Origin of the sequence: Mesorhizobium sp. M0772 (assembly GCF_040320135.1) — a bacterium.
Lineage (GTDB): Bacteria > Pseudomonadota > Alphaproteobacteria > Rhizobiales > Rhizobiaceae > Mesorhizobium.
The window spans coordinates 1-56,415 of the sequence record NZ_JAMYPB010000023.1 but is presented as its reverse complement, the minus strand read 5'-3'; the positions used below and the strand labels follow the sequence as shown (position 1 = coordinate 56,415).

The 56,415-nt window shown below is 62.7% G+C and carries 52 protein-coding genes and 1 pseudogene (1 of these 53 only partly in view); 31 read left to right on the top strand and 22 right to left on the bottom strand.

Annotated features, from left to right (window positions below):
* From NKI06_RS17090 to NKI06_RS17060, 7 genes are all read right to left on the bottom strand, one after another.
* Nucleotides 1-218, bottom strand: the start of a protein-coding gene (locus NKI06_RS17090) for a dihydrofolate reductase family protein (protein ID WP_023816284.1). 319 nt of this gene lie to the left of the window's left edge; 218 of the gene's 537 nt are visible here — the first part of the coding sequence; it begins with the start codon at nt 216-218; its stop codon lies beyond the left edge, outside the window.
* Between the two features lie 112 nt (nt 219-330).
* Complete coding sequence (locus NKI06_RS17085) at nt 331-999, bottom strand: 4'-phosphopantetheinyl transferase family protein (RefSeq protein WP_352790349.1); 669 nt, start codon at nt 997-999, stop codon at nt 331-333.
* Complete coding sequence (locus NKI06_RS17080; protein WP_023736382.1) at nt 996-1,454, bottom strand: GNAT family N-acetyltransferase; 459 nt, start codon at nt 1,452-1,454, stop codon at nt 996-998. The genes NKI06_RS17085 and NKI06_RS17080 overlap by 4 nt, the downstream gene beginning before the upstream one ends.
* Nucleotides 1,454-5,542, bottom strand: coding sequence for a Pls/PosA family non-ribosomal peptide synthetase (locus NKI06_RS17075; protein WP_352986297.1), 4,089 nt, complete (start codon nt 5,540-5,542; stop codon nt 1,454-1,456). Before NKI06_RS17075 ends, NKI06_RS17080 begins: the two co-directional genes overlap by 1 nt.
* A gap of 433 nt (nt 5,543-5,975) precedes the next feature.
* On the bottom strand, nt 5,976-7,229 hold the full coding sequence (locus tag NKI06_RS17070; protein WP_352986295.1) for a hypothetical protein: 1,254 nt from the start codon (nt 7,227-7,229) through the stop codon (nt 5,976-5,978).
* 435 nt (nt 7,230-7,664) lie between these two features.
* Entirely contained in the window at nt 7,665-8,963 is a 1,299-nt protein-coding gene (locus tag NKI06_RS17065; protein WP_352986293.1) for an ATP-binding protein, read from the bottom strand.
* A gap of 34 nt (nt 8,964-8,997) precedes the next feature.
* Nucleotides 8,998-10,047, bottom strand: a complete 1,050-nt coding sequence (locus tag NKI06_RS17060; protein ID WP_352986291.1) for a DNA cytosine methyltransferase — start codon at nt 10,045-10,047, stop codon at nt 8,998-9,000.
* Between the two features lie 193 nt (nt 10,048-10,240).
* Here NKI06_RS17060 and NKI06_RS17055 point away from each other — a divergent pair, with 193 nt between their 5' ends.
* Nucleotides 10,241-10,690, top strand: coding sequence for a very short patch repair endonuclease (locus tag NKI06_RS17055; protein ID WP_352986290.1), 450 nt, complete (start codon nt 10,241-10,243; stop codon nt 10,688-10,690).
* Nucleotides 10,691-10,717: 27 nt separating this feature from the next.
* On the opposite strand, the gene NKI06_RS17050 is transcribed toward NKI06_RS17055, so the two are convergent.
* Nucleotides 10,718-11,374, bottom strand: coding sequence for a DUF2971 domain-containing protein (locus NKI06_RS17050; RefSeq protein WP_352986288.1), 657 nt, complete (start codon nt 11,372-11,374; stop codon nt 10,718-10,720).
* Nucleotides 11,375-11,753: 379 nt separating this feature from the next.
* Between NKI06_RS17050 and NKI06_RS17045 the strand changes: the two genes are divergently transcribed.
* From NKI06_RS17045 to NKI06_RS17025, 5 genes are all read left to right on the top strand, one after another.
* The gene (locus NKI06_RS17045) at nt 11,754-12,809 is read left to right on the top strand and encodes a LacI family DNA-binding transcriptional regulator (RefSeq protein ID WP_352986286.1); all 1,056 of its coding nucleotides are present in this window, start codon (nt 11,754-11,756) and stop codon (nt 12,807-12,809) included.
* Nucleotides 12,810-12,879: 70 nt separating this feature from the next.
* Complete coding sequence (locus tag NKI06_RS17040; protein ID WP_352986322.1) at nt 12,880-14,118, top strand: ABC transporter substrate-binding protein; 1,239 nt, start codon at nt 12,880-12,882, stop codon at nt 14,116-14,118.
* A 326-nt stretch (nt 14,119-14,444) separates the two neighbouring features.
* The gene (locus NKI06_RS17035; RefSeq protein WP_023682952.1) at nt 14,445-15,365 is read left to right on the top strand and encodes a carbohydrate ABC transporter permease; all 921 of its coding nucleotides are present in this window, start codon (nt 14,445-14,447) and stop codon (nt 15,363-15,365) included.
* Nucleotides 15,365-16,222 (top strand): carbohydrate ABC transporter permease, encoded by an 858-nt coding sequence (locus NKI06_RS17030; RefSeq protein ID WP_023682951.1) that lies wholly within the window; start codon nt 15,365-15,367, stop codon nt 16,220-16,222. Before NKI06_RS17035 ends, NKI06_RS17030 begins: the two co-directional genes overlap by 1 nt.
* A 37-nt stretch (nt 16,223-16,259) precedes the next feature.
* Nucleotides 16,260-18,227, top strand: coding sequence for a glycoside hydrolase family 127 protein (locus tag NKI06_RS17025; RefSeq protein WP_023682950.1), 1,968 nt, complete (start codon nt 16,260-16,262; stop codon nt 18,225-18,227).
* A gap of 1 nt (nt 18,228) precedes the next feature.
* Here the strand turns inward: NKI06_RS17025 and NKI06_RS17020 are convergent, their stop codons facing one another.
* From NKI06_RS17020 to efp, 3 genes are all read right to left on the bottom strand, one after another.
* Nucleotides 18,229-19,029 (bottom strand): endonuclease/exonuclease/phosphatase family protein, encoded by an 801-nt coding sequence (locus NKI06_RS17020; protein ID WP_023671569.1) that lies wholly within the window; start codon nt 19,027-19,029, stop codon nt 18,229-18,231.
* A 26-nt stretch (nt 19,030-19,055) separates the two neighbouring features.
* Nucleotides 19,056-20,516, bottom strand: a complete 1,461-nt coding sequence (locus NKI06_RS17015) for a phospholipase D-like domain-containing protein (protein WP_023682948.1) — start codon at nt 20,514-20,516, stop codon at nt 19,056-19,058.
* Between the two features lie 71 nt (nt 20,517-20,587).
* On the bottom strand, nt 20,588-21,157 hold the full coding sequence (gene efp, locus NKI06_RS17010) for an elongation factor P (protein ID WP_023682947.1): 570 nt from the start codon (nt 21,155-21,157) through the stop codon (nt 20,588-20,590).
* 129 nt (nt 21,158-21,286) lie between these two features.
* Here efp and epmA point away from each other — a divergent pair, with 129 nt between their 5' ends.
* The 7 genes from epmA to lpxK all read left to right on the top strand — a co-directional run bounded on the left by epmA (nt 21,287) and on the right by lpxK (nt 28,122).
* Nucleotides 21,287-22,333 carry an EF-P lysine aminoacylase EpmA gene (gene epmA / locus NKI06_RS17005; RefSeq protein WP_352986283.1) on the top strand — a complete coding sequence of 349 codons (1,047 nt, stop codon included), beginning with the start codon at nt 21,287-21,289 and terminating at the stop codon, nt 22,331-22,333.
* A 202-nt stretch (nt 22,334-22,535) separates the two neighbouring features.
* A complete protein-coding gene (locus NKI06_RS17000) occupies nt 22,536-23,879 on the top strand; it encodes a TldD/PmbA family protein (RefSeq protein WP_023682945.1) in 1,344 nt (447 codons plus the stop codon).
* The gene (locus NKI06_RS16995; RefSeq protein WP_023671574.1) at nt 23,866-24,672 is read left to right on the top strand and encodes a 3'(2'),5'-bisphosphate nucleotidase CysQ; all 807 of its coding nucleotides are present in this window, start codon (nt 23,866-23,868) and stop codon (nt 24,670-24,672) included. The genes NKI06_RS17000 and NKI06_RS16995 overlap by 14 nt, the downstream gene beginning before the upstream one ends.
* 68 nt (nt 24,673-24,740) lie before the next feature.
* Nucleotides 24,741-24,986 (top strand): DUF4170 domain-containing protein, encoded by a 246-nt coding sequence (locus NKI06_RS16990; RefSeq protein ID WP_023671575.1) that lies wholly within the window; start codon nt 24,741-24,743, stop codon nt 24,984-24,986.
* A 5-nt stretch (nt 24,987-24,991) separates the two neighbouring features.
* Nucleotides 24,992-25,780, top strand: coding sequence for a lysophospholipid acyltransferase family protein (locus tag NKI06_RS16985; protein ID WP_023671576.1), 789 nt, complete (start codon nt 24,992-24,994; stop codon nt 25,778-25,780).
* A complete protein-coding gene (waaA, locus tag NKI06_RS16980; protein ID WP_023671577.1) occupies nt 25,777-27,093 on the top strand; it encodes a lipid IV(A) 3-deoxy-D-manno-octulosonic acid transferase in 1,317 nt (438 codons plus the stop codon). The genes NKI06_RS16985 and waaA overlap by 4 nt, the downstream gene beginning before the upstream one ends.
* Entirely contained in the window at nt 27,094-28,122 is a 1,029-nt protein-coding gene (lpxK, locus tag NKI06_RS16975) for a tetraacyldisaccharide 4'-kinase (protein WP_352741709.1), read from the top strand.
* Nucleotides 28,123-28,351: 229 nt separating this feature from the next.
* On the opposite strand, the gene NKI06_RS16970 is transcribed toward lpxK, so the two are convergent.
* Nucleotides 28,352-28,585 (bottom strand): DUF2093 domain-containing protein, encoded by a 234-nt coding sequence (locus NKI06_RS16970; RefSeq protein ID WP_023694434.1) that lies wholly within the window; start codon nt 28,583-28,585, stop codon nt 28,352-28,354.
* 112 nt (nt 28,586-28,697) lie between these two features.
* Here NKI06_RS16970 and NKI06_RS16965 point away from each other — a divergent pair, with 112 nt between their 5' ends.
* On the top strand, nt 28,698-29,297 hold the full coding sequence (locus tag NKI06_RS16965; protein WP_352741708.1) for a hypothetical protein: 600 nt from the start codon (nt 28,698-28,700) through the stop codon (nt 29,295-29,297).
* A gap of 17 nt (nt 29,298-29,314) precedes the next feature.
* On the opposite strand, the gene NKI06_RS16960 is transcribed toward NKI06_RS16965, so the two are convergent.
* The gene (locus tag NKI06_RS16960) at nt 29,315-30,220 is read right to left on the bottom strand and encodes a LysR substrate-binding domain-containing protein (protein WP_352986320.1); all 906 of its coding nucleotides are present in this window, start codon (nt 30,218-30,220) and stop codon (nt 29,315-29,317) included.
* A 113-nt stretch (nt 30,221-30,333) separates the two neighbouring features.
* On the opposite strand from NKI06_RS16960, the gene NKI06_RS16955 reads away from it, so the two are divergent.
* Nucleotides 30,334-31,227, top strand: a complete 894-nt coding sequence (locus tag NKI06_RS16955; protein WP_352986279.1) for a DMT family transporter — start codon at nt 30,334-30,336, stop codon at nt 31,225-31,227.
* An 89-nt stretch (nt 31,228-31,316) separates the two neighbouring features.
* A complete protein-coding gene (locus NKI06_RS16950) occupies nt 31,317-32,078 on the top strand; it encodes a hypothetical protein (protein ID WP_352986278.1) in 762 nt (253 codons plus the stop codon).
* Nucleotides 32,079-32,103: 25 nt separating this feature from the next.
* On the opposite strand, the gene mutL is transcribed toward NKI06_RS16950, so the two are convergent.
* On the bottom strand, nt 32,104-33,957 hold the full coding sequence (gene mutL, locus NKI06_RS16945; protein WP_352986276.1) for a DNA mismatch repair endonuclease MutL: 1,854 nt from the start codon (nt 33,955-33,957) through the stop codon (nt 32,104-32,106).
* A gap of 87 nt (nt 33,958-34,044) precedes the next feature.
* A complete protein-coding gene (locus NKI06_RS16940; RefSeq protein ID WP_023702312.1) occupies nt 34,045-34,947 on the bottom strand; it encodes a LysR substrate-binding domain-containing protein in 903 nt (300 codons plus the stop codon).
* A gap of 89 nt (nt 34,948-35,036) precedes the next feature.
* On the opposite strand from NKI06_RS16940, the gene NKI06_RS16935 reads away from it, so the two are divergent.
* The 4 genes from NKI06_RS16935 to NKI06_RS16920 all read left to right on the top strand — a co-directional run bounded on the left by NKI06_RS16935 (nt 35,037) and on the right by NKI06_RS16920 (nt 39,489).
* Nucleotides 35,037-36,587 (top strand): trimethylamine methyltransferase family protein, encoded by a 1,551-nt coding sequence (locus NKI06_RS16935; protein WP_023724844.1) that lies wholly within the window; start codon nt 35,037-35,039, stop codon nt 36,585-36,587.
* Between the two features lie 61 nt (nt 36,588-36,648).
* Nucleotides 36,649-38,298 (top strand): ABC transporter substrate-binding protein, encoded by a 1,650-nt coding sequence (locus tag NKI06_RS16930; protein ID WP_352986273.1) that lies wholly within the window; start codon nt 36,649-36,651, stop codon nt 38,296-38,298.
* Between the two features lie 95 nt (nt 38,299-38,393).
* Complete coding sequence (locus tag NKI06_RS16925; RefSeq protein ID WP_023805042.1) at nt 38,394-38,873, top strand: DUF3828 domain-containing protein; 480 nt, start codon at nt 38,394-38,396, stop codon at nt 38,871-38,873.
* Between the two features lie 4 nt (nt 38,874-38,877).
* Complete coding sequence (locus NKI06_RS16920; protein ID WP_023682932.1) at nt 38,878-39,489, top strand: hypothetical protein; 612 nt, start codon at nt 38,878-38,880, stop codon at nt 39,487-39,489.
* A 219-nt stretch (nt 39,490-39,708) separates the two neighbouring features.
* Here the strand turns inward: NKI06_RS16920 and queF are convergent, their stop codons facing one another.
* Nucleotides 39,709-40,170, bottom strand: coding sequence for a preQ(1) synthase (gene queF / locus NKI06_RS16915; RefSeq protein ID WP_352986271.1), 462 nt, complete (start codon nt 40,168-40,170; stop codon nt 39,709-39,711).
* A gap of 140 nt (nt 40,171-40,310) precedes the next feature.
* On the opposite strand from queF, the gene NKI06_RS16910 reads away from it, so the two are divergent.
* Nucleotides 40,311-42,356: an oxidoreductase gene (locus NKI06_RS16910; protein WP_352652155.1), complete on the top strand. Its 2,046-nt coding sequence runs from the start codon at nt 40,311-40,313 to the stop codon at nt 42,354-42,356.
* A gap of 220 nt (nt 42,357-42,576) precedes the next feature.
* On the opposite strand, the gene NKI06_RS16905 is transcribed toward NKI06_RS16910, so the two are convergent.
* Nucleotides 42,577-42,984: a hypothetical protein gene (locus tag NKI06_RS16905; RefSeq protein ID WP_023745497.1), complete on the bottom strand. Its 408-nt coding sequence runs from the start codon at nt 42,982-42,984 to the stop codon at nt 42,577-42,579.
* Between the two features lie 191 nt (nt 42,985-43,175).
* On the opposite strand from NKI06_RS16905, the gene NKI06_RS16900 reads away from it, so the two are divergent.
* Nucleotides 43,176-43,580, top strand: a complete 405-nt coding sequence (locus NKI06_RS16900; RefSeq protein ID WP_023672921.1) for a MarR family winged helix-turn-helix transcriptional regulator — start codon at nt 43,176-43,178, stop codon at nt 43,578-43,580.
* A 21-nt stretch (nt 43,581-43,601) separates the two neighbouring features.
* On the opposite strand, the gene NKI06_RS16895 is transcribed toward NKI06_RS16900, so the two are convergent.
* Nucleotides 43,602-45,668 (bottom strand): putative bifunctional diguanylate cyclase/phosphodiesterase, encoded by a 2,067-nt coding sequence (locus NKI06_RS16895; RefSeq protein WP_023672920.1) that lies wholly within the window; start codon nt 45,666-45,668, stop codon nt 43,602-43,604.
* 309 nt (nt 45,669-45,977) lie between these two features.
* Between NKI06_RS16895 and NKI06_RS16890 the strand changes: the two genes are divergently transcribed.
* On the top strand, nt 45,978-47,165 hold the full coding sequence (locus tag NKI06_RS16890) for a glycine C-acetyltransferase (protein ID WP_352986268.1): 1,188 nt from the start codon (nt 45,978-45,980) through the stop codon (nt 47,163-47,165).
* A 44-nt stretch (nt 47,166-47,209) separates the two neighbouring features.
* Complete coding sequence (gene tdh / locus NKI06_RS16885; protein ID WP_352986265.1) at nt 47,210-48,244, top strand: L-threonine 3-dehydrogenase; 1,035 nt, start codon at nt 47,210-47,212, stop codon at nt 48,242-48,244.
* 223 nt (nt 48,245-48,467) lie between these two features.
* Here tdh and NKI06_RS16880 read toward each other — a convergent pair whose 3' ends face one another.
* Nucleotides 48,468-48,902, bottom strand: coding sequence for a MarR family winged helix-turn-helix transcriptional regulator (locus tag NKI06_RS16880; protein ID WP_352537663.1), 435 nt, complete (start codon nt 48,900-48,902; stop codon nt 48,468-48,470).
* A 118-nt stretch (nt 48,903-49,020) separates the two neighbouring features.
* Between NKI06_RS16880 and hmgA the strand changes: the two genes are divergently transcribed.
* Genes hmgA through NKI06_RS16855 form a run of 5 tightly spaced genes read left to right on the top strand, consistent with a single transcriptional unit; the run spans nt 49,021 to nt 53,086 of the window.
* Nucleotides 49,021-50,334, top strand: coding sequence for a homogentisate 1,2-dioxygenase (gene hmgA, locus NKI06_RS16875; RefSeq protein ID WP_023689622.1), 1,314 nt, complete (start codon nt 49,021-49,023; stop codon nt 50,332-50,334).
* A gap of 10 nt (nt 50,335-50,344) precedes the next feature.
* Entirely contained in the window at nt 50,345-51,232 is an 888-nt protein-coding gene (locus NKI06_RS16870) for an MBL fold metallo-hydrolase (protein ID WP_023747726.1), read from the top strand.
* Nucleotides 51,229-52,242, top strand: a complete 1,014-nt coding sequence (locus NKI06_RS16865; RefSeq protein ID WP_023747725.1) for a fumarylacetoacetate hydrolase family protein — start codon at nt 51,229-51,231, stop codon at nt 52,240-52,242. The genes NKI06_RS16870 and NKI06_RS16865 overlap by 4 nt, the downstream gene beginning before the upstream one ends.
* Nucleotides 52,243-52,256: 14 nt before the next feature.
* Nucleotides 52,257-52,553 carry a hypothetical protein gene (locus NKI06_RS16860; protein WP_023694415.1) on the top strand — a complete coding sequence of 99 codons (297 nt, stop codon included), beginning with the start codon at nt 52,257-52,259 and terminating at the stop codon, nt 52,551-52,553.
* Nucleotides 52,550-53,086, top strand: coding sequence for a DinB family protein (locus NKI06_RS16855; protein ID WP_023747724.1), 537 nt, complete (start codon nt 52,550-52,552; stop codon nt 53,084-53,086). The genes NKI06_RS16860 and NKI06_RS16855 overlap by 4 nt, the downstream gene beginning before the upstream one ends.
* A gap of 3 nt (nt 53,087-53,089) precedes the next feature.
* Here the strand turns inward: NKI06_RS16855 and NKI06_RS16850 are convergent.
* Together NKI06_RS16850 and hppD are read right to left on the bottom strand one after the other, a co-directional pair.
* Nucleotides 53,090-53,248 (bottom strand): annotated as a pseudogene (locus tag NKI06_RS16850) (type II toxin-antitoxin system Phd/YefM family antitoxin); the annotation flags it as partial.
* 122 nt (nt 53,249-53,370) lie between these two features.
* Nucleotides 53,371-54,486: a 4-hydroxyphenylpyruvate dioxygenase gene (gene hppD, locus NKI06_RS16845; protein WP_023747723.1), complete on the bottom strand. Its 1,116-nt coding sequence runs from the start codon at nt 54,484-54,486 to the stop codon at nt 53,371-53,373.
* Between the two features lie 135 nt (nt 54,487-54,621).
* Between hppD and NKI06_RS16840 the strand changes: the two genes are divergently transcribed.
* The gene (locus tag NKI06_RS16840) at nt 54,622-55,089 is read left to right on the top strand and encodes an Lrp/AsnC family transcriptional regulator (RefSeq protein WP_023747722.1); all 468 of its coding nucleotides are present in this window, start codon (nt 54,622-54,624) and stop codon (nt 55,087-55,089) included.
* 215 nt (nt 55,090-55,304) lie between these two features.
* On the opposite strand, the gene NKI06_RS16835 is transcribed toward NKI06_RS16840, so the two are convergent.
* Nucleotides 55,305-55,643, bottom strand: coding sequence for a protein tyrosine phosphatase family protein (locus NKI06_RS16835; protein WP_023672907.1), 339 nt, complete (start codon nt 55,641-55,643; stop codon nt 55,305-55,307).
* Nucleotides 55,644-55,850: 207 nt separating this feature from the next.
* Here NKI06_RS16835 and NKI06_RS16830 point away from each other — a divergent pair, with 207 nt between their 5' ends.
* Nucleotides 55,851-56,195, top strand: coding sequence for a RidA family protein (locus NKI06_RS16830; RefSeq protein WP_023672906.1), 345 nt, complete (start codon nt 55,851-55,853; stop codon nt 56,193-56,195).
* Nucleotides 56,196-56,415 lie beyond the last annotated feature (220 nt).

Here is a 56,415-nt window from a genome sequence, read left to right as displayed (position 1 = left end):
GGCAGCGCATTGAACCGGTCGGCGAAGTCTCCGGTTTCCTTGGGCCAAGAGCCGGCAAAAATCTCGTAGGTCGTGCGCCCCAGAAGCATGGCCCCGCTGTCGGCAAGCTCGTCCTCCTTGAACCTTTGCATCTCATCGTTCCAGGTCACGCTGGGCAGCTTCTCGACCTCGGCGATGCCATCGATGCTGATGAACTCGGTGATAATAAGGTTTCTCATGGCGCTCTCCTTCTTCTGTCAAAGGACGAACCGTGTGAGCCTTTTGCGACCGCTCTGCGAAAAAAAGCGCTTTGTTGAGCAGGCGTTGCTCTCGGGCGCTGGCCCATCCCGCTTAAAGGGGGGCGCTTCGGACACCATCGACAAACGCCAGAACGACCACACACGGAGCAACGCAGTAAACCAGTCTCGCTCTGCGGCCCGTCTTCGTCACAGCGTCGCTTGCGTCGAGATCGACGGTGATGTCCTCATAGCCCAGCACTTCGCCATCAAGCGGGTAGGCGGCCTTGTAGACAGCTTCCTTGGCGGCAAAAAGGATGCGACCGGCAAGATACGGGTCGGTTGCGTCGATCCGGTCAGCGGGGACTGCAACCAGCGCGAAGATGTCGTCGGGCAGGGGCAAAGCGGGCTCGATATCGATGCCGAGCGAGGCGACGTGGGAGAGCGGCGCGACGGCCGCCACGGCTATCTCGTCGTCGTGAGCCAGCGACCCCGTTACTCCATGAGGCCATACCGGTGCGCCGGAGGAGCCGCGGAGGATAGCGACGTCGTTCAAGCCCATATCCGCCAGCAGCTCGTGCGCGATCCACCGCGCCGCGCCACTCGCCCGCCGCATCAGCGGCAGGCGTGACGGGATGGAGCGTGCTTCCTGCGGCAGCAAATGGTTCTCATCGCCTTCGCGGATCGTGCGGCATCCGATCCGAACGCCGGCCGGTGCCATGGCGGCCATCGCCGCCAGCAACTGCGCCGACAGGCTGGCACCGGCATCGAGCCGGCGCGTCATGGCTGTTCGCCCCGCAGAGCGAGGTCGGCGATCATTTCCCCGTCCTCGTCGGGCCCTTCTTCGACGAAACCGGCAGCGCGATAGAGGCGGCGTGCCGCTTCATTCCCAGGTTCGTAGCAGATCGAAACGTGGCTGATGTGGCCGAGCCGCATGATTTCATCCAGCACTTCGCGCAAAGCGGCCTTGCCGTAGCCTTGGCCCTGATGGACGCGATCGATCATGAAGCGGTAGATCCGCGCCTCGTCGTCGTCCTGCGGCGCCTCGTACATCAGGAAACCGACGATGCGATCCCCTGCCATGACGACGCGCGGCCGAGCGTCCCCGTCGGTTTCGGCTTCGTCCAGCGACTCCGCATTGCTGGCGACGAAATCCATCTGATCCGCAGCCAGTTCCAGAGCCGCGACCAGGGCCCGGTTGGCCCCGGTCACCGAAACGAGGCGGATGTCTGCGCTCATCAAGCCGTTGCCTTGACGCTATCCTCCGGCACCGGCGTGACGAAGCGATGCAGCTTGGCCGGGTTGCCCCGCCAGATCGAGTTGGGCTCCAGCTCTTCGCCCTTCATCACGAAGGAGTCCGCATCGACCATCGAGCCTTTGCCCATCACCACGCCGTAGTGGACAAAGGCGGAAGGCCCGAGCGTGCAGCCATCGCAGATGCGGATGAAATCGGACTTGAACGCGCCTTCTTCCAGCGAATGGGCCTGGATGACGCAGCCTTCGTTTAGCGTGACGTCGTCGCCGATCTCGACCAGCGAACGCTCGGTCAAATTGCTGCCGCCGTCATAGACCCGGCTGCCGACCTTGACGCCGAGCATACGCAGGATCATCGGCCGGAACGGCGTGCCGGCAAACAGGCGTACGATCGGCGAATCCGCCAGCTTCCAGTGGCGTTCGTGGCGCCAGAAGGCGACGTCGTAGATCGTCGTCATCTGCGGCTTCAGCCGGCCAAAGCCAAGGCTTGCCCGCTCGACCAGAATGTAGAACGGAATGGTGATCGCCGAGGTCAAAAGCACGGCGGCGAACAGGGCGACCTCCGCCCATTCCGTATAGTAGTTCAGCGCCCGGTCCCAGATCGCCAGCGTGACGAACAGCATGACCCATTGCGTTGCCAGGAACAGAAGAATGGTCACCAGGTTGTGGCGGTTCTTGTGCGGGATGCGCCGGCGCCGGTCGGCCTCGTCGACGCCGGCGATAAGCTCCTTGTCGCGGTTCACCATGCGCGGGATTTCAAAGGCGGGCGAACCGAGAAGGCCGACATTCTGGCGCACCGGCCCGTCGATGGGGATCATCACCTTGGTGCCGAGCAGCACGTTGTCGCCGGTGCGGCCGTCCGGCGGATAGTAGATGTTGTTGCCGAGATAGTTGCGTTCGCCGATGCGCGTCGGCTCGAGCCTGAAGGCCGAGGCGGACTTGTGCATGTTGATCATGAACAGCCCGTCCGAGACCATGGTCTCGGTGCCGATCTCGCACAGAAGCGGGTTTTCATGCTGCTGGTTGGAGCCGAAATTGGAGCCGGTCTGCACCACTCTGTTGAGGTTCCAGCCGATGGCGCGCATGTAGTGCACGATGGCCGAGCTGTCGCCGGCCAGGAGCCCGAGCACGCGGGAATTGCTGGCGAATTCGGCGACGGTCTGCAGCCAGTAGCGGAAACCGTAAAGCGTGTAGGTGCGGCCCGGCTTCAAGATGAGGCTGGTCAGGCGCGGCACCAGCGTCGCTGCCAGGAAAGCCGCCGCGATATAGCCGAAAAGCGTGACCGTGGTGCCGATTGCGACAAGGCCGATCGTCTCCTGATAGTCGTCGCCGACATATTCCCAGTAGCTGTGGAACAGGAGCGGCAGCGGGGTGACGAGGCCAAACAGGCCGATCAGCTGCAGCGCTTCATAGAGGAAGCGCCGGACCTGGTAAGGATTGACATTGCGCACCTTGCAATAGTCCGCCGTGGTCGGCACTGCCGGCGATCCATGCCAGTGCTCGCCGTCCGGAATGCTTTGCCCGCGATGCAGCGAGGACGAATGGCCGAGCTGGGCGCCGTTGCCGATCCTGGTGTCGATGTCGAGCGTGGAGCCGACGCCGACAAAGGCATCGCGGCCGATGGTCAGCGGCCCGGTGTGGATATAGCCGGACTGGGCCCGGAAGCCGAGGATCATCGATTCCTTGCGCAGGATGGTGTTGGCGCCGATGGAAATAAGATCCGTGCAGACGGGCACGGACTTCGATTCGATGACGGCGTTTTTGCCCAGCTTGGTGCCGAGCAGTTGCAGATAGAGGCTGTAGAGCGGGCTGCCGCGGAACAGCACGACGGGTGCGGTGCGGATCAACGTCTTGACCACCCAGAAGCGGAAGTAGCGCACGCCCCAGATCGGAAACGCCTCGGCCTTCCAGCGGCCGATGAGCACCCATTTCGCCAGGACGGCAAAGCCCGACATGCCGAAGAACACGGCGGCCGAGAGCGCCACGCACCGGATATAGAGCTGCAGCGGATCGTCGAGCGCGTCATACATCCAGTTGAGGCCGTCATTGATCGCCCACAGTGCCACGTAGCTGTAGAGGCCGTAGAACGAAAGCTGCGCCGCGCCGCAGGTCCAGTAGGCAAAATTCGAGGCCCGGCGGGTGAGGACCGGCTCGTTGGTTGCCGTCGTCATCTCCTCCGCTACGCCCAGATGCAGCGCCAGGCGCGCCACTGTGGGATAGAGATAGATGTCGCGCATCGACGTCGTCGCCCATTCCTTCCTGGTGCGCACGCGCGCGCAGAAATGCGCCATCAGCAAGGAGTTGGCGCCGAGATCGTCGAAGAAGTGATCCTCGACCGACACCGCGTCGAATTTCAGCACCGTGGCCAGCGCTTCCGCCAGGAAACGCTCGTCCTCATTGGCGGGCGGCACCATCGTGCGATCGGCCGAAAGCCGGATGCTCGTCGGCTTCGGCAGCTGGCGCAGGTCTACCTTGTTGGAGACGGTCATCGGGATGGCAGGCAGTTCCTCCAGATAGGCGGGCACCATGTAGTCCGGCAGCCGCCGCTTCATCGTCTGGGCGAGATCCCCTCGGGAAATCGCCGCTACGCCGGTTTTAAGCGCGTAATAGGCAACCAGTTCGACGCGGCCGGGCTCGATCTCCCAGGTGGTGACGGCGGCCTGCGCGATCTCGGGCTGGTCGAGCAGCACCGCCTCGATCTCGCCGAGCTCGATGCGATATCCGCGAATCTTCACCTGCGTGTCGATGCGCCCGGCATACTCGATCTCGCCGCTATCGTTGATCCGGCCAAGATCGCCGGTGCGGTAGATGCGCTGCGACGGGTTGTTCGGCAGGCCGACGAAATCGGCGATGAATTTCTGGTCGGTCAGGTCCGGCCGGTTCAGATAACCGACGGCGAGCCCGATGCCGGCAATGCCGATCTCGCCCAGTTCACCGGGCTCGGCAAGTTGCGGCAGCGAAGCGTCGAGAATGACGATCGAGTAAGTCGGCAACGGCGCGCCGATTGTGACGGGACGGTCCGGCGTCAGCGCCCCCATCGTTGCGGTGACGGTCGCCTCGGTCGGCCCGTAGGTGTTGAGGATCTGCCGGCCCGGCTTCGACCAGCGCACCACCAGATTGTGCGGGCAGGCCTCGCCGCCCACCAAAAGCGTGCGCAGGCTGGGAACGTCCGATGTCATCGATGACAACAATGTCGGGCTGCAGGCCATGCAGGTGATGTCATGGAGGCGCAGGAAATCCGCCAGTTCCTCGCCCACCAGCGGCATCTGGCCAGGTGCCGGCACCACCGTCGCGCCGGCGACGAACGGCACCCAGATCTCTTCGGAGGAAAAGTCGAAGGCAATGGTCATGCCCTGATACACCCGGTCGCCCGGCCGGTAGCCGTAGGAGGCGGCCGCGACGTGTATGAAATTGACGAAGCTCTGGTGCGTGATGACCACGCCCTTGGGCTTGCCAGTGGTGCCCGAGGTATAGAGGATGTAGCAAATGTCGTCGGCCGCCTGCGGCTTCAGCGGCGCGGGCGACTGCGCGGAAATCTCGGCGGCGGCGCTGTCGATCAGCACATGGGGAACGGCCAGTTGACCAGCGCGCGACGCATAGGCGGCGATGGTGACGATCATGCTGACGGCGGCGTCTTCGATGATCAGCGCCATCCGCTCCTGCGGAAACGCGGTGGCCAGCGGCACGAAGGCAGCCCCCGCCTTCATCACCGCCAGCAACGCCACATAGGTCTCCGCCGACCGATCGAGAATGAGCCCGACCCGGTGGCCCGGCCGCACGCCGTGCTTGATCAGCATGCGGGCGAACTGGTTGGCACGGCTGTTCAGCTCCTGATAGGTCCACACGCGCCCTTCGGAGATCACCGCCGGCAGTGCGGCAAACGTTACGGCGAGCTGCTCGAAGACCGTATCGAGCCGCTCACCCGGCTGCAGGGCAAAGTCGGCGCCCGTCAGGACCTGGCCGTCCCTTGCCGGGCCGCGAGCGATCCTTGCCAGCGCATCGATGCTTGCCAGGCTGCCGATCGGTGTTGCCGCGTCGCTGTCCAGTTCGGCGATATCGAAGTCCATTTCCATACTTTCTCGTCCTGACCGGGCATCGCCCGGCTGTTCCCGCACGAGCAGGCCTTTTCAGCCCCGCCGCCGCTGCGATTGTTGATGGAGGACCGACGCTTCCAAAAAAGAAGAATCCGGAATCCCGACCGCGGAAGCTTATGCCACCCGATCTTTTCGCCAGTTTTTCCGAACTGTTGAATTTTGTTTCTGGAGTGTGTCTGGGCGAGGATATTACCCGGCCCTGTTGGCCCTTGCGGGGGCTGCGGCCATTCGTGGTATCAAGGTAGAAAGGCCATGAACGAGCGTCATGCAGACGGCGCCGGCGAGGCCGCCCTCGCGCAGCCGATTTTCCATCGCTGGCACACTCTCCGCTCACCGGCATGGTACCGATGTACTAGGTTGAGTGCCTTCTATTTGGCGCCCTGGCTGAAGCCCATCGGCTTCCAGGCGCCCTCTAAGGCTTCCGGAGTAACATGGTGCGCGCAGTGCAAACGCTGATGATCGAACTTATCGCCGCAATGGACAGTGGGCCAATTTCGAGAACGCTGATTTTGCTAAACCCAACATAAATCAGATACAAAACGATGGCCGCCGGTATGATGACGATTGTAAGCCAGGACGTCAGGTGTGCCAACCAGGAACTAAAGGTCGGCACCCACGGAAACGAGGTTACTTCAAATGGATATGGATATTTATTGAAGTAGGCTGCGATATTGATATAAAAATATAACTGGATGATCGCAATGGCCGCGGCGCCCCACGTAACTACAAATCTCAGCGGAACGGATAGTCCAAAAAGGCTTACTGACGCGGGGCTGATCTTCTCTGCGACCTGAAGGATCTTTAGGTTTGCATTCAGCGTTTCGGACTGGGAATCCGTTGTTAATTCCTCAAGCTCGGGAAACGACTCTTTGAACGAGGCCGGGCTGTCGCTTTGGGGAAGATAGTCAATTCCCTTTGCTAACCTTTCACGCCAATTGACGCGGATGGGCATGATTTCGCCAGTGTATTTCACCTGTCGGATATTTGCGCGAATGTCGGCAACCCAACCTTGGCGGTCGTTCTGGTTGACGTCGCCAACAGTCAGATAGAGACCGATTTCCCCTGCGTCGAGACAGGTCAATAGAACCGGAACATTGGATAAGTAGGTGGCGGGATATTGCCGAGAACCGATGACCGTAGCGCCCCCATCCCGGGGTTCTAGCTCCAGTTGATCAGGAAGCGCGTTGGGGCCGAGCAACACGACTTCACCCAAGTCATTCCATATCTGAATGAATCTGGCGAGAGAAAGGTCCGTCCCACCGGAAACCAGGTGCGGGTTGTAGGGAGCCGGCTCGATACTCGGCACAAAAGGGTTCTGACAATTCCAATAATCAGATTTTAGCTTCTGCCTAGGAAATAATACATATATCTGATCCTCATCCTTCAAGGAACTTTCAAGCGACCCGCCATGGTAGTCAAAAGCATCTGTTTTACTCACCTGGTACCGAGCCAGGCCAATTTCGTTCGACCCTTCCTCTTTCGTTAGCAACGAGTTCAACTGAATTTTATTAGTTGCCGCGATTACTCCGTTAAGTTGGTTCATAGCCTTTGTAATATTGGCTGTCGTCACCTGAGAAATAGCGAAAACGGCGACGAGACAAAGCACGACAAGCGAAAAGTGCGTGCTTCGCAAATGTGTCAGGAAGCTTTTCTGGTCTTCATCCAAGCCCGCGCCCTCTTTTCATCGACACAATCACCAATATGGCCGTACGGCCTAGGCCGCATACGTGGCAGCGAATAGGAAGTTCAGGCGCCGCGTCCCTCTAAGGCAATTTCTTCGGTCTTTCCGAGATGAGCTTCTTCACTCTCGCCTTTATGTTCTCGAACGTGAGCGAGAGATGGTTCTTGGCATTATTAGTCAGAAGACCAGTATGGCCGACTACATTTCTAACTGGCTTGTACGCAATGGAGTCGGTCCAGAGAGATTGGTTGCCGCCCGTTGCCTTCGTTCCTTCAATGCTCAGCGCAAGAATATTCATATCTAAGAACGTAAGCCCATCCGAATCCTTCCTGACGTCAAAGCTGATATTGGCCTCACCCTTGCGCCTAGCCTCGGTCTCTTTCCAATTCTGTATTTCCGCAGGCGCGCTCTTATCAAGGCTTAATTTATAAGTCCGGATATATTCGCGGAGTAGATTTTCGGACAGGAAGCAGTCCACATAGGACGAGTGTTAAATTCCGCGTCGTTGCGGAGCGAATCTAGCCACCCCTCGACCTCATCCTTGGTCTCCGCATTGTTCGCCGGTTCGTATTCGTCGCGGGCGGCGGAATATAGGTCGCTGGCCTTGCGCTGCTTCCTCGATTTCCTAGGGTTCTCGTCGTCTCCTTCCTTGCCCCGCTCTAGACGCAATCTGTCCCATTGATCGATTATCGCAGGCAGTGCTTCACGTTTGAGATAGTCCAGTAGGGAGACAAAATTCTTATCGTCCTCTACGACGCCCTCTCTGCTGCTGGTGAACGGATCGATCTTCGTGCCCGTGTCCATAACGTCGAAATGTATTTGGCCGTATATATAGCTCTCGACGACCCTCTGTGTTGGAACGTGGCGAAGAATATTCTTCTCGCGAAGGCGCCCGTTCACGAACAGGTCTATGGTCGCTCGATCGTCCGTTCCCGTTATCTTGAGGTCCTTCGGCTTTTCTACCGAAGCGACAAAGCCGCTGACGCTCAACGTCGTCGTCAGTCGGAGCGGATCGGCCTTGAGCTTTCGCATCGCCGAAACAAAAAGATCGTCCGCTTCGTTTATCAGCCAGACGAATTCCGTCGTGTCGAGAACGTCTTGGATGTCCTTGAGCGTCACCTCTTCACCGTTCACGAATATCGAGAACTCTTTGTCGATCAGCGCGAATTTGAACGATAGCGCGATCATCTTTCTGATGTGAGCGATGGAATTCCTTATCTGATCCTTCGCTTCCTCGAAGACGATGATGGTCCCATGCTTGTGGTTGTCCGTGAGCTTGTCGAATAGGCTCAAGTCGAGGCCTTCGAGGGGATATTGCTCCGGTGTCAAGTCTTGGGTGATCGCCTTGTCCAGGCCCGAGTTGTCGATCACACCACCGACATAGTCGGTATCGTCCCTTTTCGAGATGATCGAGATACGTTTGGCACACGACAACAGGGCGAGCTTGCCGATGCCCTTGGCGCCGATATACGGACGTTTCCTGCCTGTTCGTGTGGCACCATCAGATCGTTTCGAATATCCGATCTTCAGAAATTTCGTCTGAAAATCTTCGGCAGACATACCGATGCCATCGTCTTTGATGGAAAAGCGAGACGTCTCTCGATCTATGTCGATCCAAACGTTTTTCGCATCTGCATCCCAAGCGTTCGATATAGCCTCTCCTAACACGGTGATGAAGTTGCGATATAGGTTGCGCCCGAGATGGTTGAGGACGCTCAACGATATCTCGAAACGGAAGACGCCCCCATCTGGCTCAGACATGGCTTCGCGTTTTCGGCTTCGAGCTGGCTATGGCATTCCCGATGGCTTGGGCCAATTTGACCGGAACCGCGTTGCCGATCCATCTTCCGACTTCTGTGAAGGACGGTTTTTCGTCAGCAGGGAGGAATTCGTAATCGTCGGGGAAAGATTGTAGTATTGCTGCTTCACGCAGTGTGATCGCTCGATGTTGTTCCGGGTGACCGAAGCGACCGTTTCCGTAGCCGTAACATTGGGTCGTTAGTGTTGGGGAAGGGGCATCCCACGTCATGCGAGCATAGACCCCAGGATAGGTCTTTCCGCTCGCTCGTCGATGGCAGTCCGCCCTAAGCGAGGCTGGCCAGTCGCGCCAAGTTCCTCCTGGCTTGGATGCCTTGATCCGTCGAAGGTTGATCGGGGTCAGACCCGAAGCCGCATGCATGGCGTTATCCGGATGACTGGTACCAGCTTCGATCGGCGGCAATTTTCCTATGGCCTTCCGCACCGACATCAGTTCGCTGGCATTGGGCTGGAGCTTTCCAAGATGATGGGACTTTGCCGCAAGTACGACGAGTCGCCGGCGACGCTGCGGAACCCCATATTTCTCGCATTGTTCCACGGACCATTCGACGTCGTAGCCTCCTTCTTGAAGAATCTTGAAGAATCTTTCGAATACCCGTCCTTCTTTGTATCTAAGAAGGGCGGGAACGTTTTCCATCGTGATGAAGTCGGGCTGGACAGAAACGGCAAGCGTCGCAAATTTGGTGACGAGGTTCCATTTCGGGTCTTCTTCGTATCGTTGCTTGTATGACGAAAATGGCTGACATGGAGTGCACCCCGCCAAAATCGTTGGTCGCTTTCCTGAATAGTGTGCCTTTATTTCTTCTGCGATAAGTTTACCTACGTCACGGGTAAGAAATTTGGCGTCATTATTGTTTTCGTAGGCATGCTTGCACCGGCTATCAACATCATAGCCTGCGACTATTTTAAATCCTGAAAGCTTAAGGCCATGGCTCAAAGCGCCGACGCCACAAAACAGGTCGACAACTTCCCCTTTATATTTCATTATTTATCCCCAGGTATTCGGTATGTGTATGCTATTATGGTTGCCAGGCTTAATTATGACACGAATACTTTACCGCCAGAAACCCGTCCTTATACTGGAACTCGGAAATATATCGCCAAATTGAGGGCGGTATGCAAGCCCTTCCCGTTTTGATTTGCTAGAGGTGATACGAAATTCAGCGATTGAAGGAACAATGGTAGATCGATTGACGCCCCAAAGGCGGTCCTGGTTGATGTCACGTGTCGGCCGAAAGGACACGGGACCTGAAATGGTGGTCCGGCGGTTGCTCTTTCGTGAAGGATATCGTTTCCGATTGCATCGCAAGGATATGCCTGGAAGCCCGGATCTCGTGTTGCCCCGGTACAGGGTCGCGATTTTTGTGCACGGGTGCTTCTGGCACAGGCATGCCGGCTGTTCGAAGGCGACGACTCCCAAGACGCGCATGGAATTCTGGTCCAACAAGTTCGCTCAGAACATTGCCAGGGACAAAGCAAACGAGGATCAGCTTGCGGAACGTGGTTGGCGGACGATCGTGGTTTGGGAATGTGAAACGAAAGAAATGGGTGAATTGCGCGAAAAACTCTGTGCGGAATTGGAAGACGCAAAACGCACGATAGGGGAGCCTCATGCCGCCCGACGATAGACCGTGATTGCGGAGAAGGTGTGAGCCTTAGGGCCACATGCTCTCCTGGTTCTGTCGAACGACCTTGAACTCCTCGAACGATCCGCGCGCCATGTAGACGTCGACGCTCGGATCGTTCACCGCCGCTACCATCTCGGCTCGCTGCCTTTTGTACCGCGACCCTACGATGACTTCGCGAAGCTTCAGGTCCTTCGAGAACGGCATGAAGAAATGCGTTTCGCCCTTGATCTCGACGCCATCTGTAAGGCTGATGTAAGCGCGATATTCCTGCTCATAGGACCATCCCTCGGCCTTCGTGCGGATCAGGCGCTTGATGTCGTCGGGCGTGATGTCGTCGAGGGTGTTGAGCCCCATGTCGGCCAAAGTGGGGCGCTTTTTCTGATACTCAACCTGGTAGAAGGCCTTGTCGGGGACGTCGAAGCCGAGGACCATACCCTTGTGGCTGTCCGCGTAATGAGCCCACATAAGCGGGCTGTCCCAGTCTTTGCTCATGCAGATGACGCCGTTGTTGACGTTCAGGTGCCGGCGCATCTCGCGCAGCGCGATCCGCTCTTCCTTGACGGCCAGCGCTACGCCGATGAACTCGAAGTCGTCGTTGAGCTCCTCGATGCGGCCGATCCTGATCCGGCGCTCCTGAATGGACCGCATCCCGTACTCGGCACCCAAGAAGCGATAGAGCCTCATTTTGCGTCCCCCGTAGCCGGATAGGTTTGCCCGAACGCTGGGCCGGCGACCGCCCTTTTTCCTCACAAAGCCGATGCTCGTCAATCGTCTGTATCGGGCAATCGCCAAGAGCCGCGATCAGAGCGCGCTCTCCCAATCCTGCGCGTCATTGTACACTGACCTCGACCGCGCATCGACCGGCGCGGCCTCGACCCTTGTCGTCGTCCTTGGGTTTGGGTTCGCCACTCCACCCCCCCCTTGCCATCCCCAAATTCTCATCCTAATCTCCCTCTGAGAAAACCTTTTCCCAACCCTCGCAGTATCCGTCGATCCCCCATCTCGACACGCCGCAGCCCTGTAAGAGAAAACCTTTTCCCAACCGAGGACCGACACTCCAACAATGGCCTCCGACACGCCACCACCCGCCAAACAACCCGTCACCCTGCGTGAAGTCGCGGCGATGGCTGGCGTTAGTGTGGCCACGGCGTCGAAGGCGTTGAACGGGCAGGGGCGGATGACCGCCGAGACGCGGCAGCGCATTCGCGAGACGGCGCAGCGGCTCGGCTTTCGCCCCAACAGCCTGGCGCAGAGCCTGCTTCGGCGGCGCTCCTTCACGGTCGGCCTGTTGACCAACGATACCTATGGCCGCTTTTCCCTGCCGGTCATGTCGGGCATTTCGGATGCGCTGGTCGATGCCGGCGTGTCGGTGTTCCTGTGCAATGTCGAGGACGATCCGCGGCTGGCGCAGCTGCATGTCGAGGCGATGCTGGACAAGCGCATCGACGGCATCATCGCCAGCGGCAAGCGCATCGACCGCCATTTGCCGGTCGACCTCGCCAATCTCGGCGTGCCCGTCATCTACGCCTTCAGCCAGCCCGATCCCGATGCCGTTGCCTTCGTCTCCGACGATGCCGGCGGGGCGCGGCTGGCGGTCGAGCATTTTTGCCGCCTCGGGCGGCGGCGCATCGCCCATGTCAGCGGTCCCGCCAGTTTTGCCGTGGTGAATGAGCGGGCACAGGCTTTTCGCGATGTGCTGGCCGCGCACGCCCTGCAGGTGACCGAGCCCTTGCTCGGCTCGTGGTCGGAAGCCTGGGGGCATGAAGCCGTCGGAAAGCTGTTCGACGGCCCAATGCTCTTCAACAAGAAGGGGGAGAAACCCGACGCCGTGTTCTGCGGCAACGACCAGATCGCGCGCGGGGTCATCGATGCGCTGCGCGAGCGCGGCTTGGGCGTGCCCGGCGATGTCGGCGTCATCGGCTTCGACAATTGGGAGATCGTGGCCGAGGCGACCCGCCCGCCGCTGACCTCGGTCGACATGAACCTGGCGGCGCTCGGCCGCGAGGCCGGCCTCACACTGCTTTCGCTCGTCGGTGGCGAACCCGCCGCGCCGGGCATTCGAAAACTGCCGTGCCGGCTGGTGGTGCGTCAGTCATGCGGCCGCCCATTGGACGGCTAGGAGAACGCGCGGCGCGATCCAAGAGCGCGCCGCAACAGGGAGGAGGAGAAAAACCATGAGGAGGAAAACCATGAAGACCATGATTGCCGGGTTCGCGCTCGCCGCGAGCATCATTGCCTTGCCTGCAATGGCCGCCGACACCGCCAACATTTGGGTTCGCGCCGACGGCTCGAACTTCATGCCGCGCATCGTCGACGCCTTCAACAAGGGCCATGAGAACCAGGTCAAGCTGGACATCATTCCCAATGCCGAGATCATCCCGAAATATGGCGCCGCCGCCGCCGGCGGCACGGCGCCCGACGCGCTGTCGCTCGACCTGATCTACACGCCGTCCTTTGCCGCCGCCGGCCAGCTCGAGGACATCACCGACTGGGCGAAATCGCTGCCTTATTTCGCCAGCCTGTCGCCGGCGCATGTCAAGACCGGCACCTACAAGGACCACATTTACGGGCTGCCGTTCTCGGCCGACGCCTCGGTGCTGATCTGGAACAAGAAATTGTTCAAGCAGGCGGGGCTCGATCCCGACAAGGGGCCGGCCAACTGGGCCGAGATCGAGGCCGATGCCGAAAAGGTCAACGCGCTCGGTGGCGACATCAAGGGCTTCTACTTCTCCGGCAATTGCGGCGGCTGCAACATCTTCACCTTCACGCCGCTGATCTGGGCCTCGGGCGGCGACATCCTCTCCGAGGACGGCTCGAAGGCGACGCTGGACAGCCCGCAGCTGCGCGGCGCCATCGACCTCTACCGCTCGATGGTCAAGAAGGACCTGGTGCCGGCCGGCGCGCAGACCGACACCGGCGCCAACTTCTTTGCCGCCTTCGCCACCGGCAATATCGGCATTTCGCCGTCCGGCGCCTTCGCCATCGGCGCGCTCAACACGCAGTATCCGGATATCGATTATGGCGTCACCTTCCTGCCGGGCAAGGACAGCGGCTGGTCTTCGTTTGCCGGCGGCGACAATTTCGTCGTCACCAAGGGCACCAAGAAGCTCGCCGTGGTGAAGGAGTTTCTCGACTTCGCCTATTCGCTCGAAGGCCAGACCATCCTGGCCAAATACGGCAGCCTGCCGGTGCGCGGCGACATCGCCAAGGAGGCGCTGAAGGATCTCGATCCGCGCTACCAGATCGCCGCCGAAGCCATGGCCAAGGGCCGCACGCCCTATTCCGTGGTGTTCAACGACCTGATCAACTCGGCCAACGGTCCGTGGACGCAGATGATCAACGAGGTCGTCTTCGGCGACGACGTCGATGGCGCCATCGCCAATGCACAAGAGACCATGCAGTCGATCATCGACCAGGCGCAGAAATAAGGACTGGCCGGCGGCGAGGGCGGTGCAACGCCCTTGCCGTCGCGGGTCCTGATCCGGCCGGTCCGTCTCCCTGGACGGGCGGCCGGCGCTCCTTACCCTCCCCCTTGTGGGGAGGGTCGCTGCGAAGCAGCGGGGTGGGGGAGGTGTGTCCCACCGCCCTACGAGATCCAACGGAAGAGCAGCATGACCTCTGGCATTCTCAATCATCGCACCGACGCCCTACCTCTCCCTTGCGGGGAGGTCGGACCGCAGGTCCGGGTGGGAGGCCGGCGCCGCACCCCCACCCCGCTGCTGCGCAGCGACCCTCCCCACAAAGGGGAGGGTAAATGACCATCACCACCACCACCCCGCCACGCGCCAGAAAACTGGTCGGCGCCGGCCGCCGGCAGTGGATCGGCCTGCTCTATGTCGCGCCGGCCGTGGCGCTGGTCGTCGTATTCTTCATCATCCCGCTCGGCATGACGGCCTGGATGTCGCTGCACAACTGGCCGCTGATGGGCGAGCATTTTTACATCGGTTTCGACAATTACCGGGCGATCCTGCGCGACAACCGTTTTTGGAACGCGCTGAGCTTCACCGCCTACTACACCGTGATCGTCACCATCGTGATCTTCGCCGTCGCCTTTCCGCTGGCGCTGTTCATCGAAAAGCCCAGGCGGCTGACCGGCTTTTACCGGACATCCTTCTTCATGCCGGCGGTCGTCGGCTTCGCCTCGGCCAGCCTGCTGTGGTCGTGGCTGCTCAATGTCGATTCCGGCCTGTTCAGCCCTGCCGCCTACGATTTCGGCCTGACGGCGAAAAAGTTCAACTTGCTGGCGACCTTCCAGCCGGCCTTCTGGTCGATCATCGCCATGGTCGTCTGGAAGGTGGCGGGCTTCACCATGATCATCCTGATGACCGGCCTGCAGTCGATCCCGACCGATCTGCAGGAAGCCGCGATGATCGACGGGGCAGGGCCGTTCGCGCGCTTTCGCGCCATCACCCTGCCGCTGATGCGCCGCACGCTGGCGCTGGCGCTGATCCTGTCGATCGCCGGCTCGATCCTCGCCTTCGACCAGTTCTACATCATCCTGCGCGGCGGCCCGCGCAACCAGACGCTGACCGCCGTCTACTGGATCTTCAACCAGTCCTTCGTCTCGTTCAAGCTCGGCTATGGCGCCGCTTTGTCGATGATACTGCTCGCCATCCTGGTGGCGCTCAGCCTGGTTCAGCTGTGGCTGCTGCGCAAGCCGGAGGGCATCGACTGATGGCGCAGGCAAGAAGCCGCAGCAGCCGCCTCTGGCTCAGGATCGCCGAGCATTCGACCGGCATGATCGCCTCAGTGCTGTTCATCGCGCCGATCGTCTGGGCCGTGCTGTCGACCTTCAAGCCGGCGCAGGAGGCGCGCCAGCCGCCGCTGCCGCCATGGCCGACGACCGGCTTCTCGGTCGAGAACTATCGCACGCTCGACACCTTTGGCGACGGCCTCTGGCTGCCGGCGCAAAACAGCCTCTATGTCGCCTCGATGACGGTGATCCTGTCGGTCGTCGTCAGCGTGCTGGCCGGCTATGGCTTTTCGCGCTTCCGCTTTCCGATGAAGGATGTGCTCTTCATCGTCATCCTGTCGACGATCATGATCCCCTTCCAGTCCATCCTGACGCCGATCTTCCTGGTGCTGACCAAGGTCGGCCTGCACAACACGCTGACCGGGCTGGTCCTGGTCTACACCACGCTGCAATTGCCGTTCTCGATCTTCATGATGCGCAACGCCTTCGACGCGGTGCCGCGCGAGATCGAGGAGGCCGCGCGCATGGACGGCGCCAACAACGTCACCATGCTGTTGAAGGTGATGCTGCCGCTGGTCTGGCCGGGCATCGTCACCATCGCACTGTTTGCCTTCCTCGGCGCCTGGAACGAATTCCTGGCCGCACTCGTGCTGATGACCGATCAGTCCAAATTCACGCTGCCGATCATGATGACCGCACTTCAGTCCGGCCGCTTCGGCGCCATCGACTGGGGCGCGGTGCAGGCGGGCGTCACCGTGATGATGGTGCCGTGCCTGGTGCTCTTCCTCTTGCTGCAGCGCTTCTACATCCGCGGCCTGATGGCCGGCGCGGTGAAATGACCCGCCGTGAATGACCAATATCCAACGGAGTGACACGATGACCGTTCAACCATCCGCCAAGCCCGGCAAACTCGCCTTCCGCCCACTGCCGGTGCCGCAGGTCGATGTCCGCGGCTTCTGGGGCAACCGTGTCGATGCCGTGGCGTCGCGCACCGCCGACATCCTCTACGAGCGCTGCGTCGAGGCGCGCATGCTGGAGCAGATCGACCCGGACCGGCCCTCGCCGGGCGTCGTCATTCCGTTCCATTCGCCGTCGCCCGACGAGGCGGCCAGCCCCGGCTTCACCGGCTCGACGGTGACGACGCAGATGTTCTGGGACTCCGATTGGGGCAAGACCATCGAGACCGCGGCCTATTCGCTCTACCGGCGCAAGAACGCGGCGCTCGAGAAGAAGATCGATGCCGTCATCGACCTCTACGGCAGACTGCAGCAGGAAGACGGTTATCTCTCCAGCTGGTACCAGCGTATCCAGCCCGGCAAGCGCTGGACCAATCTGCGCGATTGCCACGAGCTCTATTGCGCCGGCCATCTGATCGAAGGCGCGGTCGCCTACTACCAGGCCACCGGCAAGCGCAAGCTGCTGGATATCATGTGCCGCTACGTCGACCATATCGCCGACACCTTCGGCCCGGAGCCGGGCAAGAAGAAGGGCTATTGCGGCCATGAGGAGATCGAGCTGGCGCTGGTCAAGCTGGCGCGGGCGACCGGCGAGCAGAAATACATGGACCTGGCCAGGTATTTCATCGACCAGCGCGGGCAACAGCCGCATTATTTCGACGAGGAGGCGCGTGCGCGCGGCGCCGATCCGAAGGCCTATCATTTCAAGACTTATGAGTACAACCAGTCGCACAAGCCGGTGCGCGAGCAGGACAAGGTCGTCGGCCATGCGGTCAGGGCGATGTACCTCTATTCCGGCATGGCCGACATCGCCACCGAATATGGCGACGATACGCTCAGGGTAGCGCTCGACCGGCTCTGGAACGATCTCACCACCAAAAACCTCTATATCACCGGCGGCCTCGGGCCATCGGCGCACAATGAGGGCTTTACCAGCGACTACGACCTGCCCAACGAAACCGCCTATGCCGAGACCTGTGCCTCGGTCGGCCTCGTGTTCTGGGCCAGCCGCATGCTCGGCATGGGTCCCAACGCCCGCTACGCCGACATGATGGAGCGGGCACTCTACAACGGCTCGATCTCCGGCCTGTCGCTCGACGGCTCGCTGTTCTTCTACGAGAACCCGTTGGAGAGCCGGGGCAGGCACAATCGCTGGAAATGGCATCGCTGCCCCTGTTGCCCGCCCAATATCGGCCGCATGGTCGCCTCCATCGGCAGCTATTTCTACTCCCTGTCGGATGATGCGCTGGCCGTTCATCTCTACGGCGACAGCACCGCGCGCTTCGACATATCGAACCGGGCGGTCAGTCTGATTCAGACCAGCAATTATCCTTGGGATGGCGCGGTCTCGATCCGGATCGAAGCCGAAGCGCCGGTCGAGTTCACCTTGCACCTGCGCGTCCCCTCCTGGTGCGGCAAGGCGGCGCTCAAGATCAACGGCGCCGCGGTCGATCTGGACGGCATCACCAGCGACGGCTATGCCGCGATCCGGCGCGAGTGGCGCCAGGGCGACCGGGTCGAACTCGATCTCGAAATGTCGATCGCCCGTCTGTTCGCCAATCCGGAAGTGCGTCAGGACATCGGCCGCGTCGCACTTGCGCGCGGTCCGCTGATCTATTGCGTCGAGGAGACCGACAATGCCGGCCAGTTGCATCGGATCGCTCTGCCGCGAACGGCAAAAATCGAGGCGCATGCCGAGCCGAACCTGCTCGGCGGCATCGTCACGCTTTCGGCACTTGCCAGCAAGGAAGCCCAGGAAAACTGGGAAACCGGGCTCTATCGCACCGATCCGCCGGCGGTGAGCGAGACGAAAATCACCGCCGTCCCGTACTTTGCCTGGGACAACCGTGAACCCGGCGAGATGCTGGTCTGGCTGCGGGACGGATGAGTTAGAGGCTGACAAACGCAGTCAGCGGCAAATGATCCGACGCAACCCGCGACAGCGGCGTATCATGGGCTTCCACCGACGAGACCATGCCGTGCCGGTTGGCCATGATCCGGTCGAGCGCCAGCACCGGCAGGCCTGAGGGAAAAGTCGGCACCGCCGCCGGCGTGAAACCAAAGGTGGCGTGCAGCGTCTTGAGCGCCGAGCGGTTGCCCAGCCGCCATTCGTTGAGGTCGCCGAGCAGCAAGGTCGGCCTTTCATCCTGGTTGCTCATGATGTCGAGCACGACGCGGGCCTGCTCCGAACGCGAGCGGCGCAACAGGCCGAGATGCGCGGCGATGACGCGCAGAGTGCGCGTTTCGTCGAGGTCGATCTCGGCTACCAGCGCGCCGCGGGGCTCCAGTCCCGGAAGCTTGATCTGATGGACGTCGCGCACGGTGCCGCGCTTGAACAAAAGCACGTTGCCGCGCCAGCCATGGCCCTTGCCGCTTCCGGAAACCGGCACCGGCACAAGCCCGGTTTCATGTTCGATCCGGGCAAGGTCGAGCAGCCCGGCGCGGTCACCGAAGCGATTGTCGGCTTCCTGCAGCGCGATGACGTCGGGGCCGATCTCGCGGATGACGCGGGCGGTCCGTTCGGGATCGAACCTGCGGTCGGTGCCGATGCATTTGTGGACGTTGTAGGAGGCGACCACCATCTGGGCGCCTTCAATGTGCTTGCGCGGCGTCGCGTTCGCCTTGCGCGCTTTCCTGCCGCGGATCGACAGGAGCACTGTTTCAGGAAGGCTGCGTCCGTTTATGTCCATAGGCCTGCGTTCAATCTGTCCTGATTCTAAAGATAGGGCGATCCCAGCCATAACAACCGGTCAAAAACCCGGATGACAAATGGCCGCGCTCTTAGGGTTGCGAGTGTGACGGGTTTGGCGGAAGCGATTGCCGCTCCGATGCGCCCCTCGATCTCGGCGGCAAAGCCGGTATCCAGCACCTCCAGGTCGATTTCGAAATTCAGCCGCAGCGACCGGGCGTCGAGGTTGGAGGAGCCGACATAGGCCCAGACGCCATCGACCGACAACAGCTTCGAATGGTCGAACGACCCCTCATGCCGCCAGACGCGGCAATAGTGCTTCAGCACCTGGTCGTACTGCGCCGTCATGGCGCGGCCGACCAGGAAGAGATTGTTGACCGCGGGCACGACTATGTCGATCTCGACGCCGCGCCGGGCCGCCGTGACCAGCGCGCTGACAAATTCCCGGTCCGGCAGGAAATAGGGCGACATGATGCGGATCGATTTGCGGGCGACGGAAAATGCCCCCATCAGCAATTTGTGGTTGGTTTCGATGCTGGCGTCCGGCCCCGACGCCACGGCCCGCACCAGGATCGGCTGACCGGGTGGCGGCGAGGGCTTTTCTACGTGCCAAACCTCGTCCTTGAGGGCCTCGTTGCCGGCAAAACGCCAGTCTTCGGCGGCAACCGCGAACAGGTCGGCCACGACGGGCCCCGTGACCTGGAAATGCGTATCCGCCGAACTGGCGCTGCCGGCGAATTCGGCCGAGAATCCCTTGCGGATGTTCATGCCTCCCGTGAACGCCACCACACCGTCGACGATCAGGATTTTCCTGTGCGTCCTCAAATTCGCATAGGGAAGTCTCAGGCCCATGACGATGTTGCCGTTGAAGAGATCGACGGTGACGCCGGCTTCCCGGAGTGTCCCAAGGATGCTGGGCACGGAATAGCGCACGCCGACCGCATCGATCAGCACGCGAACCGTCACACCGCGCCGGACCGCGCCGGCCAGCGATTCGACAAAACGTCGTCCGATCTCGTCATTGTCGAAGATGTAGGTCTCGAGCAGAATGCTGCGCTGTGCGCTGTCTATCGCCCGGCACATTGCTGCGTAAGCTTCGTCGCCGGTCCTGAGGATCGTGATCGTGTTTGCCGACGTCAGTGCGCGCCGCGCCACCCTGTCGCCTAGCGTCTTCAGGCCGGCAAAGCGCTGGCCGAATTCGGCTGAGATGAGTGTTTCGAGCGCAATGTCGTGGTCGTGTTTGGCTGTCTCGGCTTCACCGGCGACGGGCCGCATGGCGCTGATCGTGGCGCGGCGGATGCGGTTGATGCCGGCAATGGCATAGATGATCGCGCCAAGGAATGGCGACAAGATCATCACGCCGACCCAGCCGGTGGCGGCGCGCACGTCTTCCTTGGTCATGATTGCGTGGACGATGCCGATGGCGGCCATCAGCATCGGAATGATCACAAGGATCAGAGGCCAGTAGGTCACAAAGGTCTGCCACATCGGCAGGACTATCGAGCCAGCGGCCGCAGAAGGCAATGCAACGGATCAACCAGGACGGAGGCGCTCGCGCCTCAGTCCTTCGCCCGCTCCACATAAGCGCCATCGGCCGTCATCACCACCACGCGGGTACCCGGCGCGATGTGCGGCGGCACCAGCGTGCGCACGCCGTTGGAAAGCACGGCCGGCTTGTATGACGAGGACGCCGTCTGGCCTTTGGTCGTCGGCTCCGTCTCGACCACTTCGAAAGTAGCGCGCTGCGGCAGCACCAGGGCTATGGCGATGCCGTTGAACTGCGAGATCTGCACCGCCATGCCTTCGAGCAGGTAGGGCGCCATGTCGCCGACCACGCTTTCCGGCACCGCGACCTGGTCGTAGCTTTCCGGGTTCATGAAGTGATACCCCTCGGCGTCGGCATAGAGGAAGGTGTGCTCGCGCTCCTCGACATAGGCGCGCTCGACCTGCTCGGTGGTGCGGTAGCGCTCCGAAACCTTCACCCCGTCGGAGATGCGGCGCATGTCGAGCTGGGTGACCGGCGTACCCTTGCCAGGGTGGATGTTTTCGGCAAAGAGGATGACGTAAAGCTTGCCGTCCTTGTCGACGACATTGCCTTTACGGAGCGAACTGGCGATGACCTTCACCACGGTTTTCAATCCTAGACTTCGTTGGCCTGAAACGATCGTTCGGCGCAAATCGGCTGCGAGAGCCGTCGCCGTAGCGCATCTTGGCCCGAACCGCCAGCCCTGTCAGCAATTCCGTTGCCCGGCAAACCCATGACTGGCGCTTCGCCCTGGTGGACGCCGGATGTTCACGCCGACCGCCGGCCGCGGCTGATGGCGCGCAACGCCATAGCTGCCGCCATGCGCGGCTGGTTTGGCGAGCGCGACTTCATCGAGGTCGAGACGGCGGCGCTGCAGATATCACCGGGCAATGAGGCGCATCTCTCAGCCTTCGCCACCGAGGCGATCGGCGCCGACGGCGCGCGCCGGCCGCTTTACCTCCACACCTCACCGGAATTCGCCTGCAAGAAGCTGCTTGCCGCCGGCGAACGGCGCATCTTCAGCCTGGGCGCTGTCTGGCGCAACCGCGAGCGCGGCCCTTTGCATCACCCGGAGTTCACCATGCTCGAATGGTACCGTGTCGGCGAAACCTATGAGAGCCTGATGGCTGATTGCGCCGAGCTGCTGAAGCTGGCAGCTGAGCGGGCCGGCGCCAAAACCTTCCGCTTTCGCGGCCGCGAGGCCGATCCGTTCGCCGAACCGGAACGCGTGAGCGTGGCGGAAGCTTTTGCGCGTTACGCCGGCATCGATCTTCTTGCCACCGTTTCTGCCGATGGCGGCACAGACCGCGCCGCACTCCATGATGCTCTGGTCAAGGCCGGCCTGCGCACGGCCGGCGATGACAACTGGGCCGATTTGTTCAGCCGGGTAATGGTCGAGAAGGTCGAACCGGTGCTGGGGCAGGGGCGGGCCACCATCTTGTACGGCTATCCGATCTCGGAAGCGGCGCTCGCCCGGCCGAGCGCGGAGGACCAGCGCTTGGCCGAGCGCTTCGAGCTCTATTGCTGCGGCGTCGAGCTCGCCAATGCTTTTGGCGAACTGACCGATCCGGCCGAGCAGCGCCGGCGCTTTGCCGCCGAGATGGACGAGAAGGAGCGCGTCTATGGCGAGCGCTATCCGCTGGATGAGGATTTTCTCGCCGCCCTCGCCATCATGCCGCAAGCCAGCGGCTCGGCGCTCGGCTTCGACCGGCTGGTGATGCTGGCAACGGGCGCGACGAGGATCGATGACGTGATCTGGACGCCGGTCGCCACTCCTTGAGTGGAAATCGGCCTTGGTTAAACTCACAAACCGTCAAGCCGCGCGTCTGTGGCGGCCGCTGCCGCGGATAGCTTTCGCGCTCCGCTTGGGCGCTATGCCGCAGCGGGACAATTGCCCGTGCGCCATTGCACAAGCCGCATTGGGACAATAGATGGTGCAACAGCCGCTACCGCCCGGCGCGGCTTCAGCCAGGACCACGCGCATGACCGATACATCAGAGGCAGCGAAATTGACCGACCGCGTCGCGGCACTGGTCGAGGCTGCCAAGCGGGCCGGCGCCGACGCCGCCGACGCGGTTGCCGTGCGCGGCCGCTCGATCGGCGTGTCGGTGCGGCTGGGCAAGGTCGAGAACACTGAGGCGTCCGAGGGCGACGATGTCTCGCTGCGCGTCTTCGTCGGCAACCGGGTGGCGAGCGTCTCGGCGACGGCGGCATCGGACCCCAGGGCATTGGCCGAGCGCGCCGTGGCCATGGCCAAAGTCTCGCCCGAGGATCCCTATCAGGGTCTCGCCGATCCGGCTTTGCTGGTCGGCAAGGTGCGCGACCTCGATCTGTTCGACGCCACCGAGGTTTCGGCCGATCAGTTGAAGGAAGCGGCCCTTGCCGCCGAGGAAGCAGCCCTTGCCGTCAAGGGCGTCACCAATTCGGCCGGCAGCGGCGCCAGCGCAGGCCTCGGCGGGCTGGTGCTTGCCACGTCGAACGGCTTCGTCGGCCACTATGTCGCGTCGCGCTTTTCGCGTTCGGCCAGCGTTATTGCGGGCGAAGGCACCGGCATGGAGCGCGACTACGAATACTCCTCGAACCAGCATTTTTCCGATCTGGACGCACCGGAATTGATCGGCCGCAAGGCCGGCGAGCGCGCCGTGCGCCGCCTCGGCGCCCGCAAGGCGGCGACCGGTCCGGTCAACGTGGTGTTCGATCCGCGCGTCGCGCGCGGCATTGCCGGTCATCTCGCCGGCGCCATCAACGGCGCTTCGGTGGCGCGCAAGACCAGTTTTTTGCGCGAGATGATGGGCAAGCAGGTTGCGTCGGCTGCCATCACCGTCACCGACGAGCCGCTACGGCGTCGCGGCCAGGCCTCGCGCCCGTTCGACGGCGAAGGCGTCGAGGGCGAAAAGCTGTTGATGGTCGAGAACGGCGTGCTGAAGCACTGGTTCCTGTCGACGTCCGCCGCGCGGGAATTGGGGCTGACCACCAACGGACGCGGCGCGCGCAGCGGCTCGTCGGTATCGCCGTCTTCGACCAATCTCGCCATCGAGCCGGGCGACAGGACGCCGGAAGACCTGATCAGGTCGCTAAAATCCGGCTTTTATGTCACCGAAGTGTTCGGCCAGGGCGTCGATATGGTGACCGGCGAATACAGCCGTGGCGCATCCGGCTTCTGGATCGACAATGGTGAGCTTGCCTATCCGGTGGCCGAGGTGACCATCGCCTCGAATTTGAAGACGATGTTCCTCAATATGGTTCCGGCGAGCGATCTTGACCGCGATTTCGGCACTGCCGCACCGACGCTGCTGATCGAAGGAATGACCCTTGCCGGAGCGTGACCCGGTCATATCGGCCGGGGCCTCGGAAGACCTCGATCTGCTGCGCGACGCCGCCCGCGAGGCGGGCGCGATCGCCATGCGCTATTTCGGCAAGAACCCGCAAGTGTGGATGAAAGGCGGCACCTCGCCGGTCAGCGAAGCCGACCACGCGGCGGACGCCTATCTTCGCGAGACCCTGCTTGCGGCGCGGCCGGACTATGGCTGGCTGTCGGAGGAAACGACTGACGATCCGGCACGGCTTCTGGCGCGGCGCACCTTTGTCGTCGACCCCATAGACGGCACCCGCGGCTTCCTCGAAGGTCTGCGCTCGTGGTGCGTCAGCGTCGCGGTGGTCGAGAATGGCCGCACGCTCACCGGTGTGCTCGAATGTCCGGCCAAGGGCGAAACCTATTGGGCGCTGCCTGGCCATGGAGCTTTCCGCAACGGCAAGCCGATTGCCGTGCGCGGCCTGGGTAAGACGGTCGAGATCGGCGGGCTGAAGCAGTTGATCGACCTGATGCCGGCGCAATGGCAAAGCCGGGTGCGGCGCGCGGCGCACATTCCGTCTCTCGCCTACCGGCTGGCGATGGTCGCCAACGGCACGCTCGACGCAACCTTCGTCAAGCCCAACGCGCATGACTGGGATATCGCCGCCGCCGATCTCATCTTGCGCGAGGCTGGCGGCGCCGTGCTCGACGGCCATGGCCGCGCGCCGCTTTATGCCGGGGAGATCATCCGTCACGGCGCGCTGGTCGCCGGCAGCGGGCAGCTGCTGACCGTGCTTGCCGGCGTCATTGCCGATACGGAAGCGTGATCGAAGGTTCCAAAGTCGGCAGCTTTGGGCTAGACCTGTCGCAAACTCACAATATGTGAAGGACCGAAATGGCCGCGGAAGACGGAAAGAAACAGCTTTTGCACCTGGTGTTCGGCGGCGAGCTGAAGCAGCTGGGAGGCACCGAGTTCCGCGATCTCGACGCGCTCGACATCGTTGGCGTCTATCCGGACTATCAAACCGCGCACACCGCGTGGAAGGCCAAGGCGCAAGCCAGCGTGGACAATGCCCATATGCGCTATTTCGTCGTCCATCTGCACCGGCTGCTCGACCCTGAAAGCAAGGCCGCCGGTTGACAGTGATGGAGCATGAAGCGGTGAAAGGGCAGCCCACCGGCGCCGCGGTCCGAAGAAGACGCGGCGGCAGTTCGAAGACGTTCTGGCGCAAGATCCGCGAGCCGTTGGCGCAGTCGCGAATCGTCAAGAGCATCATCGTCAGCCTGCTCGCCCAGTTCGTCCGCCTGGTGCGCCTGACCAACCGCGTGGTCGAAGGCTCGGCTAAATTTTCAGGCGGCGACTACGCCGAATTCGAACCCGGCATCATCGCGCTCTGGCATGGCCAGCATCTGCTGACCCCAGCCTATTATCCCAAGGGACGGCCGCTGGTCGCCATGGTCTCGCGCAGCGCCGACGCCGAACTCAACGCGCTGATGATTGAAAAATTCGGCATCGAGGCGGTGCGCGGCTCCGGCGGGCGTGAAAGCACGAAGCATCTCGACAAGGGCGGCGCCAAGGCGCTCATTGCCCTGAAAAAGTCACTCGTCGCCGGCAAGAACGTCGCCATGATCGCCGACATTCCCCACGGCACGCCGCGCGACGCCGGGCTTGGTATCGTTCTGCTCGCACGCCTTTCCGGCCGGCCGATCATGCCTGCCGCCATCGCCACCAGCCGCCGCAAGGTGCTGGAAAGGAGCTGGGACAAGACCACCATCAACCTGCCGTTCGGCCGCTCCTCGATCGTCATCGGAACGCCGGTTTTCGTGCCGGCCAATGCCGACGAGGCCGAAATGGAGCGCAAGCGCCAGGAAGTCACGGCCGCGCTCAATGCCGCGACCGCCGAGGCCTATCGGCTCGTGGACGGCAGGCCATGAGCGTCGGCTGGGCGCGCGCCTTCCTGGCGGCGTACCGCCTTGCCGGTGCAGCCGCCTATCCGCTGATGGGCCCCTATGTCGCGTGGCGCACGTCGCAGGGCAAGGAAGACCGCAGCCGCAGCCGCGAGCGCTACGGTGTTGCCGGGCGGCCGCGCCCTGAAGGGCCGGTGATCTGGATCCATGCGGCAAGCGTCGGCGAGACCCTTGCGGTCGTGCCGCTGGTGCAAAGCATCCTCGACTACGGTGTCAACATCGTGCTGACGACGGGAACAGTGACCTCGGCGCAGGTTGCCGACGAACGGCTGGGCGACCGCATCATCCACCAATATGTTCCGCTCGACCTCAAGCCGGCCGTCAGCCGCTTTCTCGATCACTGGCGGCCGGACCTGGCTATCATCGCCGAATCCGAGATATGGCCGATGACCATCCTCGAGCTCGGCGCCCGACACGTGCCGCAGGTGCTGGTCAACGGCCGGCTGTCCGACCGCTCGTTCAAGTCCTGGAAGAAGCGCGCCAACATCGCCGAGGCGCTGTTCGAGAACCTTGCACATGTCGTTGCCCAGTCGGATGTCGACGGCGAACGGTTTCGCGCGCTTGGCGCCCGGCCGGTCACCGTGTCCGGCAACCTCAAGGTCGACACCTTGCCGCCGCCGGTCGACGAACGGGCGCTGGCGACGCTGAAGCGCCAGATCGCCGGCCGCCCGACCTGGGCGGCAATTTCGACCCATGACGGCGAGGAGGTGGTCGCGGCGGAAGTCCACGCCACGCTCTACAAGCGCCACCATGGACTGCTGACGATCATCGTCCCGCGTCATCCCGACCGCGCCGAAGCGCTGGCCGCACAGATTTCCGGCATGGGCCTGAAGCTGGCGCGGCGCAGCAAGGGCGACCGGATCACCGCCGACACCGATATCCTGCTCGGCGATACGATCGGCGAGATGGGGCTTTATCTCCGGCTGACGGAAATCGCCTTTGTCGGCCGCTCGCTGACCTCGGAAGGCGGCCAGAATCCGCTGGAGCCGGCCATGCTCGACACCGCTGTGCTGGCCGGCCGCAACGTCCAGAATTTTCGCGAGGCCTATCAGCGCCTGCTCGACAGCGGCGGCGCCAAGCTGGTGCGCGACCGCGACATGCTGGCCGGCGCCGTCAATTTCCTGCTGAGCAATGAAGTTGCGCGCCATGAGATGATGGCGGCCGGTGCCGCCACAGTCGACCAGATGCGCGGTGCGCTGGCGCACACGCTGAAGTCGCTCGAGCCTTATATCCAGCCATTGATCGTCAAGTCGCGCCTGAAGGGCGCCGACGGGCGATAGGTGGCGTCGGAAGCACCACCTTTCTGGTGGGAAGCGCCGGACTGGCGGGTCTTTGCGCTGTCGCCGCTATCAGCCGTCTATGGCATCGTCGCCGGCCGCCGCATGCATCGGGCGGTACGTGAAAAGATCGACGCGCCAGTGCTTTGCGTCGGCAACTTCACCGTCGGCGGCAGCGGCAAGACGCCGATCGCCATCGCGCTGGCCAAGCAGGCCAGGCGCATGCAGCTCAATCCCGGATTCCTGTCGCGCGGCCATGGCGGCTCGTTCGCGCAGCCGCATGTCGTCGATGCCAGTCACGACGCTGCAAAGCATGTCGGCGACGAGCCGCTGCTTTTGGCCGAGCACGCGCCGGTTGCGGTGAGCCCCAACCGCGCTGCCGGCGCCAAGCTGCTCATGGAAGCCCATGGCTGCGATTTCCTGATCATGGATGACGGTTTTCAGAGCGCACGCATCCATATCGATTATGCGCTGGTCGTCGTCGACGCCCGTTACGGCATCGGCAACGGCCGGGTCATTCCGGGCGGTCCGCTGAGAGCCAACATCGTCGATCAGTTGGTGTTCACCGACGGGCTGTTGAAGATGGGCGAGGGCGCTGCCGCCGACCAGGTCGTGCGCCAGGCGGCGCGCGCCGGCCGGCCGATCTTCGAGGCGCATGCCGAGCCCGCGGCCAAGGAGCGGTTCGCCGGCCGGCGGTTCCTCGCCTTTGCCGGCATCGGCCACCCCGAAAAATTCTTCGACACGCTGCGCGGCACCGGTGCGGAAGTGGCGCTGAGCCGGTCGTTTCCGGACCATCACTTCTATGCCCCTGATGAACTCGCGGAACTGGCGGCAACCGCGCGCCGCGATGGACTGGGCCTCGTCACCACCGCCAAGGACGCCGCCCGGCTGCGCCACGGCGCTGCCCCGGCCGATTTCCTCGCTGAACTCGCCGTGCTGGAGATCGACGCCACGTTCGAACTCGACACTGTGCCGGAGCGCATCATCGACGAGACGCTGGATGCCTGGAGACAGCGGAAGCTGCGAGGGTAGGGCGTGCAGCGTCACGCGGAGATGCTGGCGGACAGCACCCCCCTCTGGCCTGCCGGCCATCTCCCCCGCAAGGAGGGAGATCAGCAGCTTTGCCAATGGCGCTCATTCTGCAACGCTGGTGATTTGGCGAAAGCAAAGATGATCATCCAATCTCCCCCCTTGCGGGGGAGATGTCCGGCAGGACAGAGGGGGGTGTGAAGGAACGCGACCAACGGCTCTGTGCGCGCCTTTAACCCCGGCTGCGCAGGTCCGGATGCATCTCGATCTCGCGGCGCAGCGAGGCGGCGGCGCTGACATAGGGCTCCTGCCTGGCGACGCTCCAATATTTGAGCTCGTCCAGCGGAATGCTCTCGCCGGTCACCGCGCAACGCACGAAGGCGCCGGGGCTGGTGACCTGGAAGTCGCCGTCGAGATAGCGGATACGGGCTTCCTTGCCGCCGGGGCCTTCGAAGCGGTTCATCATGGAGTGGTGCCAAGGTTCATGCTGATTTCATCGCCATAAATTGCCGGCAAGGTCAAGCTTGACGCAATGCTGAGGCGCTATTGTCGCTCCAAACCATTCTTATGGGACCGGTATGGACATTTCATCCGCCCGCCTGACCGCGCTGCTGCGTGAGGCCATGATGTTGGCAGCGTTGCCGTCGGCGAAGGCCGATCCGGCGAAAGCAGCACTTATAAAGGCGCTGGTGCAGCCGCCGACGCCGTCCGGCGCGCCTTTGCAGCAGGCAGCGGCGCCGGCGCTGCAGGCGCTGTTGTCCGCAGCCACCGCAAAGGGGCAGCAGACGGGTTCTGCCGAGGTCCTGCAAGCCTATCTGGCCCTTGCTGAACCTGGCGTCGAGGCGCCAGACAAGGTCGCGCCGACAAGGGTCGTTGCGGTCTCGCCGGCAAATGACGACACACAGCGCGATCTGCCGCTGCCGCCGGCCAAGGCCGAAGATGGCGCTCCCGCAAAGCCCGTAGGACTGCCCTGGTTTGCGCTTCTCGCACCCGTGGTTTCGCCGCAGCGCCGCGCTGCCACCACCGATATGCCAATGAAGCGGGAGCAGGCGACGTCTGGGCCGAATGATGCGGCCCAGCCGCAAGGCCGAAAGCAGACGCGTGTCGGTCTGATGGCGCTGGCAACCGGGTTTCTGGCCGTCGCCATTGTCGGGCTAGCCCTGCTGGTGCTTCGCTGAGCACCGAACGATCGCCGCTATCGCTCGGCTTCGAGGAATGCTTCCATCTTGTCCATCGCCAGCCCCGCCTCGACAGCGATACGGCGTGAAAGTTCGGCGGCAGCCGTGCGTGGCCGCCCCAGCGGCCGGTCGAGCCAGTACGACACCGGGTTCAGCGCCGTGCGCTCGTCAACGGCGACGATGCGGCCTGCCTCCAACTGGTGTCCGGTCAGCGGTGGCCGCGCCAGCGCGATGCCGAGCCCGTAAGCTGCGGCGTCGAGCACCAGATTGTAGTCCTCGAAGCGGCGATCCTGCGGGCGCGGGCGGTAGTCCATCCCTTGCGCGGCAAACCAGGCACGCCACCCCGAAGCGTCGGAATCGTTGATCAGCGGAAATTTGAGCAGCCGGGCCGGGGCGCCGCGACCGCTCGCGTGGGCAAGGCCGGGCGCGGCGACGGGAAAGACATGTTCCTCGAACAGCTTCACCGAGATGCGGCCCGGAATGCCGCCGCGGCCGCAGCGGACCGACAGGTCGATGCCTTCATCGGCAAGGTCGGCCTGGCGGATGTCGACGTCGAGCACGATGCGCAGCTTGGTGGGATTGTTCTCCAGCGCCGCCATGCGTGGCATCAGCCACAGCCCGCTGACGGAGGGTATCGAGGTCAGCCGCACCACGGCGGTGCCGCGCGGCTCGACCCAGCGGTCGGAATGGCTGGAGATCAGCGCAAAGGCTTCGGCCGTGCGCAGATGCAGGCGGTTGCCCTCGATGGTCAGCGAGACGCCACGCGCGCCGCGGTCGAACACTTTCAAGCCCAGCCAGTCCTCCAGCTTGGCGATCTGCCGGCTGACGGCGCCGTGGGTGATGTTGAGCTTCTCGGCCGCGGCCGAAAAGCTCCCCGTTCGCGCCGCCGCATCGAAGGCGCGCAGGGTCTCGAGCGGCACCATAGTGTCTGAGCTGTGATCCACAGTCACAGGTGATCCTCGATTTGATCGTTTGTCAACCGCGCCGAAAAGGCGCTTTCTGCCTTTCAACACTCTGGGAACCCGAGGACAGGCAGATGAGCGCAACGACCAGCACGTCGAATCCGACACAGCGGATGGACACCACGGCAGCCATCGCCGTGGCTCTGACGGTGGTCGGCTGGGCATCGGCCTTTCCAGCGATTCGTGCGGGTCTCGCCGCCTTCGGGCCGCTGGAACTCGGTTCGCTGCGCTTTGCCATTGCCGCGGTGCCGGCGGCGATCTTTCTTGCCGTCAAGCCCCCGGCACTGCCGAGGCTCGATGAAGTGTGGCGCCTCGGCTTTGGCGGCGCCATTTTCGTCGCGCTCTACACCGTCATGCTTAATTACGGCGAACTGACCGTGTCGGCTGGCGCCGCCGGTTTCATCATCAATGTCAGCCCGATCTTCACCGCCATCATGGCAATGGCATTGCTGGGCGAGCGTTTCTCAACGTGGGCCTGGTTTGGCACGGCCATTTCTTTCGCCGGCATCGGCATCATTGCGGTCGCCGACGGCAATGGCTTGAGTTTCGACACCGGCGCGCTGCTGGTTCTTGGCTCCGCGCTGTGCTCGGCTGTCAACACGATCGTCCAGAAGCCGCTCTTTGCCCGCCATCACCCGCTGACCATTTCGGCCTCGAACATGGTCCTTGGTGCACTTTGCCTGGCGCCCTTTTTGCCAAGCGGCTTTGCGCAGGCAGCGGTCGCCAACACGGCCGGGATCGGCGCCGTGATCTTTCTTGGCATCGTGCCCAGCCTGATCGCCTATGCCGCCTGGGCAACCGCTCTGTCGCGTCTCCCGGCCGCCCGTGCCTCGAACTTCCTTTATCTGGTCTCGCCCATGTCTGCCCTGATCGGTTTCTTCTGGCTGGGCGAAGTGCCGACACTGCTCGGCATAATCGGCGGTGCGTTGGCCCTCGGCGGCGTGATCGTGGTGAATTTAAAGCGTTAAATCGGACTCAAACCGAGAACCGCTTCCATCAGAATGCAGACACCCAGAGGAAGGACAGCTATGGTACGCTGCCTTCACTGGGGGACGGAATGGGAAGACTGTTCATATCGGCAATTTTTTGCGTTTTGCTGCTGACCGGGAAAGCCGCCGCGGGCTGGTATCAGGTCGAAAACTACGAAGGCTCCATCGGACCTAACCCCGTCCACCTATCGCTGCAGAGATATGACAGTTTCGGCAGCGGGATTACGGTCGAGGGGAGCTATTTCCACGACGCGAAGCAAAGCCCGATAGCGGTGTACGGCAAGATCAGTGGCACCAGCGTCTTCCTTTGCGAGATTGCGGACGACAGGGAGTTCGACCGGGTGCTGGTCATGGGATCGAAAACGCCCGTTGGCACCGCCGGATGTCCGTTTTCTCTCGACCTTGGCGAAAGCGGCGCAACAGGGACTTGGAGCAAGGGCTCGGACAAGTTCCCGATCACGCTGAAGAAGGTCGCAAGCCTCGACGATACCGGTGAGGCGAAGGTTGACGGCACCGTCGAGATTCCCTTCTGGGCGCAGACAGCCACCCACAGATTTGCCGGGGTCTACGAGAAAGCGGGCTTTCTCGTCTGCATGAATAAATTGCGGGTCATCGATAAGAAGAAAAAGAAGGTCGTTCAGGAGATCGCTTTCGATGACGACGATTGCGATGCCGGCATGCTGATGACTCCCATCTACATGAATGTTCAAAAACAGGTTGGGAGAAGCTTCGAGATAATCTCCGTGAATTTTCGCGGCGGTAGCGCCGGTTACTCAAGGGATTACGTTTTCTCTCATAGGTTCAAGGATTATCGCCTGTTGGTGAATTGAGCGTGTGCCCTGACCTGGCTTGTGCTCACCGCCGCCCAAACAGCCGCTCTATGTCGGCGAGCTTGAGTTCGATATAGGTCGGGCGACCGTGATTGCAGGTGCCGGAGCCCGGCGTTGCTTCCATCTGGCGCAGCAGCGCGTTCATCTCCTCAGGCTTGAGCAGGCGGCCGGAGCGGACCGAGCCGTGGCAGGCCATGGTCGCGGCGATCTTGTCCAGTCGTTCCTTCAGCGTCTCGATCGTGTCGTTGTCGGCGATCTCGTCGGCAAGATCACGCACCAATTGCTGGACATTGGTTTCGCCGAGCATGGACGGCGTCTCGCGCACCGCCACCGCGCCGGGACCGAAACGCTCAATGCCGAGGCCGAACCGGGCCAGCGTTTCGGAATGCATGGCCAGCCGCTCGGCGTCCTCCTCCGGCAGGTCGACGATCTCCGGCAGAAGCAGCATCTGCGAGGGCACCGCGCGCGAGTGCAGGGCATTCTTCAGCGCCTCGTAGACCAGCCGCTCATGCGCCGCGTGCTGGTCGACGATGACAAGCGAATCCCTGGTCTGGGCGACGATGTAGTTCTCGTGGACCTGCGCGCGGGCGGCGCCCAGCGCGGTGCCGAGCAGCGTCTCGGCCGGCTCGGCTAAGCCGGCACGCGCATCGGCGCTGGCGAGCGGACCGGCGTCGAATGCAGCCTGGTCGTTTTCGCGGAAGCCGGCGCCGTCAAATCCCATATCCAGCGGCCGCTGTGGCGAGCGGTCAAAGCCCGAAAAGCCCGAGGCCCGGTAGGCCGCGTCATAACTGCGATGACCGTTGGCAGGACCGGCATGGGCGTAGGAGGCGGCTCCCGGCCGGAACGCCGCCACCATCCCGGCGGCCCCGCTGGTGGCGGCGCGGATGCCGGCATTGGCCAGCACCTCGCGGATGGCGCCGACGATCAGCCCGCGCACCAGGCCGGGATCGCGGAAGCGAACATCGGCCTTGGCTGGGTGGACATTGACGTCGACGGTCGCCGGATCAAGCGTCAGGAACAGCACCGTGACAGCATGCCGGTCGCGCGGCAGCACGTCGGCGAAGGCGCCGCGAATGGCGCCGGCGATCAGCTTGTCGCGCACTGGCCGGCCGTTGACATAGGCATATTGCTGCAGCGCGTTGGCGCGGGTGAAGGACGGGATCGAGACGTGGCCGGTCAGGTGCACGCCGTCCCGGCCGGCGTCGATAGCGATGGAATTGTCGGGAAACTCGGCGCCCATCACCTGGGCGACGCGGCGCAGGCTGCCCTCGGTACTGTCATCGGTCGCCGGCAATTCCAGCGTCGAGCGGTCCGAGCCGGCCAGCGTGAAGCGCACGGCGGGGAAGGCGATGGCGATGCGCTTGACCACGTCGCTGGTGGCCGAGCTTTCGGCCCGCTCGCCCTTCATGAATTTGAGCCGCGCCGGCGTGGCAAAGAACAGATCGCGCACCTCGACCGTTGTGCCGCGATTGGCCGCCGCCGGTTTGACCGCCGAAACGCGGCCGCCTTCGATGGCGATCTCGGCGGCAGCGTCGCCTGCGGTCGTGCGCGAACGGATCGACAGCCGCGCCACCGAACCGATCGACGGCAGCGCCTCGCCACGGAAGCCGAGCGAGCGGATATCGTGAATATTGTCGGCAAGTTTCGAGGTGCAGTGGCGCGCAATGGCCAGCGCCAGTTCCTGTTCGGGGATACCGGAGCCGTCATCGGTGACGCGGATCAGGTTCAGCCCGCCGCCGGCAGTGACGACCTCGACGCGGGAGGCGCCGGCGTCGAGCGCGTTCTCGACCAGTTCCTTCACCACGCTCGCCGGACGCTCGATCACTTCGCCGGCGGCGATCTGGTTGATCATCGTTTCGGAAAGCTGGCGAATGGGCATGGGGGTACTATAGGCGGATTCGAAGAGTGTGCGGAAGGCTTCAATGGGGGTGCTGTCCCGCCACCTCAAGAGTTGCGCCAGCACTGCTCAAGCCTGCGCCGCCAGCCAGTCCCTGACTTTCCGCGCATTCTCGCTCAACTCCCGGTTCTTCGGCCAAACCACATAGAACGCCTTGCCGGTCTTCAGCACATGATCGGTCACCGGCACCAGCAGCCCCGACGCCAGGAGCCGTTCGGCCAGATGCCGCCAGCCAAGCGCGATGCCCTGGCCTTCCATGACGCCCTGGATCACGAGGCCGTAATCGTTGATGCGCAGGCCGCGCGCGGTGTTGTCGAGGCTGCCGCCCGCCGACTGGAACCATTCGTCCCAGCTAGCCGCCTCGCGGTAGGGCTCCTCGAGGTGGATCAGGCGATGCGTCGCCAGCTCCGCGACGCTCCTTGGCATGCCGAATTTCGCGAGATAGCTGGCGCCAACCACCGGAAAAATCTCCTCGTCGGCCAGCGGCAGCGAGTGATAATCGGCCCAGTCGCGCGGTTCGCCGCCGCGAACTGCGAGCGGGATGCCCTCGGCGATGATGTCGAGATCGCGGTCGGCGGTCTGGATGCGCAAGTCGATGCCCGGCAGTTCGTCGCGGAACTGCTGCAGCCGCGGCATCATCCAGAACGAGCCGAAGGCGGTCGACGCCGCCAGCGTGACATGACCGCCGGTCGCCTGCAGGCGCAGATCCTCCGCCGATTTGCGGATATGCGACAGGCCGAGCGAGACGTCAGCATGGAAGCGTTCGCCCGCTTCTGTCAGGACGACCTGGCGGTGGCGGCGCTGGAACAACTGCGCGCCAAGCTGTTCCTCCAACCCGCGCACCGCATAGGAGACGGCGGCCTGCGTCATGCCGAGCTCGCGCCCGGCGGCAGTGAAGCTCGACAGCCGGCCCGCCGCCTCGAAGACGATCAGGCTGCCGGCCGAGGGTAGGAGATGGCGCAGGCTTCGCATAAGTTGAGCTTATACAAGAGATCAGGATTTTCCAGCATCACATCCATATTTCCTCTCGCTAACTTGGTTGGACGGAATGAGGAGGCTCCATGAACGCACCGGCCGCTGAACTGACCGAGCAAACCCACCGCCGCGGCGGCGGTCGCCTCGGACGCAAGGCGCTGAGGAGCGCCCCCGTCGCCTCGTTCCCGACGCTGGTCCGCGAGATCCCCACCTACCAGATGGTCCCGGACGAGGCGGTGGAACTGATCCACCAGGAGTCACTCGCTATCCTCGAAGAGGTCGGTTGCGAGTTCCGCGACGACGAGGCGATCGCCATGTGGAAGGCGGCGGGCGCCGACGTGTCCGAGACACGCGTCCGCATCGACCGCGGCCTCCTGATGGAACTGGTCGCGAAGGTTCCATCCGAGTTCACTCTCAATGCGCGCAATCCCGAGCGCACCGTGCGCGTCGGCGGCAAGAACTCCATCTTCGCGCCGATGTATGGCGCGCCTTACGTGCGCGACCTCGACAACAACCGGCGTTATGGCACGCTTGAAGACCTCAACAATTTTCACAAGCTCGCCTACATGGCCCCGGCGCTGCATTCGTCGAGTTCGATCATCTGCGAGCCGATGGAGATCGCGGTGCCGAAACGGCATCTCCACATCATCCATTCGGCGCTGAAGCATTCCGACAAGCCGTTCATGGGCATCGTTACTTCCAAAGACCGCGCCGAAGACACGATGGCGATGGCGGGCATCGTCTTTGGCGAAGATTTCGTTCGCGACAACCCGGTGCTGGTGTCGATTACCAACTGCAACTCGCCGCTGGTGTGGGACGCCACCATGCTGGACGCGATGAAGGTCTATGCGCGCAGCAATCAGCCGCTGATCCTGGCTCCCTTTGCGCTGTGCGGCGCATCGACTTCGGCCTCGGCCGTCGGCGCGGTGGCGCAGGTCAATGCCGAAGCACTGGCCGGCGTCGCTTTCACCCAACTGCTGCGCCCGGGTTCGCCGCAAATCTACGGCCAGTTCATGGTGACGGTCGACATGAAGACCGGCGCGCCGATGGGCGGCACGCCGGAAGCCGCCCAGATGATGTATCTGATGGGCGCGCTGGCGCGGAAATACAAACTGCCCTGGCGAACCTCCGGCTTCCATGTCGGCTCCAAGCTCAACGACGCCCAGGCCGGCTATGAATCCAACATGCTGATGCATGCCGCCATCCTCGCCGGCGCCAATTATATCTGGCACTCCGCCGGCTGGTTGGAGGCCGGGCTGACCTGCGGCTATTCGAAATTCGCCACCGACTGCGAGCAGCTTGTCGGCTGGTACAAATATGCCGGCGGCCTGCCGTTCGACGACTTCAAGGAGGCCATGGCGGCGATCCGCGAGGTCGGGCCGCAGGGCCATTTCCTCGGCACCCAGCACACGCTCGATCATTACGAGTCGGCATTCTTCATGCCCACCATCATGGATTTCAACTCCTACGAACAATGGAAGGCTGGAGGGGCGAAGGACCACGACACGCGCGGCCGCGAGAAAGCCCGCAACATGCTGGCCGACTATGAAGAGCCGAAACTCGATGAGGGCATTGCCGAGGGCCTCAGGGACTTTATCGCGCAGCGCGAAGAGAGGCTGCCCGACAGCGTTAGCTAAGAGAACGACGAATGAGTTGATAACGGGCGAAGACCCGATGGGAACCGCAAGGGAGAAAGACATGACAGTTTTCAAAAGCAATGGCGATCGCGTGCCAACGGCCATCGAGGCGATGGCGCAAGAGACGCGTGCTGGCCGTATGGACCGGCGCGAGTTTCTTGCATTGGCAAGTGCGTTCGGCGCATCGACGGCGCTGGCCTACGGCATGATCGGCCTTGCCGCGCCGGGACAGGCTTTTGCCGAGGAGCCGAAGAAGGGCGGCACGCTGCACATATCGATGTCGGTCAAGGCCCAAAAAGATCCGCGCACCTATGACTGGGTGGAACTCGCCAACATCTCGCGCTGCTGGCTGGAGCCGCTGGTCCGCTACACCAGGGAATTCACCTTCGAGCCAGTGCTGCTCGAAAGCTGGGACATCAATGACGACGCCACGGAATACACGTTGCATGTGCGCAAGGGCATCACCTGGAACAATGGCGATGCTTTCAACGCCGATGACGTGGTCTTCAATGTTACCCGCTGGTGCGAGAAGAAGGTCGCCGGCAACTCCATGGCCGCTCGCGTCGGCGGGCTGATCGACGAAAAGTCGGGCAAGGCCAGGGAAGGCGCGATCGCCAAGGTCGACGACAATACGGTCAAGCTGACGCTCAGCGCGCCCGACATTTCGCTGATCCCGAACCTCACCGATTATCCCGCGCTCGTCGTCCACCGCAATTTCGACGCCGAAGGCGCCGACCCGGTCAAGAAGCCGATCGGCACGGGCCCGTTCGAACTGGTCTCCTACGATGTCGGCCAGAAGGCGGTGGTCAAGCGTCGTGAAAACGGCAAGTGGTGGGGTGGTGAAGCGCCGCTCGACAGCGTCGAGTTCATCGACTACGGCACCGACTTCAACGCTTCGATCTACGCCTTCGAATCCGGCGAGATAGACCTCAATTTCGAGACGCCGGCCGACTTCATCGACATCCTGGATAAGATGGGGCTGGAGAAGTCCGAGGTTGCGACGGCAACCACGCTGGTTGCCCGCACGAACGTTACCCACAAGCCCTATGACGACCAGCGGGTGCGCAACGCGCTGCAGATGGCGGTCGACAACAATGCGGTGCTGGAACTCGGCTATGCCGGGCGAGGGACAGTCGGTGAAAACCACCATGTCAGCCCTATCCATCCTGAATATTTCGCGCTGCCCAAGAAGACGCGCGACGCGGCCGGCGCCAAGAAACTGATGGCCGACGCTGGGCAGGCCGATTTCGAGCACGAGCTGATCACCGTCGAGGACGATTGGCAGAAGAACACCGGCGACGCGATTGCCGGCCAACTGCGCGACGCCGGCATCAAGGTCAAGCGCACGGTGCTGCCGGGCTCGACCTTCTGGAACGACTGGACGAAGTATCCCTATTCGATGACCATCTGGTACATGCGCCCGCTTGGCGTCCAGGTGCTGGCGCTTGGTTATCGCACCGGCGAGGCCTGGAATGAATCGGCCTATTCCAACCCGGACTTCGACGCCAAGCTGAAGCAGGCGCTGTCGCTGATCGACGTGGAGAAACGGCGTGAGGTGATGAAGGATGTCGAGCAGATCCTGCAGGATTCCGGCGTCATCATTCAACCCTTCTGGCAGAAGCTCTACAGCCACATGAACAAGAAGGTGAAAAACTACGGCGTCCACCAGACCTTCGAGATGGACCTGCAGAACGTCTGGCTGGATGGCTGAGACGATACAAGCCGGGGCTTCATGAGCCGCAAAAAAGCCGATATGCAGGATGTCTGGTATTGCCGCCTTGCCGCCGAACCGTCCGGAGATCCTGCATGAAACCGATAGTGCTTGCCGCAGTCTTTTCGATTGCCTTGCCTGCGACGGTGCTGGCCGGGCCGGCTTCCAACGCCGTGAAGTTCTTTTATCTGCCCGAGGTGAAATTCGAGGGAGATGCAAAGTACCGCGACCGCTTCACCGAGCCGGTGACCAAGCTGTTCGATCTCAACGACCAGGCCACGAAGAACAAGCCCGACGAAGTCGCCTGCCTCGACTTCGATCCTGGCCTCGACGCGCAGGATTTCGACCAGACTTCGATTGCCAAGACATTGAAGCTGGCCGAGACCGTCAATGGCGATACGGCCGAAGTCACCGCCACCTTCAGCCTTTTTGCGGAAGGCGATGATTCCAAACGCGAAATGCTGTGGTCGCTGAAGAAAATCGACGGCAAATGGAAGGTCGCCGACATCACCTCCAAGACCAGCAGCTGGACGCTGAGCGCGCTGGAATGCATGCCCGACAAAGCGCCGGAGTGATCCCGTGCTCCGCCGTCTTGCCTTGGCGCTGTCGCCCATGTGCGTGCTGTCGGTGGGTATGAGCGCAGCCGCAGCACAAGGCCTGTTGGGCCCGCCGCCAGCCAATGCGCCGGCCGTGACGGCACCGGCCGGCGCAGCACCGCCCGCAAATCCACCCGGGACAGCGGTGGAACCGGCGACACCGCCGGTTGGGTGGCCGCCGGCCGACGCCCCACCGGCCGCACCCATTCTGCCGGGATCCCCGACGGCGGTGGTGCGGCCATTTTACGATCAGGTGGGACTGGAGATCGATCCGGCGCAGCGCAGCCACTTCATCGACCCGGCAAAAACCGTTCTCGACAAGAGCGACGCGTTGCGCACATCCGGGCAGGGAGAATGTCTCGACCCCAACATGGCGCTCGACAATGCCGACTATGACAAGACCGAGATCGATAAGAGCCTGAAGACACTCGAAGCGATCAATGGCGACCAGGCCAAGGTCATTGTCGCCTTCGTCGTCGCCGGCAATCCACATCGCCTTGAATGGAAGTTCAGGAAGGTCGACGGCGACTGGAAGATATCCGATCTGCTTTCGGTGACCGGTGAATGGGCGCTCAGCCAGTACCAGTGCGAATAATGTTGATTGAGGATCAGCGCCTGCGATCCTTCGCGCCCCTCTCTGTCCTGCCGGACATCTCCCCCACGGGTGGGGAGATCAGCAGTTCCAACGTCTCGCCCGCTCCGCATCATTCGAGATTAGCTAAAGCCGGCGTAGCGGCCAATCTCCCCCCGTGTGGGGGAGATGTCCGGCAGGACAGAGGGGGGCGCTGTCCCGCTAAAGTTCCGCAAAATAGCTTCAGCCCCTTCCGCGATAGGGGGCAACGCCGGTGTCGGGCAACCAGGCGCCTTCGGGCGGAGCGCCGGTCTGCCAGAAGACATCGATCGGAATGCCGCCGCGCGGATACCAATAGCCGCCTATGCGCAACCACAGCGGCTTCGTTGCCGCCACAATGCGGCGGCCGATCATCACCGTGCAGTCTTCATGGAAAGCGCCATGGTTGCGAAACGAGGTCATGAACAGTTTGAGCGACTTCGATTCCACGAGCGTGGTATCGGGTGCGTAGTCGATGACGATATGAGCGAAATCCGGCTGTCCGGTTACCGGGCAGAGCGAGGTGAATTCCGGGCAGGTGAAGCGCACGATCGCCGGCGGTCCGTCGCCGCGCTGGAACCGCACGGTCTCCAGGACCGCAGTCTCCGGGCTCTGTGGCGTCTCGACGTGGGCGCCGAGCTGGGTGAGGGTTTTGGTATCGATCATCGTGGTTTTCCTGGGGATTTTCCGCGCTCATTAGCATCGGATCAAAAAGTGTGCAGCGATTTTCGAATAAATTCGATGCTTAAGACAAGAACTGGAGCAGCGCGCGCTGCTCCGACACAAACTGGAACGGCAGGAAGATGATGACCAGCAACGACCCGCTTCTCCAGCCTTACCAGCTCAAACACCTGACGCTGAAGAACAGGGTGATGTCGACCAGCCACGAGCCGGCCTATTCCGAGGACGGCATGCCGAAACAGCGCTACCGGCTCTACCACGCCGAAAAGGCCAAGGGCGGCATGGCGCTGACCATGACGGCGGGCTCGGCGATCGTCTCGCGCGACAGCCCGGCCGCCTTTGGCAATCTGCATCTCTATGACGACCGCATCGTGCCGTGGCTGGCCGAACTGGCGGACGCCTGCCACGAGCATGACTGCAAGGTGATGATCCAGATCACCCATCTTGGTCGCCGCACCGGCTGGAACAAGGCCGACTGGCTGCCGGTGCTGTCGGCTTCGCCGGTGCGTGAGCCGGCGCACCGCGCGTTCCCCAAAACCATCGAGGACTGGGATATCGAGCGCATCGTCGCCGACTATGCGTCCGCTGCGCAGCGCTGCCAGGCCGCCGGCCTCGACGGCATCGAGTTCGAATCCTACGGCCATCTGATGGACGGCTTCTGGTCGCCGGCCACAAACCATCGCGACGACGAGTTCGGCGGTTCGCTCGACAACCGGCTGCGCTTCACCGACATGGTGCTGGATGCCGTGCGGGCTGCCGTCGGCGAAAAATTCGTCGTCGGCATCCGTATGGTCGCCGATGAGGATTTTGACAAAGGCCTGTCGAAGGAGGAGGGCGTTGAGATCGCCCGGCGATTGGCCGGTTCCGGCAAGGTCGATTTCCTCAACATCATTCGCGGCTCGATCGAAAGCGACGCGGCGCTCACCAAGGTTATCCCGGTGACCGGCATGCGCTCTTCCCCGCATCTCGATTTCGCCGGCGAGGTGAGGGCGGCGACGAAGTTCCCGACCTTCCATGCGGCGCGGATTTCCGATGTCGCCACGGCGCGCCACGCCATCGCGACCGGCAAGCTCGATATGGTCGGCATGACCCGCGCCCATATCGCCGACCCGCACATCATCAAGAAGGTCATGGAAGGTCGCGAGCACGAGATCCGGCCTTGCGTCGGCGCCACCTATTGCCTCGACCGTATCTATGAAGGCGGCGAGGCGCTGTGCGTCCACAATGCCGCGACCGGCCGCGAGGCCGAGATTCCGCATATCATCCTGAAGACCGAAGGGCCCAGGCGGAACGTCGTTGTCGTTGGCGCTGGCGCTGGCGGGCTCGAGGCAGCTCGCGTGATGGCCGAACGCGGCCATCATGTCACGGTGCTTGAAGCCTCCGGTCAGGCCGGCGGCCAGGTTCGGCTGGCGACGCAGAACCCGCGCCGCAAGGAGTTGATCGGCATCATCGACTGGCGGCTGGCCGAACTCGACCGGCTCGGCGTCGGGATCCGCTACGACACCTGGGCCGAGCAGGACGATGTGCTGGCGCTTTCGCCCGACGTGGTGGTGATCGCCACCGGCGGCCTGCCGCAGAACCCGCCGCTGACATCAGGCGACAATCTCGTCACGTCGAGCTGGGACATCATGGCCGGCAGCGTCAAGCCGGCGGAGAACGTGGTGCTCTTCGACGACAATGGCGGCCATCAGGGCATGGGCGCGGCGGAGCTGATCGCCAATGCCGGTTCGAAGCTGGAGCTGGTTTCGCCGGAGCGCTTCTTCGCCCCCGAAATGGGCGGCATGAACCACGTGCCCTATATGCGCGCCTTCCAGGAGAAGGGCGTCACCATCACCATCAACACCAGGCTGCGCTCGGTACGGCGCGAGGGCAACCAGCTGGTCGCCGAACTCGCCTCCGACTTTGCCGACGGCTGGCGCGGCGAGAGGCGGGTCGACCAGGTGGTGGTCGAGCACGGCACGGCGCCGCTCGACGATCTCTATCTCCAGCTGAAACCGCTGTCGAAGAATGGTGGCGCGGTCGACTATGAGCGGCTGGTCGGCGGCGGCGATATTTTTCCTTCACGCAATCCCGAAGGCGGCTTCGTGCTGTTGCGCATCGGCGATGCAGTCGCCTCGCGCAACATCCATGCCGCCATCTATGACGGCATCAGGTTCGGCTTGCGGGTTTGAGCCTACAAGCCGGCCTACGGTTTGTTCCAAAGCTCGATCTCACCCTTCCGGCGGGCGCAACTCGATCGATCAAAGTGATGGGTGGCGCGCAGCCAAACCTCTGTGCGGAGAGCCACCTTGCACATCCGTCCGAACTGCGCGCCGCGTACGCCACCAGCCGAGAGCCAGGCGACGCACGATGCGGAATGCTTTTCAACCGGGAGGCAACGCGCGGCAGGGCTCAAATCATCCTGGCCGTCGCCATGCAAAGTACGGTGAGTACCAGAAGCCAGGCGGCGATGCGCTCGCCGCGGGCCATTTTGGTGCGCAGCGCCGCTTCCGTTGCGGCGTCCGCGCCGGCAAGCTGCCGGCTGGTCTTGCGGACGACGACGCTGAGAACGCCGGCAGCGGCGAAGGCGGCCAGGATGCCCAGCGCCAGCACCATTTCCATCGAGCCGAAATAGGCGCCGTGGAAGAAATACCAGAGCAGGGCGCCGGTCACGAACACCATGCCGGCCGAGCCCATTTGCGGTCCGATAAAGCGCTCCGCCCTGATCTCGGGGTCGCGGGCAAGCGTGATGGTGGTGCCGGCCCAGAACACACCGGCCATGACGTGAAGGCCGATAACGACGATGTAGACATATTGCATGACCGCTTCCTCCTTGCCCGCCGCCCGTCCCCGGATCCCTGTCGAATGCAGGATGATACGAACTCAGCAGATCGACACGCATGATAGTTAGGTATCAAATGGTTCGATGTCAATGTATAATGCATGTTCCATCGCTCGGCGCCTTGTTCTACTGTCGGCGCATGACTCCCTTTGACCGTCCGCCAATCGGCATGAATCTCGCGCGCACCTCCAAGCTGGTGGCGCAGGCATTTGACGCCGCTTTGGTCGAGGCCGGGGGCACGCTGCCGGTGTGGCTGACCTTGCTTTCGGTCAAGTCGAGCGAGCTTGCCAACCAACGCGAACTTGCCGGCATGATCGGCATCCAGGGCGCCACGCTCACCCACCATCTCAACGCCATGGAGGCGCAAGGCTTGCTGACGCGCCGCCGCGATCCGGACAACCGCCGGGTTCATCTGGTCGAACTGACGCAGGCGGGCGAAACGATGTTCCTGAAGCTGCGGGCGGCGGCTCTCATCTTCGACAAGCGGCTGCGCGCGGGATTGCCGGACGACAGGCTGGCGGAGTTCGCCGAGGTGCTGGCGGCATTGCGGGCGAATGTCGCGCCGGCCAAATGACCGGCACCGGTGGACAATAGTCTAGGCTAAATTGCCCTGAAGCACCTTTAGCTTGGCTTTCTTCGGGCTGCGCGCCAGCAGCCATTCGCGCGCTTTGTCCTGCGGCATCGGGAAGGCGATGGAATAGCCCTGCACCTGATCGCAGCCGATTGCCATCAGCGAATCGAGCTCGGCTTCGGTTTCCGCGCCCTCGGCGACGATCGAAATGCCGAGACCGCGCGCCAGCTCGGTGATGGCGCGCACGATCTTGGTGTTGTCGCCATTCTCGTTGATGTTCTGGACGAAGCGGCGGTCGATCTTCAGCCGGTCGATCTCGTTGGGATTGACGTGGCTGAGCGAGGCATAGCCGGTGCCGAAATCGTCGAGCTCAAGATGGACGCCGGCAGCGCGGATGTGGCGCAGCTTCGCCGCGATGCCCGTCTTCTCGTCGTCGAGAATGACGGATTCGACGATTTCCAGCGACAGTTTCTGCGGAGCAAGGCCGGCCTTTTCCAGCGTCGCGAACAGGAAGCGGTCGAAGTCGGGTTCGCGCAGCTCGGTGCCGGACACGTTGACGGCAAGCCGGCCGAAAGCGATGCCGGCGCGATCCCATTCGGCTGCTTGCTCGATCGCCTTGGTAAAGACGATGCGGCCGATCTCGGGCATGAAGCCGCATTTTTCGGCGACCGGAATGAACTCGCCCGGCGCAATCATGCCGCGCTCGGCATGCTTCCAGCGCACCAGCGCCTCGATGCCGCTGATGGCGCCGTTGCTCAGCGACACCTGCGGCTGGAAATAGACTTGGAAGGCGTTCTCCGAAATCGCGACCTTGATGTCGTGCTCGAGCTGCTTGCGGTAGTCTAGCTCGCGCCTGAGTTCCTCGGAGAAGAACGAGAAGCTGCCGCCGCCGAGCTTTTTGGCGGAATAGAGCGCGAGGTCGGCGTGGACGAGCAGATCCTCGGCATTGTCGGCGTCGATGGGATAGACGGCAATGCCGGCGCTGGCCCCTGGAAGGATGGTCGTGCCCTGGAAGGTAATCGGCTCGTTGATCTCCTCCAGGATGCGCCGGGCCAGCATGTTGATGTCCTCGGGGCCGCCGGCGCCATTGAGGATCATCACGAATTCGTCGCCGCCAAGGCGCGCGCAGAGATCCGACGCACGGCAGGAATCGCGCATGCGCTGCGCGGTGACGACCAGCACATAGTCGCCGGCGGCGTGGCCGAGTGTGTCGTTGATCTGCTTGAACCGGTCGAGGTCGAGCTGGATGACCGCCAGCCTCTCGCGCCGGCGATGCGCGCCCTTGATCAGCGTTTCGAAGTGGTCGGTCAGGAAGGTGCGGTTGTGCAGGCCGGTCAGCCCGTCATGTACGGCGATGAAGGCCATCGAGTTGCGGGCATCGACAAGCTCGTGCGTCTTGCGCAGGATCGCCTTCGACATCGGCCGGAAGATGAAAAGCGCCACCAGGACGATGACGCCGATGGTGGCGTAGAACAAGGTGCGATGGAGATCGAGGAGCTTTTCCGACCGCTCGTCTGCGAATGCGGCGATGCGTTGGCCGAGCGCGGCATAACCCGACAGCGTCGCATTGGCGACGGAAGCATCGAGATTGACGCGCTCGCCGCCGCCCTTGTAGGCGGCATTGCCGGAGAGCTGGGATTCGAAGGACGAGATCAGCCTTTCGCCATTGGCGACCAGCCCGACCGAGAAATAGTCGAGGTGGAACGGCTTGCCGTAAAGGACGCTCTCGATCGACTTTGGATCGGACAATGCTGGCGACAGTGGGTCGGCTCCCGTCTGTTTGAGCAGCAGGTCGTAGTTCGTCTCGAACTCGGCGGTCGCCTGTTTCAGCGCGGCAACCAGGGCCGGCTGCTTGTCACGCGCGGCGGAGCCGGTTGCGCTGGTCAAAAAGACAATGCGCTGCGACAGCGCCTTCTGGGTGCTGACGATGTCGAGCAGAGTATGGTTGTGCTGTTGCGCCGCCATCATCTGCTGCAGCAGGATGAAGGAGGCCATCACCATGGCGGCGATGATCAGCAGCGCCAGCCAGTAGCCGCTCTTGATCAGCAGGATGAGTTTGCCCGAGACGGTTTGCGCCGGCTGCTGCGACATATTCTAGGTGACCCCTCGGTCGACGGATTTCTGCCACCGATTCGTGGCAAGAACACCATTGCCTTGAAAGGGTTAACAGGTTTGGAAGCCGGCGGAACTGCTGCTTCCGCAGTAAACGAAAGCTGCCGAGATGGTTATCATGTTCTTTCGCGGCATGGCCCTATTCGCGTGCCTGCTACTCTAGCATGCTGGCCATGCGATCGGATCGCGCCAGGGTTGAGGCAGCCGCGCCACCGAAGCGGTCGCTTTTGCGGTGGATTTTTAGTGCGCGTAGCGCGACAGTCGCGCCAATCTCAACAGGACCTGATCATGAGCGCGGCATTCCTCTCCCATATCGACAACGAACTGCAAGGGCTGAAATCCGCCGGGCTCTACAAATCCGAGCGGGTGATCACCTCGACCCAGTCGGCTGAGATCGAAGTCGGCGGCGACAAGGTGCTGAACTTCTGCGCCAACAACTATCTCGGCCTCGCCGACAGCGCCGAGTTGCGCACCGCGGCCAAAGGCGCGCTCGACCGCTACGGTTACGGCATGGCCTCGGTGCGCTTCATCTGCGGCACGCAGGAAGAGCACAAGCAGCTTGAATCAACGATTTCATCCTTCCTCGGCCTGGACGACACCATCCTTTACGGCTCCTGCTTCGACGCCAATGGCGGCCTGTTCGAAACGCTGCTCGGCGAGGAGGATGCGATCATCTCCGATGCGCTGAACCATGCCTCGATCATCGACGGCGTGCGGCTGTCGAAGGCCAAGCGTTTCCGCTATGCCAACAACGACATGGCCGACCTCGAAGCGCGGCTGAAAGAGGCGAAAGACTGCCGCTTCCGCCTGATCGCCACCGACGGCGTGTTCTCCATGGACGGCATCATCGCCAATCTGAAAGGCGTCTGCGACCTCGCGGAAAAGTACGGCGCCATGGTGATGGTCGACGACAGCCATGCCGTCGGCTTCGTCGGCAAGAACGGCCGCGGCTCGGCCGAGCATTGCGGCGTCGAGGGCAGGGTGGATATCATCACCGGCACGCTCGGCAAGGCGCTCGGCGGCGCCTCCGGCGGCTACACCTCCGGCAAAAGCCAGGTCGTCGACTGGCTGCGCCAGCGTTCGCGGCCTTATCTCTTCTCCAACACGCTGATGCCGGCGATTGCCGGCGCTTCCATCAAGGTGTTCGAGCTGATCCGCAATGGCGACGCCCTGCGCGAACGCCTCTATGCCAATGCGGCGCGCTTTCGCTCCGAAATGGGCAAGCTCGGCTTCACGCTGGCCGGCGCCGATCATCCGATCATTCCGGTGATGCTGGGCGATGCCAGCCTGGCGCAGGAAATGGCGGCGCGCATGCTGAAGCGCGGCATCTATGTCATCGGCTTTTCCTTCCCGGTGGTGCCGAAAAGCCAGGCGCGCATCCGCACGCAGATGTCGGCGGCGCATTCCAGCGCCGACATCGACCGCGCCGTGGCAGCGTTCGCGGCGGTGGGAAAAGAGTTGGGCGTCATTTCCTGATCGCCAAAAGCGATTCCGGATCAAGGGATTCAAGGGACAAAAGGATGTCGAACGTGATGAAGGCGCTGGTGAAGGCCAAGGCCGAACCGGGCATCTGGATGGAAGAGGTACCGGTGCCGGAGATCGGCCCCAACGACGTGCTGATCAAGGTCAAGAAGACGGCGATCTGCGGCACCGACGTCCACATCTACAATTGGGACCAGTGGGCGCAGAAGACCGTGCCGGTGCCGATGGTGACCGGCCATGAATTCGTCGGCACGGTGGCCGATTTCGGCGCTGCGGTCACCGAATACAAGGTCGGCCAGCGTGTCTCCGGCGAAGGTCACATCGTCTGCGGCCATTGCCGCAATTGCCGCGCCGGCAGGGGGCATCTCTGCCGTAACACGCTCGGCGTCGGCGTCAACCGCCCCGGCGCCTTCGGCGAATATCTGGCGATCCCGCAGCACAATGTCGTGCCGATCCCCGACGATGTGCCCGACGAGATCGCCGCGATCTTCGATCCCCTGGGCAATGCCGTCCACACCGCTCTGTCCTTCGACCTGGTCGGTGAAGACGTTCTGGTCACCGGCGCCGGGCCGATCGGCATCATGGGCGCGCTCGTTGCCCAATGTGTGGGGGCGCGAAAAGTCGTCATCACCGACATCAACCCGGTGCGGCTGGCGTTGGCCAAAAAGCTCGGCGTCCAGCATGTCGTCGATGCCTCGAAGGAAAAACTGCGCGACGTTATGCCGGCGCTGGGCATGACCGAGGGTTTTGACGTCGGCCTCGAAATGTCGGGCGCCGCGCCCGCCTTTCGCGACATGATCGACACCATGAACAATGGCGGCAAGATCGCCATTCTGGGCATCGCGCCGACCGGCTTCGAAATCGACTGGAACAAGGTCATCTTCAAGATGCTGCACTTGAAGGGCATCTACGGCCGCGAAATGTTCGAGACCTGGTACAAGATGATCGCGCTGGTGCAAGGCCCGCTGGATGTCAGCGGTCTGATCACGCATCGGATCGGTATCGATGATTTTCAGGCGGGGTTCGATGCGATGAGGAGCGGCAGTTCGGGTAAGGTGGTGATGGATTGGTAGGCGCAGAGGCACGTTCTAGCTGGATAAGCCGACGGGACAGCACCCCCCCTCTGGCCTGCCGGCCATCTCCCCCGCAAGGAGGGAGATTGGCAGCTTTGACGCCTCGCCAACCTCTGCAACATTGGAGATTGGCGAAGCCTTCGCGACATCTGATCTCCCCCCTTGCGGGGGAGATGTCCGGCAGGACAGAGGGGGTGTGAAGGATCACGGCGGAGCAGATTCTTTATTCACCCAACGCTCCCTCCAGCGCCGCCACGCCGCTCACAATCGCTGTCCGCTCCTCTGTGCTCAGCCTCTCCAGCAACTCCCGTTCGAACGCCTTCGCCAGCGGCACCATTTCGCCATAGGCGGCCAGTCCCGCCTTGGTCAGCGCCAAATGCTCCACACGCCGATCATTCTCGTCCGGCGTGCGCGTCAGCCAGCGCCGCCGCTCAAGCTCCGCCACCGCCCGCGAAACCTTGGTCTTGTGCATGGCCGACTGCTCGCCGAGCGCCGTCGCGGTCATCGTGCCGCGCTGTCCGAGCCCAGAGAGTGTGCGCCATTCCGGCCGCGTCAGACCGTGACGGTCGCGGTAGATTTTTGAAAATTCGCGGCTGACGGCGTCGGCCAGCCGGTAGAGCCGATAGGGCAGGAAGCTTTCGAGTTCGAGGATTTCCATCTGCACCGTGGATGCGTTCGCGGTTGATAGTTACATTTTCGATGGTTACAAATGAAACCAGTTTGGTCAACATCGCCGGCAAGCAGCGCATCGCGGGGCCGGGGTCAGGGAGGATCGGATGACCTTTTCCTACATGCCGGGCTTCGGCAACGACTTCGAAACCGAGACGCTACCCGGCTCGCTGCCGCAGGGGCGGAACTCGCCGCAACGGCCGGCTTACGGGCTCTATGCCGAACAGCTATCGGGCTCGCCCTTCACCGCGCCGCGCGGCACCAATGAGCGTTCCTGGCTCTACCGCATCCGGCCGAGCGTAAAACACACCGGCCGCTTCAAGGCAGCGAGCTATCCCTTGTGGAAGACAGCACCCAATGTCGGCGACCACGAACTGGCGCTCGGGCAGTATCGCTGGAACCCGGTGCCGATGCCGAAGGAGCCGACCGATTTCATTCAAGGGATGCGCACCATCACCACCGCCGGCGACGTGCTGGGCCAAAGCGGCATGGCGGCGCATGTCTATGTCGCCAACCGCTCGATGGTCGACGACCATTTCTTCAACGCCGACGGCGAGTTGCTGATTGTCCCCCAGGTCGGCGCCTTGCGCTTTGTCACCGAGATGGGCGTCATCGAGCTTCGGCCCGGCGAGATCGCCGTGCTGCCGCGCGGTCTGGTGTTCAAGGTCGAGCTCGCCGACAAGGAAGTGCGCGGCTATGTCTGCGAGAATTACGGCGCCAAGCTGACGCTGCCCGACCGCGGCCCGATCGGCGCCAACTGCCTGGCCAACCCACGCGACTTCAAGACGCCCAGCGCCTGGTTCGAGGAGAAGGAGACGCCGTGCCGGCTGACGGTGAAATGGTGCGGCAATTTCAACGTCACCGAGATCGGCCATTCGCCGCTCGACGTCGTCGCCTGGCACGGCAACTATGCGCCCTACAAATATGATCTGGCGACGTTTTCGCCGGTCGGCGCCATCCTGTTCGACCATCCCGATCCGTCGATCTTCACCGTGCTGACGGCGCCGAGCGGCGAGGAGGGCACCGCCAATATCGACTTCGTCATCTTCCCGCCGCGCTGGCTGGTGGCGGAAGACACGTTCCGGCCGCCCTGGTACCACCGCAACATCATGAGCGAGTTCATGGGCCTGATCCATGGCCAGTACGACGCCAAGGAAGAAGGCTTCGTGCCCGGCGGCATCAGCCTGCACAATCTGATGCTGGCCCACGGCCCCGACGCACCTGGCTTCGAAAAGGCCTCGCGCTCCGAGCTGAAACCGGTCAAGCTCGACAACACGATGGCCTTCATGTTCGAGACCCGATTCCCGCAAATGCTGACCCGCTACGGCGCCGAGCTTGAAACAAGGCAGGACAATTACATTGACTGCTGGACCGACCTGAAGAAGCGCTTCAACGGCACGCCGGAGGGCGACTGGTCTTGAGATCAGCTCGATGAGCGACCGGCTGGTGCTTCTCGGCTCGAAAGGCGGCCCGGCATTGCGGTCGGGCGGGCCGTGGCCGAGTTCGTCGCTGCTGGAGCTTGGCGGGCGGACCATCGTCGTCGATTGCGGGCTGGGTGTCACGCGTGGCCTGGTCGATGCCGGCGTCAGCCTGAAGGCGCTCGACCTGATCTTCGTCACCCATCTGCATTCCGATCATGTGCTGGAACTGGGGGCGCTGCTCCACACCGCCTGGACCGCCGGTCTGGCCAGTCCGGTGACGTTGTTCGGACCGCCCGGCACCGGCCATTACTGGCGGCGCTTCTGCCAGGCGATGGAGTTCGACATCGAGATCCGAATCGTCGACGAAGGCAGGCCGGACATCCGCGAACTGGTTTCGATCGTTGAATTCGGCGAAGGCCAGGTTTTCGCACAACGCGGCCTGAAGGTCTCGGCACTGCGCGTCGACCATCCACCGGTAACCGACTGTTTCGCGCTGCGGTTCGAGCAAGGCGGTAAAAGCGTCGTCTTCTCATCCGACACCGCCTTCTTCCCGCCGCTCGCCGGCTTCGCCAAAAATGCCGACATCCTCGTCCATGAAGCCATGCTGGACGAGGGCATCGAGCGGCTGGTCGCCAGGACCGGCAATGGCGCGCGGCTGAAAGAACATCTGCTCGCCAGCCACTCCTTTGCCGAGGAAGCCGGGCGCATCGCCAGCGATGCCGGGGTGAAGAGGCTGGTGCTCAACCACCTCATTCCGGCCGACGATGCCGCGATCGGCGATGCCGACTGGGAGGCCGCCGTCAGGAAATCGTGGGCGGGTGACTTGACGATTGCCCGCGACGGCCTTGTTGTGAACTTAGACGGCGCCAAAGCCGCATCAGGAGAGGAAACCGCATGAAGCTTGCCACATTGAGGGACGGGACGCGCGACGGAAAGCTTGTCGTCGTCTCGCGCGACCTGACGCGCTTCACCGACGCCTCGTTCCTGGCGCGCACGCTGCAGGCCGCGCTCGACGACTGGCAGCGGATTTCGCCGCACCTGGCGACGATCGCCGAATCGCTGGAGAACAATGCGGTGCCGTCGGCACGCTTCCATGAGCATGACGCCCATTCGCCGCTGCCGCGCGCCTATCAATGGGCCGATGGTTCTGTCTATGTGAACCACGTCGAGCTGGTGCGCAAAGCCCGCGGCGCAGAGATGCCGGCAAGCTTCTGGACCGATCCGCTGATCTACCAGGGTGGCTCGGATTCCTTTATCGCGCCGCGCGAGCCGATCCGCGCGGCGGACGAAGCCTTCGGCATCGACATGGAGGCGGAGGTCGCCGTCATAGTCGACGACGTGCCGATGGGCGCCAGCCTCGACCAGGCGCGCGCCGCCATCCGGCTGGTCATGCTGGTCAATGATGTGACGCTGCGCGCGCTCACCGGACCCGAGCTCGCCAAGGGGTTTGGCTTCTTCCAGTCGAAGCCGTCCTCGGCTTTTTCGCCGGTGGCGGTGACGCCGGACGAACTCGGCGACGCCTGGGATGGCGGCAAGGTCAACCTGCCTCTGCTCGCCGACGTCAACGGCAAGCCGTTCGGCCGTGCCAATGCCGGCGTCGACATGACCTTCGACTTCCCGGCGCTGATTGCCCATGCCGCAAAGACACGGCCGCTGGTTGCCGGCACCATCATCGGCTCCGGCACCGTCTCCAACAAGCTGGATGGCGGGCCGGGCAAACCGGTGGCGGCCGGCGGCGCCGGCTATTCCTGCATCGCTGAACTGCGCATGATCGAGACCATTGAGTCTGGCGAGCCCAAGACGCCGTTCCTGCGCTTTGGCGATACGGTGCGTATCGAGATGAAGAATAAAAGCGGAAACTCGATCTTCGGCGCCATCGAGCAGAAGGTCGAGAAGTCCCAGGCATAAGAGGGGGCAATGCAATGACGGGCGAGGCGTTCTACCTGCTGGCCGGCGTCTGGGCGTTGGCCATTCTGGTGGTCTTCATCCAGGCGATCCGGCTGAGCTACCGCATCGAGGCGCGCTCGCCCGATCTGACCAACCGCAGCGGCTACCCGCGCAAGGCGATGATGTTCCACACCATCACCAACACCAATGTGGCACGGGACGAGGAGACGCAGGCGATGCGGCGGCGCATGAACCGGCTGCTGCTGATCGTTGTCGCCGGCTTCGCGGTGATGGCGGCTGGCATTGGCCTGATCAGACGAATGAACGCGTGACCCTGCTCGAGCATTTCAGCCGCATGGCCGGCAACAATCTCTGGTCGAACGACCGGCTCTACCGCGCTGTGCTTGCGCTGAAGCCCGGCGAATTCGAAGCCGAACGCACCGGCTTCTTCCCGTCGATCAAGGCAACGCTCAACCACATCCTTGCGGTCGATCATCTCTATCTCGATTTCCTTGAGGAGGGCGGCGTCGGCGCGGCCGCCCATGACGATTACGTGCCGTTCGATGACCCGCAGGCGCTGTTTGCCGCTCAGGTCGCGGCCGACCGGCGCCTGATCGCCTTTTGCGAGAAGCTGTCGGAGGCGGATCTCGACCGTCAGGTCATCACGGACCGGCGCGAGGACGGCATGATCCCCGAAAAGATCGGCGACATTCTCGCCCATGTCTTCCTGCACGACATCCACCATCGCGGCCAGGTTCACGCGATGCTCTCGGGCAGCTCGGTCGCGCCGCCGCAGCTGGACGAGTTTTTGCTCGATTATGATTTGAAGGTGAGGAAAGAAGAGGTCGAGCGGTTGGGCCTCTGACCTTTATCTGGTGTACTCGTTCCATTCAGGGCCGAGTTTGTCGAAATCGTCTGAAATCCGAATCTTGCCCTTCAGGGCACCTATGCGCGACAACAAGTCTTCTCGAACTGGTGGCACGAGCCGCGCCGCGATCTTGCCGTGACGAGTGATGACTATCTCCTCGCCGGCTTCCGCGCGGCCGACGAGTTCCGATAGTTGGCCTTTGCTTCGGTTATGGAGACGTTCACGGCTTGACCCTTTTGATCGAAACTCAGATCAAGGCCGATCGAGCCGCAAACGGGGGTTCACGCCGCCTTGCCATCGACCTTGATTACGCCGCGCTTGATCTGGTCCTGCTCGATCGACTCGAACAGCGCGCGGAAATTGCCTTCGCCAAAACCTTCGTCGCCCTTCCTCTGGATAAATTCGAAGAAGATCGGGCCGATCACGGTTTTGGAGAATATCTGCAGCAGGATCTTGGTCATGCCGCCGTCGACCACGCCTTCGCCGTCGATCAGGATGCCGTGCTTCTTCATCCGCTCGATCGGCTCGTCATGCCCGTTCACCCTGTTGTACGACATGTCGTAGTAGGTCTCCGGCGGACCGGGCATGAACTTCAGCCCGTTGTCGGCAAGCTTGTCGGTGGCGGCGTAGATGTCGTCGGTCCCGACGGCGATATGCTGGATGCCTTCGCCATTGTACTTCTTCAGGTATTCGGCGATCTGGCTGGTGTCGTCCTTGGATTCATTTAGCGGAATGCGGATCTTGCCGCAGGGCGAGGTGATGGCGCGGCTGACGAGGCCGGTGATCTTGCCGTCGATGTCGAAGAAATGGATCTGCTTGAAGCCGAACAGTTCGCGATAAAAGTACCACCATTTGTCCATCTGGCCGCGATAGACATTGTGGGTGAGGTGGTCGAGGAAATAGAAGCCGACGCCTTGCGGCCGCGGATCGCGTTCGCCCAGCCAGTCGAATTCGGCATCATAGGCCGAGCCCTTCTTGCCATAGGCTTCGATGAAATAGAGCAGAGAACCGCCAATGCCGACAATGGCCGGCACGTCGAGCGCCTTGTCGTCGCCTTCATAGGGCGTGGCGCCTTTCGACACCGCATGGTCGAAAGCGTGCTTGGCATCGACAACCCGCCAGGCCATCGAGGCGGCGCACGGGCCGTGCATGTCGACGAACTTCATCGCATGCGAACCCGGCTCGGCATTGACGACATAATTGATGTCGCCCTGGCGCCAGACGGTGATGTCCTTCGTGCGGTGCTTGGCCACCGCGACATAGCCCATGCGGGTGAACAGTTCGGCGAGCTTCTGCGGCTCCGCATGCGCGAACTCGACGAACTCGAAACCGTCGGTGCCGGCGGGGTTTTCCTTGCTGATCTTTGCGGGCGGTGCGTCGTGCGGGAAGGGACCCATGGCATTGCTCCAAAACTGGCGGTGGCCGCAGCGGACCACGCGCAATCATAACGCGAAGCGGCTGCACGGTGCTTGCATTCAAACGCTTGAAATGATCAGATCGTGCGTGAATTGTGCACAAACGGGCCAAAGATCATGAATGAGACGCGCATCGATCAGTTCGACCGCAAGATAATGGCACTTCTGCAGGGCGATGCGCGGCTGACCAACAACGACCTGTCGGAGCGGGTGAACCTCTCCGCCTCCCAATGCTCGCGCCGCCGCCAGCGGTTGGAAGAGGACGGCTATATCAAGGGCTACCGGGCGGTGCTCGACCGCGACAAGCTCGGCTTCTCGCTGGTCAATGTCATCTCGGTGACATTGGCCACCCACAACCGCGACAATGCGCGGCGCTTCGGCGAATTGCTGGCGCGGCTGCCGGAAGTGCAGGACGCGCACGCGCTGACCGGTGAGATGGACTACATCTTGAAAGTGGTGACCCCCGATCTGAAATCGCTGTCGGAATTCGTCAACGGCGTGCTGTTGCCGCACGACTCCGTGCAGCATGTAAAGACCGCGATCGTGCTGGAGACGCTGAAGGAGACCGGGGCGCTGCCGATCTAGTTTGAGAGAGTTTCAGTTGATACGTCGGCGGGACAGCACCCCTCTCTGGCCTGCCGGCCATCTCCCCCGCAAGGAGGAGATCAGCAGCTTTGTCCAGCGCTCATCCTGCAACGTCGGCGATTGGCGAAGAGCGAAGGCGACATCCGATCTCCCCCCGGGGGAGATGTCCGGCAGGACAGAGGGGGGTGTGAGGGATCGCCAGCGCCTCAGGATGCTCACCCCTTGGACTGCTGAATCAGCCCGTAGAGATTGGTGCAGCGCGCGCCGGAGCGGCAATAAGCAAATACCGGGCCTTCGAGCGCGTCGAGCGCTTCGGCCTGATCTTCGACATTCTCGGCTGTGATCTGGCCGCTGATTACCGGGATGTAGCGGAAGGCCAGCCCCGCGGCTTCGACCGCCGCCTTGACGCTGTCGGCCGAAGGCTGGTCGGGCTGCTCGTCATCCGGCCGGTTGCAGATCACGCTCTTGAAACCGGCTTCCTTGATGGCGGCGGCATCTTCGGGCTGGATCTGGCCCGAGACCGAATAGTCCTCGCTGATTTCTCGATATTCCATGGCTCTCATCCTCTCAACCTGGTTTGGCGCGAAGTCTTGCCACTCTCACACGAGGTCGGCAATCCGCGCCGGAAAGAAATACCTCGGCGCAGATAGACATTTGCGGTCTAAGATCCAACCCAGGCTCAAGAGGTTTCGCGCTGTTGGCCTTGCCCGGAGGCGGCAGCGACTCTAAACAGGCGCACCGACAAACGAAGGAACCATCCCATGAGCATTCGTCGCATCGATGTTGGCCCGCGCATGAGCCAGATCGTCATCCACGGCAACACCGTCTATCTCGCCGGCCAGGTCGGAACGCCCGGCGCCAGCGTTGGCGAACAGACGAGGTCGATCCTCGCATCTATCGACGAACTGCTGGCCAAGGCCGGCACCGACAAGACCAAGATCCTGCAGGCGATCATCTGGCTGGCCGATATGGGCACCTTCGCCGAGATGAACAAGGAATGGGACAAGTGGGTCCCGCAAGGCAACACGCCCGCCCGCGCCACGGGTGAGGCCAAGCTTGCAGGGCCGGAATACACCGTCGAGATTATCGTTACGGCGGCGATTTAGAGCGCGGCGCCTTACCCTCCCCCTCGGGGAGGGTCGGCGAGTAGTCGAAGCGAAGCGGAGACTGCGAGACGGGGTGGGGTCGGCGAGGCTGCACCGACCCCCCCCCGCGTCACCAGTGCCGCCTTGCGGGCCTTGGTCCGCGCCCCTCCCCACGAGGGCATAGGCGGGAAGAGAGGTATTGGCTTGCGGAATCGGGGGTGATTCTACGCTGGGATGACCC

Excerpts from the sequence above, each read along its gene's own strand:
- NKI06_RS16960 (WP_352986320.1), bottom strand. The coding sequence starts at position 30,220 with ATGGTGCCGCTCGAGACCCTGCGCGCCTTCGATGCGGCGGCGCGAACG.
- NKI06_RS17085 (WP_352790349.1), bottom strand. The coding sequence starts at position 999 with ATGACGCGCCGGCTCGATGCCGGTGCCAGCCTGTCGGCGCAGTTGCTG.
- NKI06_RS16930 (WP_352986273.1), top strand. The coding sequence starts at position 36,649 with ATGACAGTTTTCAAAAGCAATGGCGATCGCGTGCCAACGGCCATCGAG.
- epmA (WP_352986283.1), top strand. The coding sequence starts at position 21,287 with ATGACTGGCGCTTCGCCCTGGTGGACGCCGGATGTTCACGCCGACCGC.
- NKI06_RS17040 (WP_352986322.1), top strand. The coding sequence starts at position 12,880 with ATGAAGACCATGATTGCCGGGTTCGCGCTCGCCGCGAGCATCATTGCC.
- NKI06_RS17030 (WP_023682951.1), top strand. The coding sequence starts at position 15,365 with ATGGCGCAGGCAAGAAGCCGCAGCAGCCGCCTCTGGCTCAGGATCGCC.
- NKI06_RS17035 (WP_023682952.1), top strand. The coding sequence starts at position 14,445 with ATGACCATCACCACCACCACCCCGCCACGCGCCAGAAAACTGGTCGGC.
- NKI06_RS17015 (WP_023682948.1), bottom strand. The coding sequence starts at position 20,516 with ATGTGGCAGACCTTTGTGACCTACTGGCCTCTGATCCTTGTGATCATT.
- NKI06_RS16910 (WP_352652155.1), top strand. The coding sequence starts at position 40,311 with ATGACCAGCAACGACCCGCTTCTCCAGCCTTACCAGCTCAAACACCTG.
- NKI06_RS16830 (WP_023672906.1), top strand. The coding sequence starts at position 55,851 with ATGAGCATTCGTCGCATCGATGTTGGCCCGCGCATGAGCCAGATCGTC.
- NKI06_RS17000 (WP_023682945.1), top strand. The coding sequence starts at position 22,536 with ATGACCGATACATCAGAGGCAGCGAAATTGACCGACCGCGTCGCGGCA.
- NKI06_RS17080 (WP_023736382.1), bottom strand. The coding sequence starts at position 1,454 with ATGAGCGCAGACATCCGCCTCGTTTCGGTGACCGGGGCCAACCGGGCC.
- NKI06_RS16880 (WP_352537663.1), bottom strand. The coding sequence starts at position 48,902 with ATGGAAATCCTCGAACTCGAAAGCTTCCTGCCCTATCGGCTCTACCGG.
- NKI06_RS16950 (WP_352986278.1), top strand. The coding sequence starts at position 31,317 with ATGGGAAGACTGTTCATATCGGCAATTTTTTGCGTTTTGCTGCTGACC.
- NKI06_RS16835 (WP_023672907.1), bottom strand. The coding sequence starts at position 55,643 with ATGGAATATCGAGAAATCAGCGAGGACTATTCGGTCTCGGGCCAGATC.
- NKI06_RS16990 (WP_023671575.1), top strand. The coding sequence starts at position 24,741 with ATGGCCGCGGAAGACGGAAAGAAACAGCTTTTGCACCTGGTGTTCGGC.
- NKI06_RS16870 (WP_023747726.1), top strand. The coding sequence starts at position 50,345 with ATGAGCGACCGGCTGGTGCTTCTCGGCTCGAAAGGCGGCCCGGCATTG.
- hmgA (WP_023689622.1), top strand. The coding sequence starts at position 49,021 with ATGACCTTTTCCTACATGCCGGGCTTCGGCAACGACTTCGAAACCGAG.
- NKI06_RS17075 (WP_352986297.1), bottom strand. The coding sequence starts at position 5,542 with ATGGAAATGGACTTCGATATCGCCGAACTGGACAGCGACGCGGCAACA.
- tdh (WP_352986265.1), top strand. The coding sequence starts at position 47,210 with ATGTCGAACGTGATGAAGGCGCTGGTGAAGGCCAAGGCCGAACCGGGC.
- NKI06_RS16925 (WP_023805042.1), top strand. The coding sequence starts at position 38,394 with ATGAAACCGATAGTGCTTGCCGCAGTCTTTTCGATTGCCTTGCCTGCG.
- NKI06_RS17055 (WP_352986290.1), top strand. The coding sequence starts at position 10,241 with ATGGTAGATCGATTGACGCCCCAAAGGCGGTCCTGGTTGATGTCACGT.
- mutL (WP_352986276.1), bottom strand. The coding sequence starts at position 33,957 with ATGCCCATTCGCCAGCTTTCCGAAACGATGATCAACCAGATCGCCGCC.
- NKI06_RS16965 (WP_352741708.1), top strand. The coding sequence starts at position 28,698 with ATGGACATTTCATCCGCCCGCCTGACCGCGCTGCTGCGTGAGGCCATG.
- NKI06_RS17060 (WP_352986291.1), bottom strand. The coding sequence starts at position 10,047 with ATGAAATATAAAGGGGAAGTTGTCGACCTGTTTTGTGGCGTCGGCGCT.
- NKI06_RS17045 (WP_352986286.1), top strand. The coding sequence starts at position 11,754 with ATGGCCTCCGACACGCCACCACCCGCCAAACAACCCGTCACCCTGCGT.
- NKI06_RS16935 (WP_023724844.1), top strand. The coding sequence starts at position 35,037 with ATGAACGCACCGGCCGCTGAACTGACCGAGCAAACCCACCGCCGCGGC.
- NKI06_RS16890 (WP_352986268.1), top strand. The coding sequence starts at position 45,978 with ATGAGCGCGGCATTCCTCTCCCATATCGACAACGAACTGCAAGGGCTG.
- NKI06_RS16955 (WP_352986279.1), top strand. The coding sequence starts at position 30,334 with ATGAGCGCAACGACCAGCACGTCGAATCCGACACAGCGGATGGACACC.
- NKI06_RS17020 (WP_023671569.1), bottom strand. The coding sequence starts at position 19,029 with ATGGACATAAACGGACGCAGCCTTCCTGAAACAGTGCTCCTGTCGATC.
- NKI06_RS16900 (WP_023672921.1), top strand. The coding sequence starts at position 43,176 with ATGAATCTCGCGCGCACCTCCAAGCTGGTGGCGCAGGCATTTGACGCC.
- NKI06_RS16860 (WP_023694415.1), top strand. The coding sequence starts at position 52,257 with ATGACGGGCGAGGCGTTCTACCTGCTGGCCGGCGTCTGGGCGTTGGCC.
- NKI06_RS17050 (WP_352986288.1), bottom strand. The coding sequence starts at position 11,374 with ATGAGGCTCTATCGCTTCTTGGGTGCCGAGTACGGGATGCGGTCCATT.
- NKI06_RS16970 (WP_023694434.1), bottom strand. The coding sequence starts at position 28,585 with ATGATGAACCGCTTCGAAGGCCCCGGCGGCAAGGAAGCCCGTATCCGC.
- NKI06_RS16840 (WP_023747722.1), top strand. The coding sequence starts at position 54,622 with ATGAATGAGACGCGCATCGATCAGTTCGACCGCAAGATAATGGCACTT.
- NKI06_RS16905 (WP_023745497.1), bottom strand. The coding sequence starts at position 42,984 with ATGCAATATGTCTACATCGTCGTTATCGGCCTTCACGTCATGGCCGGT.
- NKI06_RS16985 (WP_023671576.1), top strand. The coding sequence starts at position 24,992 with ATGGAGCATGAAGCGGTGAAAGGGCAGCCCACCGGCGCCGCGGTCCGA.
- NKI06_RS16865 (WP_023747725.1), top strand. The coding sequence starts at position 51,229 with ATGAAGCTTGCCACATTGAGGGACGGGACGCGCGACGGAAAGCTTGTC.
- hppD (WP_023747723.1), bottom strand. The coding sequence starts at position 54,486 with ATGGGTCCCTTCCCGCACGACGCACCGCCCGCAAAGATCAGCAAGGAA.
- waaA (WP_023671577.1), top strand. The coding sequence starts at position 25,777 with ATGAGCGTCGGCTGGGCGCGCGCCTTCCTGGCGGCGTACCGCCTTGCC.
- NKI06_RS17025 (WP_023682950.1), top strand. The coding sequence starts at position 16,260 with ATGACCGTTCAACCATCCGCCAAGCCCGGCAAACTCGCCTTCCGCCCA.
- queF (WP_352986271.1), bottom strand. The coding sequence starts at position 40,170 with ATGATCGATACCAAAACCCTCACCCAGCTCGGCGCCCACGTCGAGACG.
- NKI06_RS16940 (WP_023702312.1), bottom strand. The coding sequence starts at position 34,947 with ATGCGAAGCCTGCGCCATCTCCTACCCTCGGCCGGCAGCCTGATCGTC.
- NKI06_RS16895 (WP_023672920.1), bottom strand. The coding sequence starts at position 45,668 with ATGTCGCAGCAGCCGGCGCAAACCGTCTCGGGCAAACTCATCCTGCTG.